General features: G+C 64.9%; 38 protein-coding genes, 1 tRNA gene and 1 other RNA gene. 19 read left to right on the plus strand and 21 right to left on the minus strand.

What is annotated here, in order from left to right; all coding sequences use genetic code 11:
* The first annotated feature begins 389 nt into the window (after positions 1-389).
* The 6 genes from ACO41U_RS02440 (at position 390) to ACO41U_RS02465 (ending at position 6,451) form a co-directional block, all read left to right on the plus strand.
* On the plus strand, positions 390-1,199 hold the full coding sequence (locus ACO41U_RS02440) for an alpha/beta fold hydrolase (RefSeq protein WP_485941338.1): 810 nt from the start codon (positions 390-392) through the stop codon (positions 1,197-1,199).
* 133 nt (positions 1,200-1,332) lie between these two features.
* An RNA gene (gene ffs / locus ACO41U_RS02445) (signal recognition particle sRNA small type) lies at positions 1,333-1,431 on the plus strand.
* A gap of 158 nt (positions 1,432-1,589) precedes the next feature.
* A complete protein-coding gene (locus ACO41U_RS02450) occupies positions 1,590-3,083 on the plus strand; it encodes an AMP-binding protein (RefSeq protein WP_485941339.1) in 1,494 nt (497 codons plus the stop codon).
* Positions 3,084-3,227: 144 nt separating this feature from the next.
* Positions 3,228-4,727, plus strand: coding sequence for an AMP-binding protein (locus ACO41U_RS02455; protein WP_485941340.1), 1,500 nt, complete (start codon positions 3,228-3,230; stop codon positions 4,725-4,727).
* A 3-nt stretch (positions 4,728-4,730) separates the two neighbouring features.
* The gene (gene xth / locus ACO41U_RS02460; RefSeq protein ID WP_485941341.1) at positions 4,731-5,513 is read left to right on the plus strand and encodes an exodeoxyribonuclease III; all 783 of its coding nucleotides are present in this window, start codon (positions 4,731-4,733) and stop codon (positions 5,511-5,513) included.
* A 101-nt stretch (positions 5,514-5,614) separates the two neighbouring features.
* Entirely contained in the window at positions 5,615-6,451 is an 837-nt protein-coding gene (locus tag ACO41U_RS02465) for a M48 family metallopeptidase (RefSeq protein ID WP_485941342.1), read from the plus strand.
* A 147-nt stretch (positions 6,452-6,598) separates the two neighbouring features.
* On the opposite strand, the gene ACO41U_RS02470 is transcribed toward ACO41U_RS02465, so the two are convergent.
* Genes ACO41U_RS02470 through cbiB form a run of 3 tightly spaced genes read right to left on the minus strand, consistent with a single transcriptional unit; the run spans position 6,599 to position 10,174 of the window.
* Positions 6,599-8,101, minus strand: coding sequence for a cobyric acid synthase (locus ACO41U_RS02470; RefSeq protein ID WP_485941343.1), 1,503 nt, complete (start codon positions 8,099-8,101; stop codon positions 6,599-6,601).
* Positions 8,101-9,183 carry a threonine-phosphate decarboxylase CobD gene (gene cobD / locus ACO41U_RS02475; RefSeq protein WP_485941369.1) on the minus strand — a complete coding sequence of 361 codons (1,083 nt, stop codon included), beginning with the start codon at positions 9,181-9,183 and terminating at the stop codon, positions 8,101-8,103. Before cobD ends, ACO41U_RS02470 begins: the two co-directional genes overlap by 1 nt.
* A 22-nt stretch (positions 9,184-9,205) precedes the next feature.
* Positions 9,206-10,174: an adenosylcobinamide-phosphate synthase CbiB gene (gene cbiB / locus ACO41U_RS02480; RefSeq protein WP_485941344.1), complete on the minus strand. Its 969-nt coding sequence runs from the start codon at positions 10,172-10,174 to the stop codon at positions 9,206-9,208.
* A 188-nt stretch (positions 10,175-10,362) separates the two neighbouring features.
* On the opposite strand from cbiB, the gene cobT reads away from it, so the two are divergent.
* From cobT to ACO41U_RS02500, 4 genes are all read left to right on the plus strand, one after another.
* Positions 10,363-11,451 carry a nicotinate-nucleotide--dimethylbenzimidazole phosphoribosyltransferase gene (gene cobT, locus ACO41U_RS02485; protein ID WP_485941345.1) on the plus strand — a complete coding sequence of 363 codons (1,089 nt, stop codon included), beginning with the start codon at positions 10,363-10,365 and terminating at the stop codon, positions 11,449-11,451.
* 147 nt (positions 11,452-11,598) lie between these two features.
* Positions 11,599-12,345, plus strand: a complete 747-nt coding sequence (gene gpmA, locus ACO41U_RS02490) for a 2,3-diphosphoglycerate-dependent phosphoglycerate mutase (protein ID WP_485941346.1) — start codon at positions 11,599-11,601, stop codon at positions 12,343-12,345.
* Positions 12,346-12,444: 99 nt separating this feature from the next.
* Entirely contained in the window at positions 12,445-13,653 is a 1,209-nt protein-coding gene (locus ACO41U_RS02495) for a pyridoxal phosphate-dependent aminotransferase (RefSeq protein ID WP_485941347.1), read from the plus strand.
* Positions 13,654-13,744: 91 nt separating this feature from the next.
* On the plus strand, positions 13,745-14,443 hold the full coding sequence (locus ACO41U_RS02500; RefSeq protein WP_485941348.1) for a DUF554 domain-containing protein: 699 nt from the start codon (positions 13,745-13,747) through the stop codon (positions 14,441-14,443).
* A gap of 109 nt (positions 14,444-14,552) precedes the next feature.
* Here ACO41U_RS02500 and ACO41U_RS02505 read toward each other — a convergent pair whose 3' ends face one another.
* The 3 genes from ACO41U_RS02505 to ACO41U_RS02515 are packed head-to-tail and all read right to left on the minus strand — an operon-like array spanning position 14,553 to position 19,499.
* Positions 14,553-17,654, minus strand: a complete 3,102-nt coding sequence (locus ACO41U_RS02505; protein WP_485941349.1) for an efflux RND transporter permease subunit — start codon at positions 17,652-17,654, stop codon at positions 14,553-14,555.
* An 18-nt stretch (positions 17,655-17,672) separates the two neighbouring features.
* The gene (locus ACO41U_RS02510; protein ID WP_298777908.1) at positions 17,673-18,758 is read right to left on the minus strand and encodes an efflux RND transporter periplasmic adaptor subunit; all 1,086 of its coding nucleotides are present in this window, start codon (positions 18,756-18,758) and stop codon (positions 17,673-17,675) included.
* Positions 18,759-18,788: 30 nt separating this feature from the next.
* On the minus strand, positions 18,789-19,499 hold the full coding sequence (locus ACO41U_RS02515; RefSeq protein WP_485941350.1) for a TetR/AcrR family transcriptional regulator: 711 nt from the start codon (positions 19,497-19,499) through the stop codon (positions 18,789-18,791).
* A 699-nt stretch (positions 19,500-20,198) separates the two neighbouring features.
* On the opposite strand from ACO41U_RS02515, the gene folP reads away from it, so the two are divergent.
* The 4 genes from folP (at position 20,199) to ACO41U_RS02535 (ending at position 23,518) form a co-directional block, all read left to right on the plus strand.
* Entirely contained in the window at positions 20,199-21,443 is a 1,245-nt protein-coding gene (folP, locus tag ACO41U_RS02520) for a dihydropteroate synthase (protein ID WP_485941351.1), read from the plus strand.
* Positions 21,431-21,916: a 2-amino-4-hydroxy-6-hydroxymethyldihydropteridine diphosphokinase gene (gene folK / locus ACO41U_RS02525; protein ID WP_485941352.1), complete on the plus strand. Its 486-nt coding sequence runs from the start codon at positions 21,431-21,433 to the stop codon at positions 21,914-21,916. The genes folP and folK overlap by 13 nt, the downstream gene beginning before the upstream one ends.
* Before the next feature lie 346 nt (positions 21,917-22,262).
* The gene (locus ACO41U_RS02530) at positions 22,263-22,424 is read left to right on the plus strand and encodes a hypothetical protein (protein WP_015557162.1); all 162 of its coding nucleotides are present in this window, start codon (positions 22,263-22,265) and stop codon (positions 22,422-22,424) included.
* Between the two features lie 14 nt (positions 22,425-22,438).
* Complete coding sequence (locus tag ACO41U_RS02535) at positions 22,439-23,518, plus strand: hypothetical protein (protein WP_485941353.1); 1,080 nt, start codon at positions 22,439-22,441, stop codon at positions 23,516-23,518.
* 126 nt (positions 23,519-23,644) lie between these two features.
* Here the strand turns inward: ACO41U_RS02535 and ACO41U_RS02540 are convergent, their stop codons facing one another.
* The 3 genes from ACO41U_RS02540 to ACO41U_RS02550 form a co-directional block, all read right to left on the minus strand.
* A complete protein-coding gene (locus tag ACO41U_RS02540; RefSeq protein WP_485941354.1) occupies positions 23,645-24,541 on the minus strand; it encodes a hypothetical protein in 897 nt (298 codons plus the stop codon).
* A gap of 74 nt (positions 24,542-24,615) precedes the next feature.
* On the minus strand, positions 24,616-25,902 hold the full coding sequence (lysA, locus tag ACO41U_RS02545; RefSeq protein ID WP_485941355.1) for a diaminopimelate decarboxylase: 1,287 nt from the start codon (positions 25,900-25,902) through the stop codon (positions 24,616-24,618).
* Positions 25,903-25,966: 64 nt separating this feature from the next.
* Entirely contained in the window at positions 25,967-27,229 is a 1,263-nt protein-coding gene (locus tag ACO41U_RS02550; protein WP_485941356.1) for a hypothetical protein, read from the minus strand.
* A 301-nt stretch (positions 27,230-27,530) separates the two neighbouring features.
* On the opposite strand from ACO41U_RS02550, the gene ACO41U_RS02555 reads away from it, so the two are divergent.
* The 3 genes from ACO41U_RS02555 (at position 27,531) to ACO41U_RS02565 (ending at position 32,432) form a co-directional block, all read left to right on the plus strand.
* A complete protein-coding gene (locus ACO41U_RS02555) occupies positions 27,531-30,968 on the plus strand; it encodes a dynamin family protein (RefSeq protein WP_485941357.1) in 3,438 nt (1,145 codons plus the stop codon).
* Positions 30,969-31,004: 36 nt separating this feature from the next.
* Complete coding sequence (locus ACO41U_RS02560) at positions 31,005-32,060, plus strand: hypothetical protein (RefSeq protein WP_485941358.1); 1,056 nt, start codon at positions 31,005-31,007, stop codon at positions 32,058-32,060.
* 171 nt (positions 32,061-32,231) lie between these two features.
* Positions 32,232-32,432, plus strand: coding sequence for a cold-shock protein (locus ACO41U_RS02565; protein ID WP_015557159.1), 201 nt, complete (start codon positions 32,232-32,234; stop codon positions 32,430-32,432).
* 150 nt (positions 32,433-32,582) lie between these two features.
* Here the strand turns inward: ACO41U_RS02565 and rpoC are convergent, their stop codons facing one another.
* The 9 genes from rpoC to ACO41U_RS02610 form a co-directional block, all read right to left on the minus strand.
* Positions 32,583-37,709 (minus strand): DNA-directed RNA polymerase subunit beta', encoded by a 5,127-nt coding sequence (gene rpoC, locus ACO41U_RS02570; RefSeq protein ID WP_485941359.1) that lies wholly within the window; start codon positions 37,707-37,709, stop codon positions 32,583-32,585.
* Positions 37,710-37,713: 4 nt separating this feature from the next.
* A complete protein-coding gene (gene rpoB, locus ACO41U_RS02575; protein ID WP_485941360.1) occupies positions 37,714-41,379 on the minus strand; it encodes a DNA-directed RNA polymerase subunit beta in 3,666 nt (1,221 codons plus the stop codon).
* Between the two features lie 106 nt (positions 41,380-41,485).
* Positions 41,486-41,573 (minus strand) — tRNA-Leu (locus tag ACO41U_RS02580).
* An 89-nt stretch (positions 41,574-41,662) separates the two neighbouring features.
* On the minus strand, positions 41,663-42,670 hold the full coding sequence (gap, locus tag ACO41U_RS02585) for a type I glyceraldehyde-3-phosphate dehydrogenase (RefSeq protein ID WP_298779694.1): 1,008 nt from the start codon (positions 42,668-42,670) through the stop codon (positions 41,663-41,665).
* Positions 42,671-42,844: 174 nt separating this feature from the next.
* Positions 42,845-44,974: a glutamine synthetase III domain-containing protein gene (locus ACO41U_RS02590; RefSeq protein WP_485941361.1), complete on the minus strand. Its 2,130-nt coding sequence runs from the start codon at positions 44,972-44,974 to the stop codon at positions 42,845-42,847.
* A gap of 113 nt (positions 44,975-45,087) precedes the next feature.
* Positions 45,088-46,668 carry a hypothetical protein gene (locus ACO41U_RS02595; RefSeq protein ID WP_485941362.1) on the minus strand — a complete coding sequence of 527 codons (1,581 nt, stop codon included), beginning with the start codon at positions 46,666-46,668 and terminating at the stop codon, positions 45,088-45,090.
* 323 nt (positions 46,669-46,991) lie between these two features.
* Entirely contained in the window at positions 46,992-47,543 is a 552-nt protein-coding gene (locus ACO41U_RS02600) for a biotin transporter BioY (protein ID WP_485941363.1), read from the minus strand.
* 39 nt (positions 47,544-47,582) lie between these two features.
* Positions 47,583-48,581: a biotin--[acetyl-CoA-carboxylase] ligase gene (locus ACO41U_RS02605; RefSeq protein WP_485941364.1), complete on the minus strand. Its 999-nt coding sequence runs from the start codon at positions 48,579-48,581 to the stop codon at positions 47,583-47,585.
* 123 nt (positions 48,582-48,704) lie between these two features.
* Positions 48,705-48,866, minus strand: a complete 162-nt coding sequence (locus ACO41U_RS02610; protein ID WP_485941370.1) for a winged helix-turn-helix transcriptional regulator — start codon at positions 48,864-48,866, stop codon at positions 48,705-48,707.
* A gap of 144 nt (positions 48,867-49,010) precedes the next feature.
* Here ACO41U_RS02610 and ACO41U_RS02615 point away from each other — a divergent pair, with 144 nt between their 5' ends.
* Positions 49,011-49,583: a flavin reductase family protein gene (locus tag ACO41U_RS02615; RefSeq protein WP_485941365.1), complete on the plus strand. Its 573-nt coding sequence runs from the start codon at positions 49,011-49,013 to the stop codon at positions 49,581-49,583.
* A gap of 148 nt (positions 49,584-49,731) precedes the next feature.
* Here the strand turns inward: ACO41U_RS02615 and ACO41U_RS02620 are convergent, their stop codons facing one another.
* Positions 49,732-51,279 carry a sensor histidine kinase gene (locus tag ACO41U_RS02620; protein WP_485941366.1) on the minus strand — a complete coding sequence of 516 codons (1,548 nt, stop codon included), beginning with the start codon at positions 51,277-51,279 and terminating at the stop codon, positions 49,732-49,734.
* Entirely contained in the window at positions 51,276-51,980 is a 705-nt protein-coding gene (locus ACO41U_RS02625) for a response regulator transcription factor (RefSeq protein WP_485941367.1), read from the minus strand. Before ACO41U_RS02625 ends, ACO41U_RS02620 begins: the two co-directional genes overlap by 4 nt.
* 398 nt (positions 51,981-52,378) lie before the next feature.
* Between ACO41U_RS02625 and ACO41U_RS02630 the strand changes: the two genes are divergently transcribed.
* Complete coding sequence (locus tag ACO41U_RS02630; RefSeq protein ID WP_298779666.1) at positions 52,379-52,570, plus strand: hypothetical protein; 192 nt, start codon at positions 52,379-52,381, stop codon at positions 52,568-52,570.
* A 99-nt stretch (positions 52,571-52,669) separates the two neighbouring features.
* Here the strand turns inward: ACO41U_RS02630 and ACO41U_RS02635 are convergent, their stop codons facing one another.
* On the minus strand, positions 52,670-53,083 hold the full coding sequence (locus ACO41U_RS02635; RefSeq protein ID WP_485941368.1) for an EamA family transporter: 414 nt from the start codon (positions 53,081-53,083) through the stop codon (positions 52,670-52,672).
* Positions 53,084-53,425 lie beyond the last annotated feature (342 nt).

The raw sequence follows: 53,425 nt of genomic DNA on the forward strand, positions 1-53,425 counted from the left end.
AAGTACGGCTGGCTCGTGCCCGTCGGGGACGACGAGGCCATGGCCGATGCGCTGGACGACGCCCTGGCACACCCCATGCCGGTCTCGCTCTTGAAGGAGCGGGCGTCGTACTTCTCGGAGGACCGCGCCGCAGAGGGGTGGCTCGCGCTGATGCGGAGCCTCAGCCAATGACCTCCAGCCCATCCTGGAGCATACGCACCGCCGAGAGGTCTTCCATTCCGTTAAAAACGTCTGGACTGATGACCCCGCCTTAAAAGTTGCTTTTTTCATACTCCGGTGGTATATGTCATATTGGATGTGAAAATATCCTTGATAGCTCTGCGTTTCCATTCTCCGATTCCAGACAGCAGGCGGACGCGGAGGAATTCAAATCCAACAGGAGGTCAGTCATGCCGTTCGTAACCACCAACGATAACGTTTCCATTCACTATGAGGTAAGTGGTCAGGGGAAACCGGTGCTATTCCTTCCAGGCTGGACCTGCACGACGCATTTTTTCTGTAAAAATGTGGAGTCCCTCTCAAAGGACCATAAAGTCGTCCTTATGGATTTCCGCGGTCATGGGGAATCCGAGAAGGTGCTGCACGGACACCGCATTGCCCGCTACGCGATGGACGTCCTCAATCTGATTGAGGCGCTGGACTTGGACGAAGTGACCCTCGTCGGGTGGTCCATGGGGGCATCCATCGCCTGGAGCTATCTTGAGCTGTTCGGACCGCGTCACGTCGAGAAACTCGTCTGTATCGATCAGGCACCGGCGCAGTATATCGGTCCGGACTGGACCTGGGGCCAGACGAGTTGCTATGACGCGGAGACGTTTGTGCGCACCTGCTGCGCCGCGGAGTTTTTGCCGCGTGCCTCGGCCGAAGGGCTCGTTCACGGCTGCCTTCATCGGGAGCCAACCGTCGATGAGGTTGCCGAGCTCGCGGACGAGATCTCCAAGTGCCCTCCAAAGGTACGCATCGAAATCATGCGCGACCATACGCATATCGACTGGAGGGACTTCCTGCCGAGGATAACGGTCCCCTCGCTCGTGCTCGTCGCCCGGAACAGCAAGGTCTTTCCCTGGCAGGGAAGCGCCTATGTGGGCGAGGCCATTCCGGGGGCGAAGACGGTCTTTTTCGAGAATTCGGGGCACATGCTCTTCTGGGAGGAGTCGGACAGGTTCAACGAGGTGCTGTCGGACTTTTTGAGCGCCTGACGACGTATCCTGCAGGAAACGCCCGTGCTCTGCAACCAGTTCCTTAAGGACGAGAAGAACTGACGCGCTCTGCGGCTGAATCATTGAAAAAAAACGAGGCATCCTGTATACTGATTTAGTCCCCCGGCGCGGGGGCTCAGTCCTGTGCGGCAAAGGCCCGTGAACCCTGTCAGGCCCGGAAGGGAGCAGCAGTAAGCGGTGTCCTTTGGGTGCCACGGGGTCGCTGAGTTCCCGCGGCGGGGGACCATCGTCCTCTGGAAAGGAAACTCGTCCGCCACGTCCTACGCCCTTTCCCTTCTCCCCACATTTTTCGCGTCTTATCGTATAATAAATCACTATAAACCTTACATTTCGAGGGGCCGGCCGCGCCCTCAGGAGGAGGGGCTTACCTTGCCCGAGAGATTAAACGACGTACTGGACGAACGTCTCCGCAAGGAGCCGGAGGCGCGGTGCCTCTGGTGGAAAGGAGCGTGGGGCAGCCGCAGGGAGTTCCAGTCCCTCGCCGACGGCTGCACGCGATCGCTGAAGGACGCGGGATTCGGCCCCGGACAGAGGCTTGCCGTGATGATGCCCAACAGCCCCATGACGGAGGCTCTGGCCCTGGCCGCATGGCGGCTTGGCGGCTCCTTCTGCCCGTTGAACGAGAAGGCCGGCGCAGCGTCCCTGCTCAAGACGCTGGACCTGCTTCGGCCCTTCGCCGTCGTCGTTTCCGAGGGCGTGAGCGGCAGCCTGACGGAGGCCATCCGCGGCGCGGACCTGTCCTGCGCCCTGTTCCCCACCGAGGGGACGCCCCCCGCCCTCACCGGCCGGCCGGCCGAGTCTGAGGCCGAGGACCTGGCCGTCATCTTCTCCACCTCCGGCACCACCGGCGACCCCAAGGCCGTGCCCATCACCCACGCGAACCTGCTGGACCAGTGCCGCGGGATATTAGAGGCCATCCCCACGCTGTCGGACAAGGACTCGTTCCTGACCGTCCTGCCAAACTTCCACGCCTTCGGCCTCACCGTCAGCATGCTGCTGCCTCTCTACGTCGGCGCCTCGCAGGTCGTCGTCCCCGGCTTCATGCCGCCCCAGAACACCCTGCGGGCCATCCAGGAAGCTCACCCCAGCATTCTGCCCCTGGTGCCCACGATGCTGAACTTCATCCTCGCCCTCCTGGAGCGCAGCGGGCAAAAGGCGGAGGGCGTGCGCCTCCTCATCGCGGGCGGCGACCGCTACAACCCCCAGATGGACGGGCGCGTGAAGGCCGCCTTCGGCGTCGGCGTCCTGGAGGGGTACGGCATCACGGAGTGCTCCCCCGTGCTGGCCGCAAACCGCGTCGAGGAGGGCTTCCGGCTGGGGACCGTGGGGCGGCCCCTGCCCCGCTTTGAGTTACAACTTCGGACGGAGGCTGGCGCGCCGACGGAAGCGGGCGAAGGCGTGCTGTGGGTGCGAGGGCCCTCGGTGACCGCGGGCTACTACCACGCGCCGGAGCTCAACCGTGAGCGGTTCGACCACGGCTGGTTCAACACGGGGGACTACGTGCGCATCGAGAACGGATACATCACGATCCTGGACCGCGTGACGGACATCATCATCGTCGGGGGCTTCAACGTCTACCCCCAGGAGGTGGAGGCCATGCTCTCCCAGCACCCCGCCGTGCAGACGGCCATCGTCGTGGGGATGCCGAACGACATCAGCGGGGAGGTGCCCAAGGCCTTCGTCATCAAGGATAAGGACGCGCAGGTTTCGGCATCGGAGCTGATCCGCTTCTGCAAGGCCCGCCTCGCCCACTACAAGGTTCCGCGGGAGGTGGAGTTCGTGGAGGAGCTCCCCCTCTCCAGCACGGGCAAGGTGCTGCGCCGCGTGCTGCGCCAGCAGGAGCGCGATCGCACTCAACGCTGAAACCCGTTTCCGCGCTCGCCTTCATCGCGCCGGCCATAGGCCAGCCCGAAAGCAACGCCTAACGGGGCGTCCACGCCCACGGGGCACGAAACGGCAACGCCGTTTTAACCTTTAAGACAAGACAACAGGAGGAATGCATCGATAATGCCTCAGAGATTGGAAGAGATCATCACCGAGAGCCTGAATCGCCACAGGGACGAGCCCTGCTACTGGTGGGAGGGAACGTGGCGCACGGGCGCCGACCTCCTGAAGCTCACGGAGGACTGTGAAGCGGCGCTCAGGGACTCCGGCTTCGGCAGGGGGCAGCGCCTCGTCGTCATGATGAAGAACTGCCCGATGATCCTGGCGCTTTCTATAGCCGTCTGGCGACGGGGGGGGACGTTCTGCCCTCTGAACGTCGCGGCGGGCATCCCCTCGCTGAAGGGGACCCTGGAGTTGATCGAGCCCGCGGGCTGCGTCATCGCCCCCGACGTTCAGGACGACGTGATCGCGGTCCTGGACGAGGCGGGATGGCCTCACGCCGTCTGCCCACCGGAGGGGCCGTTGCCGCCCTTCAGGTGCAGGCCCGGTAAGCCGGAGGACGACGACCTGGCCGTGATCTTCGCCACTTCGGGCACCACAGGAGCCCCCAAGGCCGTGCCCCTCACCCACGGGAACCTCATCGACAACTGCAAGTGCCTTCGCGACGTCGTCCCCGCCCTCCAGGAGGGGCGTGTCATTCTGACGGTGCTGCCCAACTTCCACTCCTTCGGCTACACCGTCGCCACGATCCTGCCCCTGACGATGAACGCCCGCCTGGCCATCGTGCCCGCCTTCCTGCCGCCCCAGCCGGCGATGCGCGCCATCTTGGAGGCTCCGGTGGACATCACCTTCGCCGTGCCCGCCATTTACGCCTACCTGCTCATGGCCGTCGAGCGCGGGAAGTTCCCCAAGGAGGGGCTGGCGCGGCAGAAACTCCTGGTTTCCGGGGGCGACCGCCTGAACCCCAACCTGCACGAGCAGGCTCTGCACCTGACGGGACGGGACATCATGGAGGGCTACGGCCTGACGGAGACCTCGCCCGTCGTCACGATAAACCGCAGCTATGAAACCCACCGCACGGGCTCCGTCGGACCCTTTCTCGACAGCTACGAGTACAAGCTCCGCACGCGGGAAGGACAGGACACCCAGGAGAACGAGGGGGTCCTTTGGGTGCGGGGTCCATCGGTCACACGCGGGTACTTCCGCGCACCGGAGCTCACGGCGGACCGATTCGAGGACGGCTGGTTCAACACGGGCGACTACGTGCGCATCGAGGACGGGTTCGTCCGTATCCTGGACCGCGTGACGGACATCCTCATCGTCGGAGGCTTCAACGTCTACCCCCAGGAGGTGGAAAAGGTCCTCGCCGGGCACCCCGAGGTACAGACGGCCATCGTCGTGGGCATCCCCCACGACATCAATGGAGAGGTCCCCAAGGCCTACATCCAGCGGAAGGACGGCGCGACCGTCACGGAGCGCGAGCTGATCCGCTACGCGAAGGAGCACCTGGCCCACTTCAAGGCGCCGCGCAGCATCGAGTTCGTCGATGAGTTCCCCCTCTCAGGGACGGGCAAGATCCTCCGCCGCATCCTGCGCGAGCGGGCCGGAAAGAAGAGCCTCTGACCGATGAGCAGGCTTCGCCTCGCGACGTTTAACGTCAACTCCGTGCGCAGCCGTATGCCCATCCTGGAGCGCTGGCTGCCGAAAAGCGGTGTGGACGTCCTCATGCTTCAGGAGACCAAGGCCACGGACGAGGACTTTCCTGAGGCCGCCTTCGCCGCGATGGGATACCGCGCCCGCTTCTGCGGCGAGAAGTCCTACAACGGCGTGGCGGCCCTGGTACGGGAAACGCTCTCCGCCGAGACGACCTTCGGCTTCGGCGACGGGGAGGAGCCGGACTTCCCCACCCGGGTGGGCCTGACGCGCCTGGCGGGCATGACGGTGCTCAATACCTACGTGCCCCAGGGGAAGTCCGTCGATCACCCGGACTACGAGGTCAAGAAGCGCTTTCTGGAGCGCGTGAGAGGCCTCATTCTGCGGGAGATGGAGGGGCCCTTTCTCTGGGTCGGCGACCTCAACGTGGCGCCGACGGACGCAGACGTCACGCACCCGGAGAACAAGCGCGGCCACGTCTGCTTCTGCCGCGACATCCAGGAGCGATTCGCCAGAACCTCCGAGGGGCTGAAGGACCTGCTGCGCGTTTTTCGCCCGGACCCCGGAGAGTTCACGTTCTTCGACTATCGCGTGAAGGACGCGCTAACCCGCAACATCGGCTGGCGCATCGACCACGCCCTCGCCTCACCCGCCCTGGCCCTCCGAGCCACGGACTGCTTTGTGGAACGCGAGCCACGCGGCTGGGAGCGCCCCTCGGACCACACTCCCCTGGTGGCGGACTTCGCGCTCACCTGAGGGGCGAGAGCACACATAACCACACGTCGAGCAGGGGGCAGGAACGACGACATGGCGGCGGAGCCGCACACGATCGGGAAGTCGGCAGGAGGTCGATGAGGATGCAGCTTGAGAGAATAAAACGGCCCTTTGGCGGCGCGGCGGTTCTGATCGCCGCCTTCCTGGTGGCAGCAACCGTCGCCCCGGCCTGGGCCAAGATCGACAGGGCCGTCGTCCAGAGGGCGTGGGAGCGCATGGCCGCGGCAGACGGCTTCAAGAGGATCTCCGTTACCTTCGAGAAGTCCGACAAGCCCAACGCATGGGTGAAGTACGAGTCCGCAGAGGACTTCAGCGTCCACGTGACCCAGGGTCTGATGGACCTCCTGAACGCGGAGGACGAGATCGCGGGCGTGCTGGGACACGAGATCGGGCACGTCCGCCGCGGGCACTACAAGGAGCAGGTGAGCCGCAACGTCGGCTGGGCCATCCTGGGGTCGCTTTTGGGGAAGGCCGGAGACCTGGCTCAGACCGCCGGGGCCATCGGCATGACCCTTGCGGAGAGCGGCTTCAGCCGTGAGCAGGAGGTGGAGGCCGACGACTACGGGACGGACCTCCTGGCCAAGGCGGGGTATGACCCCCACGCCCTCTATCGGGCCATGAAGCGCTTTAAGGACGCGGGCCTTGGGACCGAGCCCAACGGGTTCAACTCCCACCCTCCGACGGACCGCCGCCTAAAGCACCTTAAGGAGCGGGCGGACCGAATCGCCGCTGAATCGGGCAAGACGTCCCGAACGACGGACGCCGTCGCACCCCCCGCCTATAAGGCCAAGGCAGCGCACGACGACGGAGAGATCGTCCCCTCCACCGCAGCCGTCGCCGCAAGCGTGAAGAACGCCGCAGGGTACGTGGCGAACGCCGGGATGGGCCGGACGAATCGCAGGACGCGACGAAGTCAATAGGGCGTCCCCAAACGGCGCGCCCCATCTCCGTCCCAAGGCCTCCGAAAAGCGAGTGGGCCCGCTTCCTCTCCCATCACGGGAAGAAGCGGGCCCACTCCTGTAACACGCCCCAAACGACGAAGTCCTACGATGGCTTGGGGATTGGAATCACGCCAGCCCCATCAGCCTCAGGATCGCGCCGATGTCAAGGTGCCGTTCCGCAGCACGGGCCAGGGCGTTGTAGGCGCGCTCCTTCATGGCTCTCGTGTCCGTGACGGCCCGCTCCTCCAGTCCGCGTGAACGCCGCACCGCGTTGAGCCATAACGCCCGGAAAGCGTCGGCATCGAAGATGCCGTGCAGGTACGTGCCCGCCACGGAGAGGTCCGGACGGGCCAACCCCTCAACGCCGCCCCCCGCGACCTCCAGCAGCGCAGGGCAGGAACTCCCCCCCGCAGGGCGGGTGACGCCGAAGTGGATCTCGTAGCCCGTCACGGGGACCTCGTCGGCGGAGAGCTGGCGCCGCACCCTGCCCTCGGTGCGGATCGTGCGCTTCTCCCCCACGCCGAAAGCCGTCACGGAGGGCAGGAGCCCCAGCCCCTTGATCTCCCGTATCTCCGAGTTCTCCTTCAGGTCCGGGTCCAACAGGCGCTCCCCCAACATCTGGTAGCCGCCACAGACCCCGAAGACGCACCTCCCCGCGCGGCTGAGGTCGCGAACGGCACGGGCCAGCCCCGTCCGCTCAAGCCACGCCATGTCGCGCATCGTGTTCTTGGAGCCGGGCAGGAGCACGGCGTCCAGGGAATGAAGCGTCCGTTCGGGCGTGTCCGCATCCAGGCCGACAAGTTCCACGTCCGGCTCCAGCTCAAAGGGGTCCAGGTCCGTGAAGTTCGACAGCCCCGGAAAGCGCACGACGCCGATAGAGAGGCCCTCGCCTCCCGTCCGGCCCCAGTGGACGTTCAGGGAGTCCTCGCCCGCGATGGCCGCGCCCTCCACCCAGGGCATCACCCCGAGGACCGGCACCCCCGTGCGCCGCTCGATCCAGCCGACGGCAGGGTCAAAGAGGCTCCTGTCGCCGCGGAACTTGTTGAAGATCAGGCCCTTCACCCGACCGCGGTCCTCCCCCAGGAGCTCCAGCGTGCCGACGATGGAGGCCAGGGACCCGCCGCGGTCCACGTCCGTCACCAGCAACACCGGTACATCCGCCTCGCGCGCCACGCACATGTTCACGATCTCGAAATCGTTCAGGTTCACCTCCGCCGGGCTGCCCGCCCCCTCGATGACCACCGCGTCGAATCGCTCCTCGATGCGGCGCAGGGCGCGGCGCACGGCTTCGATGCCCAGCGTCCGGGTGAAGGTGCGGTAATAGCCGCGCTCCGCCGGCGTATCCAGAGCGCGCCCCTCCAGCACGATCTCCGAGGACACGTCCCGCCGCGGCTTCAGGAGGATGGGGTTCATGAACGTCTCGGGCTCAAGCCGCGCGGCCTCCGCCTGCACCGCCTGAGCGCGGCTCATCTCGCGTCCGTCCCGCGTGACGCAGGCGTTGTTCGACATGTTCTGGGACTTGAACGGGCAGACGCGGAAGCCCCGGTCGGACAGCAGCCGGCAGAGCGCCGTGACCAGAAAGCTCTTCCCCGAATCGCTGGAGGTCCCCTGCACCATGATCCCCTTCATCAGAAAACGCCCCTTTCCCTCAGTTCTCTCAGCACGCTGGCGAGCCGCCGGTTCTCCTGGCGCGTCCGCGTGGCGATGCGGACGCACCGCCCCTCGAGGCCGGGAAAGTTCCGCGTGTGACGCACCACGATGCCGCGCTCCATCAGGCCCCGAATCAGGGCCTCGTCGTCGTCCGTTTCCATCAGAAAGTAGTGGACGCAGGACGGCCGCACGCGAAAGCCCGCCGCCTCCACCGCGCGGACCAGGCGGGGCGCTTCCTCGGCGTAGTGAGCCCGGAGCCTCGTCAGAAAGCCCTCGTCCTCCATGAAGGCCAGGGCCAGCGCCTGGGCGAAGGCGTTGACGCTCCAGGTCGGCTGACGGCTCCCCAGGCGCCGGATCCAATCCTCCCCCGCCAGCACGTAGCCGATGCGCGCCCCGCTCAGGTGGTACGTCTTGGTCAGGGAGCGCAGCAGGAGGACGTTCGGCAGCGCGCACACGTCGAGCCTCTCCCTTTCCCGCGTCAGAAGGAAGTCGATGTACGCCTCGTCAACGGCCAGGGTCATGTCCGGGCGGTCCGCCGCAAAGCGGGCCAGCTCCTCAGGCGGGAGGTACGCCCCCGTCGGGTTGCAGGGGTTGGATAGGATCAGGAGGTCGGCGTGGACCGCCGAATCGAGGCCGAAGACGTCCTCCACCTCCGCCCCGAAGGCGCGAAGCGCGCGGGCGTACTCCCCGTAGGACGGCTGGAGCACCGCCGCGCGGCGCCCGGCGAAGAACGAGGCCAGAAGGTACAGCGCCTCGTTGGACCCGTTCGCAACGAGGACGTTCTCCAGGGCAAGCCCCTCGCGGGCGGCGATGAGGCGGCGCAGCGCCAGGCACTCGTCGTCCGGGTACGCGGACGCCAGGCGCGCCGTGTTGTCGATCACTCGGGCCACCGCCTCGTCGGGCCAAGGGAGGGCACAGGTGTTCGTGCTGAAGTCGACGACGTCCGCCGGCATGGGGATGCCCAGCGCGGCATAGAGCTTCTCCGGGTTCGCCCCGTGGTCCCGCAGCGCGCGGAGGGTTCCGTCCGGGGAAGGTTGGGTCATGCCCTTTTCCACAGTCATCGTCGTCACCAAGGACAAGGGCTCAGGCGAGCCGGAAGGGCAGGGCGCAGAGCAGGGCGAAGAGGGCCGACGCCGCGTCCAGCAACCTGTGGGCCTGCAGGACGTCCGCCGCCTCAGGTGTCCGGACCCCGTCCCCCAGGCACGGGCGCGACTGGGCAACGCCGCCGTAGAGGGCGCCGCCCCCCAGCCTCAGCCCCAGAAGCCCCGCAAAGGCGCTCTCCCCGTGGGCGCTGTTGGGGCTCTTGTGCTTTCTCCTGTCGCGCAGGAAGACCCGCATCCCCTCCCCCGCATCCATGCCGAGGCACGCGCCGGCCGCAAGGATGACGAGCCCGCCGAGGCGGGCGGGGAGGAAGTTCAGCGCGTCATCCAGCCGCGCAGCCGAGCGTCCGAATTCGCGGTAGCGCGCGTTTTCGTAGCCCACCATGGAGTCCATGGTGCTGACCGCCTTGAAGCCCCAGACGGCGAGGACCATGCCGACGCCCTCTCCGACAGCCCAGCCCAGCGCCGCGAAGAACAGGACGGACATCACGCCGTCCACGGAGTTTTCCGCGACGGTTTCGACGGCTCCGCGCACAATGGCGGGTTCGTCCAGGTTCTCCGTGTCCCGGCCCACGACGCGGGACAGCGCCGCCCGCGCCCCAGGCAGGTTCCGCCGGAACAGCGCCAGGGCGACGGGCATCGTTTCGTCCTTCAGGGACCGCCACGCCAAAGCCGCGTAGAGCAGGTACACCTCGATCGCCGCCGCAAGGCCGCCGTCCCAGCCCGCCGCCCAGAGCAATCCGGCAACTGCTGCAAGCGTCGAGAGCAGCACGAGGACACAGAGTCCTGCGCCCCGAACAACGGCGTGGGGGGCGCCCGCCTCCGGGTAGAGCCGTCCTTCCCAGAAGCGGATGAGGCGGCCGACCCCGACGACGGGATGCGGCAGGGCGTGGGGGTCGCCCAGGAGGACGTCCAGCAGGAGGGCAAAGCACAGCGCGGTTGGGAAGGTCATAACGCATCCTCTTTTCGACTTTTCGACGAATTTTCGACGAAAGAACTCAGGGGGGCCTCGGTTCGCCGCCCGTTAAGTTTTATTATACAATTATGTGGGCTGCGTGAGGAAAATTTACTCTACTCTAAGGGAGTACGACAAATCAAAGAACCGACGAAATTCATGACCTTTCGGGAGGAATCTTGAACATGCGGGAACACTTGACGATCGAGCAGGCGGTGGCGCGCATCGCACCCCTGGACGCGGCGGCCGTGAGGGCCGCCGAGGAGCGCCAGAAGGGCCTGCTGAAGCCCGTGGGGAGCCTTGGAGAGCTGGAGGCGCTCTCCATTCGCCTCGCGGGCATCACGGGACAGGTGAAGAACTCCATCGACCGGCGGGTACACTTGCTCTTCGGGTCGGACCACGGCGTCTACGACGAGGGCGTATCAGGCTCACCGCAGTACTTCACCAGAGTGTTGATGGAGTTCTACGCGGCGGACGTGGGCTGCGGCATCAACGTGCTGTGCCGCAGGGCCGGGGTGGACCTCCGCCTCTTTGACCTGGGCGTCCGGGACCTGGGGCCGACGCCCGGGGTGGACGCAAGCTGCAAGCTCATGCCCAGGGGGACGGAGAACTTCGCCAAGGGACGGGCCATGACGCCCGAAACGGCGCGGCGGGCCGTCGAGTTTGGCATCGAGTGCGCGGGGCGGGCTCGGGAGGAGGGCTATCAGATCCTGGGCGCAGGCGAGGTGGGCATGGGCAACACAACGCCGGCCGCAGCCTGTATCATGGCCGCGCTGGACTCACGGGACAGCGACCTCGTCGGGCGCGGAGGCGGCCTGACGGACGCGGCCTTCGAGACGAAGAAGCGCGTGATCCTCGAAGCACTGGATCGGCACCGTCCCGACCCGCAGGACGCGCTGGACATCCTGTCCTGCGTCGGAGGGCTCGACCTCGCAGCCATGACGGGCGTCTTCCTGGGCTCGGCGGCCTACCGCATCCCGGCGGTGGTCGATGGGGTGATCGCCATCGCGGCGGCGCTCCTGGCCTCCCGCATCGCCCCGCTCTCTCAGGAGTTCCTGATCGCGTCCCACCGGTCGGTGGAGCCGGCCTACGCGGCCGTGGCGGAGGCCATGGGGCTGCACCCCCTCGTCACGCTGGGCATGAGGCTGGGAGAGGGGACGGGCTGCCCCATCGCCATGCAGATCGTGGACGACGCGCTGACCGTCATGAACGAGATGGGAACCTTCGCGGAGGTGTCGCTGGAGTCGGAGTACCGGGAGGTGCTGAAACCATAGCGCCGCGCAAACGCACAAATTGAAAAATCCGCCTCTTTCTGATATTCTTGGACCAAACATCAACAGGATTTTTTTGCGTCCTTCGCGCGGACGGACGACGCGGCCGCATCACGCGTTGGGCTTTAAACTTGAGGGGAGGCCTTTTCAGTGTACGAGATCGTCCTGATACGTCACGGCGAGAGCGCATGGAACAGGGAGAACCGCTTCACGGGCTGGACGGACGTGCCGCTGTCCGAGAAGGGCGTCCAAGAGGCCAGGGCCGCAGGACAGCTCCTGAAGGAGGAGGGCTGCACTTTCGACCTGGCCTTCACCTCGGTCCTGAAGCGGGCCGTCAAGACGCTGTGGCTGGTCCTGGAGGAGATGGACCTCATGTGGATCCCCATCCGGAACTCGTGGAAGCTGAACGAGCGCCACTACGGCGCCCTCCAGGGGCTGAACAAGGCGGACACCGCGGCGAAGTACGGCGACGCGCAGGTGAAGATCTGGCGCCGCAGCTACGACGTGCGCCCACCGTTCCTGAAGGAGGACGACGAACGCTACCCGGGGAAGGACCCGCGCTACGCGAACCTCGCGAAATCGGAGCTCCCCGCAGGCGAGTGCCTGGCGGACACCGTGGCCCGCGTTGTCCCCTACTGGAAGGAGGCCATCGTCCCGGAGGTCCGCGCCGGACGCAGGGTCATCATCGCGGCCCACGGCAACAGCCTGAGGGCGCTCGTGAAGTACCTGGACAACATCTCCGACAAGGACATCCTGGAGCTCAACATCCCGACGGGCGTCCCGCTCCTCTACCGGCTGAACGACGACATGACGCCCGAATCCCACCGCTACCTCGGCGACGCCGACGCCATCGCCACGGCTCAGGCCGCCGTCGCGAACCAGGGCAAGGCGAAGTGATCCCAAAGCGCGGAGGACGCGCGCACCCCAAACCCGCGGCCCTGTCCTCCGAGCACGCCATGTTCATTGACTCATTTTAACGTTAAGGAGGTCATCGTCATGCGTTTTTCTGAACGAATCAAAGCGCTGTCCGCATCCCCCATCCGCCGCCTCATCCCCTACGCCGACGAGGCAAAGGCCAAGGGCAAGAAGGTCTTTCACCTCAACATCGGCCAGCCGGACATCAAGACGCCCCAGGGGTATTTCGACGCCATCCGCAGCTTCAAGGTCGACACCATTGCCTACGCTGCCTCGCAGGGGCGCAACGAGCTGCGCGACGCCATCAGCGCCTATTACCACGCCTGGGACATCCCCTACGACCGGGACGACATCTACATCACGAACGGCGGCAGCGAAGCCCTCTCCTTCGCCGTGCAGGCCATCTGCGACCCCGGCGACGAGATCCTGCTGCCGGAGCCCTTCTACGCGAACTACAACACCTTCGCCAACTCCGCGCTGGCGAAGATCGTCCCCATCCCCACGAGGGCCGAGGAGGGCTTCCACCTGCCCCCCCTGGAGGCAATCGAGAAGCTCGTCACGCCCCGAACGAGGGCCCTCTGGTTCTCGAACCCCGGCAACCCGACGGGCGCCGTCTACACTCAGAAGGAGCTGGAGGCGGCGGCCCAGCTGGCGAAGAAGTACGACCTCTACATCATCGCGGACGAGGTCTACCGCGAGTTCACCTACGACGGTGACAAGTTCACGAGCTTCGCCAGCTTCCCGGACATCCGGGACCGGGTCATCATGATCGACTCCGTGTCCAAGCGATTCAGCGCGTGCGGCGCGCGCATCGGCTGCATCGCCATCAAGAACAAGGACTTCATGGCGCAGGTCCTGAAGCTCTGCCAGGCCCGCCTCTGCGTTTCCACGCTGGAGCAGGTGGGCGCCACGGCCCTCTACGCCACGCCCAAGAGCTACCTGGAAGAGGTCAACCGGGAGTACAAGACGCGTCGCGACACGCTCTACAAGGTGTTGAAGGAGATCGACGGCGTCATCTGCGAGGAGCCCAAGGGCGCCTTCTACATCATGGTGAAGTTCCCCGTGGACGACTGCGAGAAGTTCATCATCTGGATGCTGCAGAACTTCGACGTCAACGGCGAAACGACCATGGGCGCGCCGGGCAGCGGCTTCTACGCCACGCCGGGGCGCGGAAAGGACGAGATGCGCCTGGCCTACGTCCTGAAGACGGAGGACCTGATCAAGTCCGGGAACATCCTGAAACAGGCCGTAGCGGCCTACCCCGGACGCATCGAGGCCATCCGGGCCTAGGCGTTCGTCCCAACGCAAGGGCCGGCGGGGGGACACCCTGCCGGCCCTTTTTTCAAGCCAGACCGTCAAAAGATAAGGAGCTGCGTCATCCATGGAATTTTTAAGTAGGGTCCCCGCCGGGGGAACGCTCTTCAACGTCGCTGCCGTCGCTCTCGGCGCTACCCTGGGCCTCGCCCTGGGGCGTTTCATCCCAGAGCGCCTGAACCACACGATCTTTCACTGCTTCGGGCTCTTCACGCTCTGCCTCGGCGTGGGCATGAGCCTGAAGATGCAGGACGCCGTCGCCGTCCTGGCAAGCCTCGTTCTGGGCGCGCTCATCGGGGACTGGCTTCGGCTGGATGATCGGCTGAACGGGCTGGGCGACGCCCTGAAGGCGCGCTTTCACCTTGCGGAAAGCCACTTCACGCAGGGGTTCGTCACGGCGACGCTGCTCTTCTGCACCGGCTCCATGGGCATCATCGGCGCCATCGACGACGGCCTGCGCCACGACCCCACGCTGCTCGTCACGAAGGGCGTCCTGGACGGTATCGCCTCCGTCTTTCTGGCCGGGTCCTTCGGGTCGGGGGTCCTGTTCTCCGTCCTGCCGATAGCCCTCTATCAGGGCGGGCTGACCCTTCTGGCGGTCCGAATGGCGCCCTTCCTCACGGAACGGCTGTACTCCAACCTGTCGGCTCTGGGAGGACTGATGATCCTCGGCATCGGGCTGAACCTCCTGGGGCTCACAAAGCTCAAGCTCTGCGACCTGTTGCCGGGCCTGGTGCTGATCGTCCTCATCACGGCGCTGCTGTAGCCGCTCACCGCCCTCCTGGGGCCATCGTCACGCGGGTGTGCACTCAAAGGTTTTAAACGCAGGGGCGGCGGGATCGAACTCGATCCCGCCGCCCCTGCGTTTTTACGTCTTATGCCTCTGCGTGACTTTCCGCCGGCTGGGCCCTGCTGCCCCTGTGCCTTTCCAGGAACAGCCAGAAGCGCCAGATGAGCTTGTACGCCGCCGGGATGAAGACCATCGCCAACGAGCCGCCCGCCAATAGACCGCCGATGGCGACCACCGCGATGGGAAGTTTCATCTCGGCCCCGCGCCCCGTCGAGAGCAGGGGGATCAGGGAGACGACGGACGTGACGACCGCCATGACCAGGGACTTGAAGCGCACGACACAGGCCTCCTCGATGGCCTCGTAGGGGTGTTTGCCCTGCCCTCTCAGGACCTCGGCATAGTCCACGATGACGATGGCGTTGTTGACCACCATGCCCACCAGCATGATCATGCCGATGATGGCGAAGATCGAGATGTTGACGCCCGTGACGATCAGGGCCGGCACCACGCCGATGGCCGCCATGGGCACCGTGAAGAGGATGATCGCCGCGTAGGTCCAGGACTCCAGGATGGCCGCCACCACCAGGTAGGTGATGACGATGGCGATGACGAGGGTGCGGAGCAACTCGGTGAACTCCTCCGCCATGTCCTCGGCCTCGCCGCCGAAGGAGATCGTGACGCCCTCGGGCAGGGTCATGGCATCCGTTATCTCCTTCATGCGCGCGTTGCCCTCGCCCGTCGTGATGTAGCGCACGCGGCCCGTCACGGGCACGATGCGGACGCGGTCCTTACGCTGGATCTCGGTCGGCGCGTCGCCCCAGACGACGTCCGCCATCTCGTCCAGAGGCACCAGGCCGTTGCCCGTCATGACGGGCAGCTCATGCACCTTGAAGATGTCCCCGGCCTTCTCTCGGCTCAGGCGCGCCTTGATGTCGTACTCGTAGCCCTCCTGGCGGAACTTTCCCGAATTCATGCCGATGAGGTAGCCGCGGACGATGCGCGCCAGGTCTGCAATGTTGAGCCCCAGGGGCGAGAGGCGCCAGCGGATGGGCTCCACCCGAAGCTCCGGCTTGCCCAGCTCCATCCCGATGGAGAGGTCGCGCACGCCCGGCACCTTGCGACCGCGGGCACGAATCTCCTCCGCCACCGAATAGAGCACGTTCAGGTCCGTCCCCTTGACCTCAATGGAGATAGGGTCGCTGAAGCCGGCGCGGGTGGCCGACACGGAGTACTCCACGCCGGGGAGCGTCGCCAGGAAGGGGCGGATCCGGTCCGCGATCTCCTGGGTGGAGGGCCGCCCCTCCTCCGCGTTGACGAGGTAGAGGCTGATTTCCGCCTGATTGAGGGATTGGCTGCGCATGGACCCCGCCACGCTCGAGACGACGCTGCGGATCCACTTGCGGTCCTCCATCCCATTGATGAAGGCCTCGACCTGCTCCAGGACGCCCTGCGTCCGGGTGAGGGAAACGTTGTTGTCCAGCGTCACGGAGATGCGGATCGTCCCGTCGTCCGACTCCGGCATGAACTGGGTTCCAATGAAGCCGCCCAACTTCAGCGACCCCCAGGTCATCAGGAGCACCAGGAGGACCGTGCAGGCCGGGAAGCGCATGGCCCCCTTCAGCAGGAAGATGAAGAGGTCGCGGAACCCGTCGAAGAGCCAGTTCCACCACCCCGTCAGGATACGGCCCATGAGAGGCAGCCCCGCGTCGCCCTCCTGCTTCCTGATGCGCGCCGCCATGCAGGGCGTGACGGCCATCGTCACCCACAGCGAGAAGATCGTGGCGTAGACGATCGTGACGGCGTAGGGCCTGAGGAACTGGCCCGATATCGTGTTCATCATGGCCACGGGCATGAACACGCCGAGGTTCGTCAGGACGCCCGCCAGGACCGAAACCGATATCTCCACCGTCCCGTCCTCCGCAGCCTTGAAGGGGTCGCAGCCCATGTCGCGGTAGCGGTAGATGTTCTGGATGATGAGGATGGCGTTCATCACCAGCGTGCCCATGGAGAGGGCCAGCCCCAGGGTGCTCATCAGGTTCAGGCTATAGCCGTACATCTGGAGCGGCACGAAGGTGGCCGCGAAGGCCACGGGCATGGAGCAGGCCACGATGAAGGTGGCCGACAGGCGCCCGAGGAAGAGGTAGATCACCAGGGCTGTCAGCAGGATGCCGATGCCCGTGTCCCGCACGATGTTCTTGACGGCGGATTCCACGTAGGAGGTGTCGTCCTGGGTGTACTCGTAGGTGAAGTCGGGGTAGTCCTTCATCAGGCGCGCCAGCTGGCGCTTGATCTCCGCGCCGGCCTTCACGACGTCCGCGTTGGAGCTGGGGCTGACGCGCAGCAGCACCACGGGGTTGCCGTTGGCGCGGGCAAGGCTGCGCTGGTCCTCCTCCGCGTCCACCACCTGTCCCAGCATGGAGAGCCGCACCGGCTGCCCTTTGGACGTGGGGATCAGGATGTTCTCCAGCTGCTCCACGTCGTTGAACTCACCCAGCAGACGCAAAGATATCTCGTCCCTCTTCTGGGTGATGTAGCCGGTGGGAGTGGTCTGGTTGTTGGCCGCCACCACGTTGCAGACCTGAAGGTAGTTGATGCCATACTCGTTGAGCGCGGAGGGGTCCAGCAGGATTTGAATCTGACGGTCCCGGCCTCCGGAAACGTAGGCCTGCCCCACGCCGTCGACGCGCGACACGATGGGCTGGATGCGGTCCTCAATGACCTTCTTCGCCGCCTTCTCCGGCATGGAGTCCGTGGCAAAGGCGATGGTGAGGAAGGGCTGGGAGCCGATGTCGAACTTCGTGCAGACGGGATCGTCCGCGCCGTCCGGAAGGTCCGGGATCGCGGCCTTGACCTCGTTGTTGACGTTCAAGAGCGCCAGGTCCTGATTCGTCCCTGACTCCATCTCCACGGCGACCATGGACACGCCGTCCTGGGAGTAGCTGGTGAGGGACTTCAGGTTGTCCACGTCGGCCAGCTCGTCCTCGATCCTCTTGGTCACCAGCTGTTCGATCTCGTTGGGGCCTGCACCGTCGTAGGCAGTCCGCACCAGGACGAAGGGCAGCTCCACGTCCGGGTAGAGCGTCACGCCCAGCGTGAAGTAGCTGCTGACGCCCAGCAGGACCCAGACGACCACCGAGCAGGCCGTGAAAACGGGGTGGTAGATGCAGAAGCGGACAAAACTTCTCATGGTATGAGCCTCGTCCCCCTACATCTTCTGAGCCGCGCCAGGCACGTCTCGCGTGATGGCGGCGCCCTCGTAGAGAACGCGGCTGCCGCTGACGATCAGCTCGTCGCCCGCCTTGAGGCCAGAGGTGACCACCACGCGGCCCTCTCGCCCGTCGCCCGTGGTGATGGGGACGCTGTGGGCTACGTCGCCCGACGCCAGGTACACGGCCTGACCGCCGCTGCGGTAGATCACGACGTTGGAGGGGACGACGATGACGCCCGGCTGATGGTCCACCAGAAAGCGCCCCTCAAGGTAAGAGCCCGGCAGGATGCCGCTCTTCTCCGGCAGGCCGACGACGACGGGGTACAGGCCCGATCCCGTCTGGGCCTCCGGGCTCGTGCGCTTCACCCAGCCTGCGCTTCGCACGCCATCGACGTAGACGTCCACGGAGGTGTTCCTGTTGATCTTGAAGATGTCCTTCTTGGAAACCATGAGCTCGGCCTCCATCTCCCGCGGGTCAACGATGGCGATGAGGGTCATCCCAGCCTCCGCCACCTCGCCCGGCTCCACGTTGCGCGCGGCCACGATGCCCTCGATGCTGGCCTTCAGTTCCGTGCGCTGAAGGGTGGACTGGGAGCTCTTCAGCTGCGCCTCGGCGGACTTCAGCGTCGCGTAGGCGGAGTCCACCTCGGACTGCGAGATTCCACCCTTGGCGTGCAGCTCCTTCAGCCGGTTGTAGTTCAGTTTCGCCTCGTCGTAGCCCGTTCGCTGCGCCTGCACCTTGGCTCCACGGTCCGCCACGATCAGGGTGACCACCGTCTGCCCCGGCTTGACGCGGTCCCCCACCTGCACGTGGACCGTGCGCACGATCTCGCGTTCGTAGGCCGTCACGTTCTGGGTGTGGGCCGACTTGCCCTGCCCGTAGTAGCTCCGCCACGTGTTCCAGTCGGATGTCTTCAGGACCTCCGTCGTGACGGGATAGACGGTTTCCGTTTCCTGTTCCAAGGAGCGCAGGTTCGCCTCGGCCTGTTCCATCTTCGCCATGACCTGGACGGTCACCAGCGCCCCCACCGCCGCCAGGGCCCCCACCCAAAGCAGCACCCGCACCTTATTCAGAACGCTCATCAACTTGCTCCACATGCGCGCACTCACTCCTTATCCCGCAAAACTCATAGAATCCGACCGGAGCGACAACATCGCCCCTTCTTCCGTCGCTCTCCAGCGCTCGAAGACTCCGCCTGCCTCGACCTCGCTCAACACACGAAGCGTCAAATCCTGCATGAGGGCGAGGTAGCGGCGGGACCGCTCCGTCCGCTCCACAGCGGGAAGCGCCGTGAACGACCGGACGTCGGCCCCGAAGATCGCAACGCAGAGGGACTTGGCGATCGACCGCATGACGTTCATGAGAAGGCCTGTGTCGAGGTCGCTTCGCACGAGGCCCAGCTCCTGTCCCCGCCGGACCAGCGCCTCCCTGCGCCGGAATAGATGAAGCAGGGAGCCGCGCAGCATTTTCTCCTCGCCTTCCCCGGCCTCACACTCTCCGAGCGAGAGCATCATGATCTGCCCCAGCTCCGGGTTATCCACGAAGAAGTCGAACTCGCGCTCCTGCTCCTCCCAGAGGGCCGGCCAGTACTCCTCCTCCGTTTCCGGCAGCGCCCGCTCCGGAAGCGCCCGCAGGGCGCGCTCCCCAATGTCCTGAAGCACCATGTCCAGCAGCGCGTCCTTGTTCTCGAAGTAATAATAAACGGTTCCCTTGCTGATGCCGGACCGTTCGATGATCCGGTTGAACGAAGCGTTCTCCAGTCCGTGCTCGTTGAACTCGTCGACGGCTGCGTCGATCAGCGCCTGGCGTTTCTCCCCGCTCAACCCGTCGCGCCTCGAAATAGCCTCCACCTCCCCATCCTTCACTCCATCCGCCGTAGAACGGCGTCCTCCATTAAGGAAACACTGATTAAGTCGTTAAGAACTGTCAACCGCATGGGCTCCCTTCAGTGCCTGAAACTTCATCAGGCCGCGCGAAGCGCGTGGGGATTGGGGCGTAGCCCCATTTTAACGCTTAAGGAAGCGCTGAAGGATACCCTCCGTTTGATGTTCCTTGATCGCTTTCAACAACTTTTGAAGATTAATCAGCGCTTCCTTAAAAAAGCGATCAAAAACGACCGCACGATCTCACCCTTTCTGTTACCGCCCGAACCCCGTGACCATCGTCCAGACCATCCGTTTCGACCGAGTGGTCCAACCATTAGGTTGTACGATTATACTGTTTTTGGGATAAAGGTCAACGGGTCTTGAGGCCCATGCGAGGACAAGGGGTAGTCGCTCCGCACGCCTGCGCCCGGTTCGCGAAGGGCGGGGCAGCGCGGGCTGCTCGGTCGTTCCAGGCAGGGAGTCGGGTGGAACGGTCCAACGGCTCCTTGCTACGACTGATGTTTTGCTATACAATAACGGCGGATGAAGCGGCCGTTTCGGTTTCGAAGGGCAGCCTTTTAGGTCCTCCGTTCCAGTCCAAAGATTTTATATCCCCTTCGGACCGCCGGCCCGCACGAAACTTCAGGAGGCAGACCAATGCAGGAAAAGGACTTCAACCCAACGGGAGCGGCCGTCTTTCCGCTGACTGCGGCGGAGGCGGGCGACCTCGCCGCGATCGTCGAGCGCATCGGAGCCGATCCCCGGTCGCTGCGCTACCTTGGCCCCAAGCGTAGGGTGCTGCACTTCTTCGTGCCCAAGGTGGACTACCGCGCCGCGGCATTCGTCAAGCAGGAGCTTCTGGCCCGCGGGGGCGACGCCCTCGTCGCGCGAGGCGTCATCGACGGGACGTGCAAGACCAGCGGGCTCCTCATGATGGGAACGGACTCTCAGATCAACCGGCTGCTGCAGAAGCTCGAATCTCTGGACTGTTGGGGGCTCCCGGAGCTTCGAGCGGCGCTGTCCTCCGCCGTCCGAGGACTTGAGGTCAACCGGTGGCGCCTCGCCCTGCCCGGCGGGCGCAGCCTCGAACTGAACCGCGAGACGAAGGTCATGGGCATCCTGAACCTCACGCCGGACTCCTTCCACCCGGGAAGCCGCGTCAACGACACGGACGACCTGCTGCGCCGGGCGCAGGAGATGCTCGCGGACGGCGCAGACGTCCTGGACCTGGGGGCGGAGTCCACCCGCCCCGGGTCCCTTCCCGTCTCCGAGGAGGAGGAGCTTGAGCGCCTCCTGCCCGCGCTTCGGGCGCTGCGGCGCGCCTGCCCGGATGCCGTGATCTCCGTCGACACCTACAAGGGGGCCGTAGCCCGCGCGGCGGCGGAGGAGGGAGCGGACGTCATCAACGACGTGGGCGGCTTCCTCCTGGACGGGGCCATGCTGCCCTGCGCGGCCGCTACGGGCCTGCCCTACATCCTCTCCCATATCAAGGGACACCCCTCCACCATGCAGGACGTCCCGCCCAGCGAGGACCTGATGACGGAGCTCCACCTCTACTTCGAGGAGCGGCTTCGCGCCGCGGAGTCGGCGGGCTTGAGCCGGGATCGCATCATCCTGGACCCCGGCATCGGGTTCGGCAAGGGCGGCCAGGAGAACCTGACCATCCTCAAGGAGATCGAGGCCCTGAGGGTCCACGGCCTCCCCCTCCTGATCGGGCACTCCAGAAAGCGCTTTACGTCCTCCGGAGAGGACCGGCCGGGGGACCGCCTGCAGAGGACGGCCGCTGTTTCCGCGCTGCTGGAGGGGAGGGTCGAGATGATCCGGGTGCACGACGTGAGGGAGAACCACCAGGCGCTTTTGATGGCGCGGGCCGTGCGAAGGGCGGCGCCATGGAGCCGCTAGCCCTCGCCCTGGGGGCAAACCTGGGGAACCGGCTGGCCAATCTGCGCCAGGCCCTTCACCGCCTCGAGGTGCTGGGCACCGTCCTCAAGCGGAGCGACGTCTTTGAAACGGAACCCTGGGGCGTCGCGGAGCAGCCCCGCTTCCTCAACGCCTGCCTCCTGATGAAGACCGACCTCGAACCCGAAGCCCTGCTGGCCGCCGTAAAGGGGATCGAGCGCGACATGGGGCGCCGTGAGACCGTGCGGTGGGGGGCGCGGAACATCGACGTCGACATCCTCCTCTGCGGTACGCTTCTCTACGAGTCCCCGCACCTTCAGATCCCCCACGCTCACCTGGCGGACCGGGAGTTCGTCCTGGTCCCCCTGGCGCAGATCCTGCCCGACTGGCGCCACCCGGCGCTGGGACGGACGGTTATGGACATGGCCAGGGCTCAGGCCTCGAACTGCCCGCCGCTCCGGATCGCGGCCCTGTGAACTGCCGGAGGTTCCCCTAAGGAAACACTGGTTAAGTCGTTGAGAACTGTCAACCGTATAGGCTCCCTTCAGTGTCTGAAACTTCATCAGGCCGCGCGAAGCGCGTGGGGATTGGGGCATAGTCCCATTTTAAAATTTTAGGGAAGCGCTGGAGATTTTTGTCCATAGATGTTTTGCATATTTCCCCTTGGCAAAGTATGTGTTTTTGTTTTAATCAGCGCTTCCCTAAAAACGCCATTGACCAAAGACGGCCTTTTGCCTATGATTATAGGCGGCAATTCACAACAGAGGGCCACCGCCCAGGCGCGGCGCCCCCAATGTTAACCGAGGTCAGGAGGGATTCTCGATGGCAAAGTTCAGGTGTCTTGAATGCAAAAAGGAGTTTGAGGCGGAGGCCAACGACTCGTCGAAGCGCTGCCCCGAATGTCTGGGCCGCTACCTTGAGCTGATATCGGGTGAGATGAAGCGCGGGAAGTCCTGGAGCGCCAAGAGCTACTCCGTCCGTTAAAGGAGCTGATCCGATTGTCGGCGGATATGCTGTCAAACGACCCTGCGGCCCATCCACAGTCCGCGGCGGCGGAAACGCCGGAGGCGTCGCCGTTGCACACGCCGCCGGCCGCAGAGGCCGCGCCCGGTCCGGAGGAGGACGCGCTCCCTCAGGCTGCGGGGGGCGAACCGTCTGCCGCCGAGGCACAAGAGGACAACGCCCCCCACTACCTGGCGTTGAAGTACACCTTCTTCACCCCCAAGCGCGGGGACCTTTGCGGCGCCTTCTGTCTGATCTACGACGGGCACAGCACGAAAACCGTCAACCAGACCCTGTGGCTGACGCGCGCGGACACCCAGATCACCTTCAAGCCCAGCGAGCCCTGGAGGTCCTTCATGAGGCTCCTCTCGCAGCTGGGGCCCTACGACGCGATATGGGGTGAAAAGCTCAACGCCATCCTGCCGGACCTCTTTCCGGAAGCCGACCGCGCGGCGCTCTTTGAGGAGAGGCGCCTCGACGTCAAGCGGGCGCTGCTCCGCGTCGAGAACGAGATCCGCCACGGCTTCGAGCGCGCCACGCACAACTTCTTCAACGTGGCCAGCGACGTGGAGCTCCTGACGCGGAAGGACCTGGAGGAAGCGGGCCTGCTGGACCCCACGGGGAGCCCGTCCGCCGAGTCCGATGAGGCCAGGGACGATGGAGAGAGGGCTGAGAACCCCTTCGAGGAGATGATCGTTCAGTGCCTGCCCGTCATCGACCCCGTCTGGGGCAAGGTGGCCTCGGAGCTCGCCCCCAACGACGTGGTGGAGGTCACCCTCAAGAACAACGCGGGGACGGCCGGCCTGGTGCAGAAGTTTCTGGAGAGCACGAACCAGTCCCCCACCTTTCCCGTGGAGGAGATCGACCGGCGGGAGGACAAGACCTACATCTACCTGCGCATCAGCCCGGATATCCTGGGGCTGCTGACGCTGACGAAGGACCTGCGGCTGAAGACGAAGCGGGCCGTCGTCGAAAAGGAGCGAAGGATGGTGGCCCTAGACGACCTCTTTTTCTTCGCCATGCTGGGGGTTTCCGTGGTGGGACTCCTGCTGGCCGTTCGCTACCTCTTCATGTGACCTGCCCGCAGAGGCCTGACTCCCCCAAACAGAGAAAGAGCGAAAGGCCCCCGACCATCGCCGGGGGCCTTCCTCATATTCATCTTAATGTGCTTCCGTTCGGTTCGCTCCGCAGGGAGGCCGCCGCTATCCGCGCTTTCTGCGGATCACCAAGCCAAGGGCCGGGAGCGCCAGCAGCGCCGTGCCAAGCCCCAAGGCATCGCAGCTTCCGCCACCGTTGTCGCCGCCCGCACCGCCCTGGTCGCGAGGGCGCACCGTAACGTTCAACTGCGGGGTTTCAGGCTCGATCCCTGTTACGACGATATCGTCCGAGATGCCCCCCGATCCGATGCGGCGATGGGTCAGTTTGTAACTCAGCGTAGCGTATTGCTCCGGGAACTTGGAATTGTCATCCCCCCCCTGCTGCGTGGCCGTGATGGTGAGGGGCGTCAGGCGGCGGGGGTAGGCGGACAGGTCTATGCCGACGTCAGGCTGGGTGACTTTGATGGCATCCGTGTTGGCTCCGCCGATCGTGGAAGTCCACGTGTACGCCCCCTGGCGATAATCCCTCGCAAGTTCTTCCGCCTTCGTGCGCCAGAGGTCCCTAACCCTATTCGCGAGGTCAGGAAGATAGGTTTCCAGTTCAGCGAAGCTGTCCAAGCTGCTCTCGGTCAGGCCAGGAAAATCCGCAGAAACGGCCCCCAAGTCCGCGGGAGAGATGTCGATGGACACAACGACGTGGACCCTGGCCCTGTAGCTTACCTCTTTGTAATCGCCCACGTCAATCCTGCCGTCCCTATCGGTGTCCGCCACGTCGACGAAGAGATTCGCTCTCGTATCAAGGATGAGGCCATCGCTCGTAAGGTCCCGTCCCGACTCCGTCGCGAAGTAAATAGCCCTCGGCATCTTGGCGCTATAAGAGAGGATCGTGGCCTCGGGGTTTGTGTAGCCTTTAAAGAAGGCCAACGCCTGGCCTGCCGGGGCGAGGACGCCTGCAACAAACGCAAAGAGAAACAGTACCGCACAGAACTTATTACGATGCAATTCAATACCCCTCCAACGGTAAAAGATAGACTGTGCTAATTGTACTACGAAAAAAGCAAAATCCCAACCTCTCCCTACGCAAGGCGGTCCGGAATCTCGTCCCCCTCCAGCAGGTCTTCCGGCGTCTGGCGCCGCACGATGAGGTCCGCCTGTCCGTCGCGGACGAGGACGACGGCGGGGCGGCAGAGCCGGTTGTAGTTGCTGGCCATGGAGAAGGTGTAGGCCCCCGTGTTGAAGACCGCCAGCACCTCCCCTCGCCTGAGGGGGGGCAGGTGTGCGTCGTCGATCAGCACGTCACCGGACTCGCAGCACCTGCCAACGACGGAGATACGGCTGCCGCCCCGTTCCGCCGCCGCGTCGGGCCGCTCCGCGGAAACCGCCTCGTACACCGCGCCATAGAGCGGACGGCGCGGGTTGTCCGCCATGCCGCCGTCCACCGCCACGTAGGTGAGGCCCGGCAGTTCCTTGACGACCTCCACGCGGTAGAGGGTGAGCCCGGCCTCTGAAACGATCCAGCGCCCCGCCTCGATGGACGCGGCAGGGCGTTCCAGCCCTCGGGCCGCGCACTCCCGCTCCACGGCCTCCATCATAGCATCGGTGAAGAGAGCGATGGGGACGTGGAGCTTCGAGGGGTTGCTCTGTGCCCCGTAGCCGCCCCCGAAGTTCAGCTCGCGCACCTCAAAGCCCAACCTGGCTTTCAACGCCTCCGCCGCCTCCAGGACGCGGACCACGGAGCGCAGGTGAGCGTCCGGGTCAAAGAGCTGCGAGCCCACGTGGAAGTGCAGGCCCAGGAGGTCCAGTCCCCTTCGCTCCATCCCCCGCCGAACGGCCTCGGAGAGGAGGTCCCCCTCCAGAGGCACACCGAACTTGCTCCCCGTCCGTCCCGTGTCGATGAAGGCGTGCGTGTTGGCGGAAACCCCTGGCGCAACGCGCAGCAGAATCCGTGCCCGCCGGCCCATCCCCTCCGCGAGGTCCGCCAGCACGTCGAGCTCCATCAGGCTGTCCACGACGATCCGTCCCACGCCGGCCTCAAGAGCCACTCGAAGCTCCTCCTCGCTTTTCGCGTTGCCGTGAAGCTCGATGCGCTCCGGCGGGAAGCCCGCGGAGAGGGCCGTGCGGAGCTCCCCCAGCGACACGACGTCAAGGCCCAGACCCTCCTGGTCGACGATGCGGGCCATGGCGCGAGTGATGAAGGCCTTGCTGGCATAGCAGGCACCGGTCCCCGGCCAACGCGACAAAAAATCCCGCCGGACCTCCGCGCACCGGGCGCGGATCACGGCCTCGTCCAGGACGTAGAGGGGCGTTCCGAAGTTCCGCGCAAGCTCCACGCAGTCCGCGCCGCCCCAAAGAAGATGAGCCATCCGATTTCCTCCTGCTACCGCTTTAAAGTAAGGCCACGCCACTTGAGGGCGGCCGACCCCGCATCTAGAGCCTGAAGTCCCGAACGAGCGGCTGCGCCCCGCCCGCCGTAGGGTCCGAGAGCCCCTCCGGGATGGGGAACTCGCCAAAGTTGTCCGACACCCCGACGCGCAGGGAGAGCAGCGACTGCATGGCGCTCAACTCGTGCAGGACGTGGGTGTCCCCCCTTCGGTTGTCCATGAGCCTCGATGAGTTCGTGACCCTGAAGGGTTCCTCGCCGAAGAAATCCATCCAGAAGGCGATCCGCCGGTTGACCTTGCCCAGGAGGAGGAGCCACCGCAGGAGCTCCATCTGGGATAGCCCCCCCAGGGAAAAGAGCATGTGGACGAACAGGGACTTTGAGATCACTCCCTGAGCGGAGAGGTCGCGGGGCAGGGGCTTTTCCAGGTAATCCTCGACGCAGGCGAAGTCCGACGGGGTCTGAAAGGCCGACTTCTTGCTCATGCAGGCCAGGTACGCCGTCAGGAGCGCGGGCGACGCCTCCCGCGCGTCCTTCATCTTCGTGCGAATGTAGTGCCAGACGGTGAGCCCCGAGTCGATTTCGCAGGCGAGCGCCTTGGAGGAGAACGGCAGGTACTGGTTCCGAAACATGGCGTCCACCAGCTTCTCGTCCACGATGTTCCTGTAGGGAACGCCCTCCGGGACCACGGGCACGAGGCACAGGGGGAACATGGGGTTGTAGGGCACGGTCCTGCGGCTCAGGATGCAGTCCCTGAAGTTGTCCAACAACGGCTGAAACGGGATCTTCCCCGTGTTGTAAAGGTAGAAGCGCGCCCCGGCGGTCAGGCCGGAGAGGAGCTTGTAGGTGAAGTCCGTTTCGTTGGAGGCGTTGACCTCCATCGGGTTCGCCCGGTAATTCAGGAGCTTCCTCATGATGTTCGGGTCGCAGGCGGCCATCAGCGCCGTGGAATCCCCATAACCCCGCGTATTGTAATCCGCGTCCGCTCCAATGGACAGGAGGCAGTCCACCGTCTGCGCAAAGCCGCGGCGGGCCATCTCCATCAAAAACGTGTCGCGGCGTCCCGTCCCGAAGGCGGCCGAGTCGCACTTCCAGCCGTTTCGGACCAACTCGCCCACGACGCCCGCAAAGATTCGATCCTTCAGGCCGTGGACCTCCCGCGGTTGCCAGCGGGAAACGCCAAAAATCTGAAGGAGCCGCGCGTCCGGCATGACGAGGAGGTCCACCAGGAGCTCCCGCGTTTCGGACAGCTCCCGCGCCCGAATAATACGGGGCTTGATGGTTTCAAAATGAAGTTTTACAGCCGGCAAGGCAAACTCCCCCTCACGATGAAACGTCCTCCAGCGCCCCGGCCACCCTCGAAGGTCCCGCTTCGGCGAAAAACGACCCGCGCCCCGCGCAAATTTGATCGTCAAGACGCCCGTCAGCACGGTCCTCAAATGCTATACTTAATGATAACACATTCCCTCCGCGCCGACAAAAAGGCGCGGAGGATTGGGGGAAAATTATCGTGTCTGCAGCGACGCCGCGCGGGACACGACGTGAAGAGGGACACTCCATGACGCTCACCTTGATCAACGGACCTTTTGCACCATCGACTGGAGCCCTGCGATGACGCCGCTCTGGGAGGACTTCATGCGCCTTGGGCCGCTCGCCGCCCTACTCGTCCACTTCCCCGCCGGGGACGTGGAGATGTCCCCGGCGCTCCTCGCCGCGTTGCGCTTCACCCCCGACTCGCGGCCCCGAAGCCTCGAACAGTGGTGCGAGCTCTGCCATCCAGAGGATCACGGGCGGGCGCGGGAGCTGAACGCGGCCCTCAGGCGTGGAGCAGAGTCGGCCCTGTCCCTCGCCCGGCGCCTATACTGCGGGGACGGGGTCTACCGTGCCTTCCGCCTGGACGCCTGCATCCGGCGCGGGGAGGACGGCAGCCCGCTCCTACTCATGGGCGTTGAAACGGCGCTCGGCGGAGGATCGCCCCAGGAGCCCTCCGAAGGCAGCTGGGAGCGCAGGATGCAGGAGGCCGCGCGCTGCATCGCCGTGGGGCAGAGGCGCTTTGAGGAGCTCCTGGACGAGGCGAGGGTGGAGGAGGCCTCCCGCCAGGACCTCACGCTGTCCACCCTGGTCGAGGCGATGCCGTTCCCCGTCAGCGTCCGCTCGACGCGGGACGGGCGCGTCCTGAACAGCCCCTCCTTCGTCCACCTCGCCAAAGCCTCTCCGCACCTCCGCGCCGCAATCGCCGGCCTGGGCGACGGGGAACGCCTGGAGGTCCAGGACCGCTACGGGCGCACCCGGATGCTTGAGGTGCGGACCCCGCCGCGGGAGGCAAGTTCCCACTGGAGCGCCGTCGCCCTCTCCGACGTCACGGAGGTCAGGGCCCTGGAGGAGGAGAACCTTCGCCTGCGGGGCCGCCTGCAGCGCATCGGCCTCCGCGGCACGGCCGGCGCCCCGAAACGACCGGCGCCTGAACCCATCCGGCTGAGGGGCATGGACGCCACCCCAGAAGCGGAGGGACTTCGCACCGCCCTGTTCGACCGGGTGTCCTCCGCCCTGCGCGCCATCTCCGAAAGCAGCCTCAGGCCCACCTTCCTGGCGACAACGAACCACCTTCAGGGCCTGCTTCAGTCCCTGCGGGAGACGGAGCTCACCGTCGGAGCGGTGGGCCTCACGGGAAGCGGCAAATCGACGTTTATCAACGCCATGATGGGCGAGCGGCTGCTGCCTGAGGAAACCCGCGCCACGACGAACGCGGTTGTGCTCTGCCGCCGGGGCGGGGTCCGGGCGGCGGACGTGTTCTACCTCGACGGGAGAGTTGAGCGCACGGCAGGGTCCGATCTGACCCCGGACTGGATGGAGGAACACACCTCCGAACGCTGGAACCCTGGGAACGAACGGGGCATCGACCATATCGAGTGGAACAGCCCGGACGCGGCGATCCCCTCCGGGCTCGTGCTGGCGGACACCCCGGGGCTCGACGCCTGCGACCTGCCTCGGTACGGCGAGCTGATGCTGCGGCGCCTCCTGCCAAGCCTGGACATCGCCCTCTACCTCACGCCGCTGCGCGCCCGCTTCAAGTCCGCGGACGTAGAGCTGATGCACTCGCTCCTGACGGGCGGCCGACAAGTCATCCTGCTGCTGTCGCAAATCGACATCGAGCGGGATGAGGTGGAGGCCGGCAGCGTCCTCCTGCCCCGCCGCCAGAGGCTGGAGCAGGCCGTGGAGGAGCTGCGGGGGGACCTGCGGGAAGCCGGCGCCGCCTCCTGCCCCATCATCCCCATCTCCTCAAGGCTTGCGCTCGACGGCTTTTTCCGCCGCACGTCCCCGGAATGGGAGGGCTCGAACTTCGACCCGCTCCTTCGGCAGCTCACCCAGCTCCGCCGCCACCTCATCCGGTGCGGAACGGCCCTGCGCGGCCAGCGCGCCCTCGCCCTGCTGGAGCGGACCGCGGACCGCCTCGCTCAAGGGATGGCGGGGAGGTTAGAGAGAGCGCGGCAGGACGCGCGCGGCCGGGAGCTCCGGGACGCTCAGCGCTGGCTCAACGCGGAGCTGTCCACGGTCCGCAACGAATGGAGCCGGTCGATATCCCATGAGCTGGACGTCGCCCGTTTTGCGTCCGACGTCCGAAACGCCGCCTCCATCGGGGCGCTGCGCGACGCCTGTCTGCGCTGGGAATCGAGGTGGAGCGACGTCGTCCGTCGAATGACGGAGCGCATGGATCGGGCCAGGGAGGCGTGCCGCAAGACTCTCCTGCAGCACAGTGTGTTCTCCGAGGCCCTTTCCGGAAGCCCCTCCCCCACCGCGCTCCCCGGCATGGACCGGCACCTGCGCCGCCAGGAGGCGGAGCTTCGCTCTCAAGTCCCCGTGGAGCGCCTCATCGCCACCACTCCGGGGGAGGACAGGCCCCTGGAGGAGGCCAGGGCTGCCCTGATCCAGGACGGGCTCCCCACCCTCGTCAAGCGGCTGGACCTGTTGCGAGACCACCTGAACTGGTGGGAGAACCACATGCGGGAGGTCTGCTGCGACCCCGTCTACCTGGAACTGGCGCAGGAGGAGAGGGCCGAGGCCGAGGCGGGTGCCCTCTCAGGGGAAACTACCGCCTCAAGGGCTGAGATGGCCGCCCTCCGCCTGCGACTGACGGAGGCGTGCTCCGGAATCCGCGAGCTCCTGGAGGTGGTCCCTTCCGTCCCCAATCTATCCGACCTGCCCCTGCCGGGGAGGGAGGAGCCCACCCAGGACGCGCGGAGGTCGGGACTCTTCGCGTCCCTGCTGCAGGCCATGGGGGAACGGAGGCTTCAGACGAAGTTCTTCGCGCTTCCCGCCCTGGCTGGCGGGCGGCAGCTCGCCCTGCTGGGGCTTCGGCGGCAGGACGGACTCCGTCTGGCGTCCCGCTTGATGCACGACGCCCGCTTCATGGAGGCGCGCGCGCAGGAACTGGACCTGGAGGGACGAAGCTGGCTCCTTCTCGGCGAGGGCGCCCCGCCCTTCCCCTGCCAGTGCGTGCCGGACGCCCCCCTGCCCGGCGGCCTACGGCTCCTGTCCGCGCCCGCCGACGCACTGGCCGCCCTGCCCGACGGCCTCCAATGGGAGGGGCTCCTGGCGGACTGGACGCCCATCGTCCACCTGGACCTGGCGCGCGTGGACTCAGGGCTCTCCGACCTGGCCAGGGCCCCCTATGCGGCGGCCCTGGCATCCGCGCCACGCTGGGTTCTCGCCTTCGCCCACGGCGGGCTCTTCGACCGAAAGCTCGCGGACCTCGTCGCCGACGTGCCGGAGCGCGTGGCGGCCTTCGGGGAGCGCAGGGGCTTTCGGGGGCGGATGGACTGGTTCGTCTACGAGAACTACGACGCCCGGTACACGGACTTCATCGAGTTTGGCGAGCAGCTCTCCACGGCCTCCGACGCGGCGGACTTCGACGCCCTGACCGCGCTGTGGCGCGAGAGCGGACTTGACCTTACCCCACCGTTCGACGAGCCGGGGCTGCGGGCCGCGCTGGCTGCGGGCAGGGACAAGCTGAGGCACGACATCGATCACCCCTCCCCCGCGGGGGCCTGAGGACGACGGCAAGAACAGGATTGGAGGGACTCTTTAATGCAGGTAGTACAGGATCATGACCGGACGACCGGGTTCCCGCAGGCGGACCTTCCGCCGCTGGACCCGACGACCGAGCGGCTCGTTTCCGAGCTTGCGGCCCGGCTCCTTCCCCCGCTGACCCAGGGGCTGGACCGGGAGGACGCGGCGCAGGAGGTCAAGGCGGCGCTGAAGGACGGCCTCGATGGGCTGTCCCGCGCCCTGCAGGAGGGCTTGAGAGGGGAAGCTGAGCGCCGTCAAGCCTTGCTTCAGTCCCTGGCCGCCGCCGTGGACGAGATCGCCTCCCTCAGGGTGTTCTTCGGCGATGCCGCAAGTTCCATCCGCTCCGCCCAGGAGGACGCCCAGACCATCGCCCGGATGCGCGAGGCGCTGACCCGGCTGGAGGGCGCCGTCAAGGACGGGCTGGAAGAGGGACGGTCGTGCCGGCAGGCCCTGATCGCCCCCCTCGGCACGGTCCTCGAAGAGCTGTCCGCGCTCCGCGGGGAGGTCCGTAACGTAGGGGACGCCCTGAGGGGCGTGAGCGCGCAGGGGAAGGGCGTGGAGGAGCTCCATGAAGAGGCCGCCAGGCTCCGGGGCCTTTTGGAACGGAGCGAGGAACGGGACCTTGAGCGACGGGAAGAGCTGAAGGCCGCAGCAGCAGCGGTGGCCCGCGCCGCGGAAGACCTGCGAGGAGGACTTGAGGCTGGGCGAGAGGCCGCACGGGAGTCTACAAGCGAGGTCCCCGGCACAGAGGCCCTGAAACGGCTCATGGACGTCGCCATCCCCAGCTGGGAGGGGATGCTGCGGGCCCACAGGCAGGCTCAGACGCAGGAGCTCGATGCCTTATCGAAAGAGCTCTCCAACCTGGAGAGCCAGACGAGCGCGGCCCTGGGAGAGACGATCCAGGAGGCCCTCCGCCGGGAGCTCGCTGCCCGCGAGGAGGAATGGTCCCGGCGGCTCTCGGCGGAACGCGCCGAAACGGCGGAGAGGACGCGAAGGCTCACCTGGATACTGCTGAGCCTGGCGGGCCTCAGCGGGCTTTCGGTCTTGTGCGCCATCGCGGCGCTGCTCCGCTGAGGCGGGGACGAAGGCGTCCCAGGAGATGCACCCGGCAAACCGTGCCCCAATTCATAAAACAGGCCCGTTTTTCTGCCTCCGCCCCTTGACAGAAGCTGACAAAGACGGTAATCTTAGTACACACCGCCTTTGAGGGTTGGTAATTCTCTTTGTTTTAGGAGGCTCTTTTTAATGGCTCAGGGTACCGTCAAATGGTTTAACGAGAGCAAGGGGTATGGGTTCATCACCGCGGATGAGGGGAAGGATGTGTTCGTCCACTACAGCGCAATTCAGGGCGATGGCTTCAAGACTCTTGCCGAAGGCCAGAAGGTCTCGTTCGAGATCGTGAATGGCGAGAAAGGCCCTCAGGCTGCTAACGTCGAGAAACTGTAGTAAGCCTCCTATATCCTTTCACAAACCGTAAGACCAGAAATGAGGCCCCTTGGAGGCCTCGTTTTTTTGCCTTCTTTATTAAAGGGAGCGCCCCTGCCGGGGCGCTCCCTTGCTTTACAACTCCCTACAGCGTCGCCGATCGCGTTCGGCTCACTCGTCGAACAGGGCGGTGGACACGCCCTCCTCCTGGGGGATCGCCTCCCGAGCCTCCTCCTCCGTCACGGCCTCGATGGGAGCAGGGGTCGATTCCTCCTCCACATCGGCGGCAGAGGCAATGCCGCGGAAGGGCTCCGCCCCTGTCCCTGCGGGGATCAGGTGCCCGATAATGACGTTTTCCTTCAGGCCGTGCAGCGGATCGATCTGACCGCGCACTGCCGCCCCCGCCAGGATCTGGGCCGTCTGCTGGAAGGAGGCGGCGCTCAGGAAGCTGTCCGTGGCCAGCGCAGCCTTCGTGATGCCATGGATAAAGGGCTTGCACTCCGGGCTCTCCCTCAGCTTCCTCACGAAGGTGACCTCGCGGATCAGCGGGTACTCGTCCGCCTTGCCCGCCGCCGAACGCACGTAGATATCCGTCGGGCTCGCCGCAGCGAACTCCTTCAATTGGGCCGCGGAAAGCTCCTTTCCAAACTCCGGCGCCTTCGCCCCCTCCTTCGCAAAGGAGGCGTCCAGCAGGACCTTGCCCCTGAGCTTTTCCGCGAGGAACCTCTCGAACAGGGCCTCCCTGGTCTGAACCTCCGAATCGGTCTCAAGTGTCGATATCTCCCCCTGTGCGAGGCCCTGGATCACGCTGGCATCGACGAACTGCGGCACCTTCTCGATCAGCTTGCCGTCAGCATCCGAAGCGCTCAGGAGGTTGCAGCCCCACACCCTGTCGTCCTCCATCAACGAGGTGCGGAACGTATCCGTCACGTTGATGTGGTCCACGTTGTGCCACACCTTGAGTCGATCCACGTTTTTCTCAGCCGCCAGCGCCGCGGCCTCCGGGGTGAGCTGGGTGTCCATCGGAGCCAGGACCTGGCCGTCGCACACCACGTCCTCCGCGAGCCACGCGGAGCCGGCCTTCTGCTCCAGGAGGTCCCTGTTCCGCACCAGGATGACGTGGGGGTCCCGCGCGGTAATCGTGCGGAGCTCAGCCTTGCCGAGCCGGGTTCCCCCCTCCAGCCTCTCCTCGCCGTCCTGAAAGTCCGAGACGAGCTCCAGGCCCTCCATCTGCTTTCGGAAGGCGGCCTCGCCGATGATGACCTCGATGCTGCGCCCCTCGTGGGACAGCGTCAGGGAGGTGAGCATCATGCCCGGCGTCAGGAGCGTGCGGAGCGCGTCCTCGTCCAGGGGCTTGTCCAGGAGCGGCTGCACCTCCTCGCACATCTTCTCGGCGCCGGTCAGCACGTCGCCGGAGAAGATTCGCACGGCCTCCGCGACGTAGCGCTCGTTGTCCTCACGAATCTCCCTCTCCGCCGCCTCGACCTCGTCAAGCCACACCATATCCCCCGCCACGAAGGAGGTGTCCCCCTCCTCGATGACCCGCACCCGGTTGAGGGGCGCCACCTTGCGAAGGATCACCTCGATGTGCTTGTTGTTAATAGAAACGCCCTGAGAGTGGTAGACGTACTGAATCTCATCCACCAGCATACGCTGCACCGCAGAGATGCCGCTGACGTCCAGCAGCTGCTGCGGGTCGATGCTCCCCTCCGTCAGGGGGGTCGTTCGGGTCACCGTCTTTCCCTCCGCGATGTCGTCGCGCAGGTCCTGGGAGGACGGGATCGCGTGCGTGATCTTCTCCGAACCGTCGAGCGTCGAGACGATCACCCGACGCTTGCCGTCGGCGTTTCGTATCTCCTCGACAAAACCATCCAGGCCCGCAAGCAGGGAAACCTTGCGCGGACGGCGCACCTCAAAGAGCTGCTCGATGCGCGGCAGACCCTGGGTGATGTCCTCAGCCTGGCGAACGCCGCCCGTGTGGAACGTGCGCATCGTGAGCTGCGTCCCCGGCTCGCCGATGGACTGGGCCGCCACGACGCCCACCGCCTCCCCGATCGGGATGAGGTAGCGCGAGGAGAGGTCCAGCCCGTAGCACTTCTGGCAGATTCCGCGCTTCAGCCCGCAGGCCAGCGGGCTGCGGACCCAGACCTCCTCAAGGCCCGCGGCGTCGATCGCGCTGGCCTTCTCGTAAGAGATGATCTCCCCCTTGTGGACTAGGACCTCCTGGGTTTCCGGCGCGAGGATGTCGTTCAGCGCGGTCCGCCCGGCGATGCGCTCGCTGATGGGGATCATCACCTTCCCCTCGCTCATCAGGGGCCGGATGCAGATCCCCTTGTCCGTGCCGCAGTCGTGTTCCGTGATGATCAGGTCCTGGGCCACGTCCACAAGGCGCCGCGTGAGGTAGCCGGACTTCGCCGTCCTCAGGGCGGTGTCCGCCAGGCCCTTTCTCGCGCCATGGGTGGAGATGAAGTACTCCAGCATGTTCATCCCCTCGCGGAAGTTGGCCGTGATGGGGTAGTCGATCGTCTTGCCGGTCGGGTCCGACATCAGCCCGCGAATGCCGGCCATCTGCCCCATCTGCCCCAGGCTTCCGCGGGCGCCGCTCTCCACCATCATGAGGACGGAGTTCCCCGGAACCATGTGCTCGGTGATCTTATTGGCGATGTCCTTCGTGGCCCTGGCCCAAAGCTCGCCCTTCTGGTCCAGGTACTCGTCGTGGGTCAGAAGCCCCATCTCGTAATTGTCCTTGGCGGCATCGTCCTCGATCTGGGTCGCCCTCGTGATCTCGGCCTTCTCCGGAGGGATGATGATCGACTTGACGCCGAAGCTGATGCCGCTCTTCGCCGCCCAATGGTAGCCCAGCGACTTGATGGCGTCCAGCATCTCGACGACCCCCGCCCGGTCGATCTTGTCGTAGGCCTCGTCCAGCAGGCTGCCGATCTTCTTCTTGCCCAACTGGTAGTTCACGTAGCACAGGTCGTGGGCGATGATGCTGTTGAACAGCGCCCGCCCCGGCGACGTTTCGAAGAAGACGCTGGCCCCCTCCGGAGCCGCGACGTCCTCGGCCCGGTCCACGACGACCGCCTCCCCGTTCGGGTCGCCGTACTGGTGGCGCCCCATGGGCTGGCGTTTCCACGTCGGGTCCTTCCTCAGCCAGACGCGGGCGTTGATGTGAACCATGCCGTGATCGTGGGCGGACAGCACGTCCTCGATGCTGGCGAAGTGCATCCCCTCGCCCTTCAATCCGGGCTTCATGTCCGTCAGGTAGTAGACGCCGAGGACGATATCCTGCGTCGGCGTCACGACGGGCCGCCCGCTGGCCGGTGAAAGCAGGTTGTTGGCGGAGAGCATCAAAAGCCGTGCCTCCGCCTGAGCCTCCAGGGAGAGGGGGACGTGTACGGCCATCTGGTCGCCGTCGAAGTCCGCGTTGAACGCCGTGCAGACCATCGGGTGCAGCCGAATGGCCTTTCCCTCCATCAAAACGGGCTCAAAGGCCTGGATGCCCAGGCGGTGAAGGGTCGGCGCGCGGTTCAGCATCACGGGATGGTCCTTGATGATCTCCTCCAGGATGCCCCAGATCTCCTCGCGCCCGCGTTCGATGACGCGCTTTGCGCTTTTCACGTTCGGCGCGATGCCCCGATCCACCAGCTGACGCACGACGAAGGGCTTGAACAGCTCAAGCGCCATCTGCTTGGGCAGGCCGCACTGATATATCTTGAGCTGAGGGCCGATGACGATGACGGACCTTCCGGAGTAGTCCACGCGCTTGCCCAGGAGGTTCTGACGGAAGCGTCCCTTCTTGCCCCTCAGGAGGTCCGTCAGGCTCTTCAGGGGACGGTTGCTGGCCCCCGTCACCGCCTTGCCGATGCGGCCGTTGTCGATCAGGGCGTCCACGCACTCCTGGAGCATCCGCTTCTCGTTGCGGATGATGATCTCCGGCGCGTGGAGCTCCTGCAGCTTCCGAAGGCGGTTGTTGCGGTTGATGACGCGTCGGTAGAGGTCGTTCAGGTCCGACGTCGCGAAGCGTCCTCCGTCGAGCTGCACCAGCGGACGCAGGTCCGGCGGGATAACGGGCAGGACGTTCAGGATCATGGACTGTGGCTGCGAGGCGCTCTTGCGAAAGTCCTCCGCAACCTGAAGGCGCTTCACCAGCTTGCGCTTCTTCTGCCCGCTACTCTCGGCGATCTCCTCGCGAAGGGAGGCCGTGAGCAGGTCCAGGTCCAGCCGATTGACCAGCGTCTGCACGCCGTCCGCGCCGATCCCCGCCTCGAACTTCTTGTCGTATTCGGCGCAGAGCAGCTCCTGGCGCTCATAGATGACGTCCGCCTGAGTGAAGGGCGAGTTTCCCGCCTCGACGACCAGGTAGCAGGGGTCGTCAACCGTCACGCCAAGGCGCACGGCGTTGAAGCGCCTGGGATACCTCTGCTCGAACATGTCCTTCTCGGACTTCGAGAGGATGCTGCCCCTGGAGAAGGGCAGCTTCAAGGCCGCCGTGACGATGAAGGCGTCGCTCCCGCCGACCTTCGCCCTGACGAAGTGGGACTCGGTCCCCGCCTGCGCGGAGCACTCCTCCACTCTGGAGGCGGGGACGATCTCCCCCACGTTCAGGTCCAGCCCCTCGATCGCCTCGATGAGCTCGAAGGCGGGCTCCACCTTAAAGGTGTCGTCGCCGTAGTCCGCCTTGAATCGCCCCACCTGCTGCGCGGACAGGACGTCCCCCTCGTCGACGGGGACGTCGTCTACGCTCTCGAGGGAGAACGCCTCCTCGGCACGAAACTTGGGGTCGTAGTGCGCGTGGACCTTCAGCTCGCTCTCCGAGATGACGGAATCCTTGTGCACCAGGTCCGGACGGCTGCCGACGGCCGTGACCTTCCAGGCGTTCTCGGTCTTGCGCGTGGGGGCGAAGTAAACCACCTTCTCCAGGTCCTTTGCGCTGGTCCCCAAAAGCAGGCTGAGGCGGCTCGGAATCCCCCGGAGGTACCAGATGTGCACCACGGGAACGGCCAGCTCGATGTGCCCCATGCGCTCCCGGCGCACGCGGTTGTCGGTCACCTCGACGCCGCACCGGTCGCAAATCACGCCACGAAACTTCGGGCCGCTGCGCTTGTACTTCCCGCAGGTGCACTCGTAACTGCGCGTGGGGCCGAAGATCCGCTCGCAGAAGAGCCCGTCCTTTTCAGGACGCAGCGTGCGGTAGTTGATCGTTTCGGGCTTCTTCACCTCTCCGCTCGATATCTCGCGGATGCGCTCCGGCGTCGCCAGCTTGATCCTGACCCCGACAATTTCCTTTCTGGCCATCCCGTCAGTCCCCTTCTTCCTCATCCGAGATCAGAGATATATCCTTGGCGAGCGAATCGTCCGGATCGTCCTTTGCCATATCCGCGTCCTCCTCGAAGATGTCCGCCTTAAAGAGCTCCCCCTCATCCGGCTCCTCGTCCTCGAGGAAGCTGCCCTCCTGGTCCTGTGTCTCCTGTCCGTCGGCTCCCGCCGGGGACTCGTCCTCGAAGGCATCGGGCAGTATCTCCGGAAGGCCCGGCTCAGGCAGCTTCTCCTCGTCCTCGTCGAGGGGTATGCCGCCGATGGTGCCGTCGTCGTACTCCACCTCCACGTCCAGCCCAAGCCCCTGAAGCTCCTTGACCAGGACTCGGAAGCTCTCGGGCATCCCCGGCTTCACCAGGCTCTGCCCCTTGACGATGCGCTCGTAGGTCTTGTCGCGCCCGCGGATATCGTCGGACTTCACGGTCAGCATCTCCTGAAGGACGTTCGCGGCGCCGTACCCCTCAAGGGCCCAGACCTCCATCTCCCCGAAGCGCTGGCCTCCGAACTGCGCCTTGCCGCCCAGCGGTTGCTGCGTGATCAGGCTGTAGGGGCCGGTGGAACGCGCGTGGATCTTGTCGTCCACCAGGTGGTTGAGCTTCAGCATGTACATGCAGCCGATCGTGACCTTCTTCTCCATCGGTTCCCCCGTGCGCCCGTCGCGCAGGACGATCATGCCGTCCTCCGTGAGGTCCGGGTACTTTTCATCGGCCAGCGTCTTCATGCACTCGAAGATCTCGTTCTCCTGGGCCCCCTCGAAGACCGGCGTGGCGACGTGCCATCCGTTGTTCACCGCCACAAAGCCCATGATGGTCTCAAGCACCTGGCCAAGGTTCATGCGGCTCGGCACACCCAGGGGGTTCAGCACGACGTCCACCGGGGTTCCATCGGGAAGGTAGGGCATGTCCTCGACCGGCAGGATGCGGCTGACCACTCCCTTGTTGCCGTGCCGGCCGGCCATCTTGTCCCCCACGGTGATCTTTCGCCACTGCGCCACGTACACCTTTACGGTGCGTATGACCCCCGCGCCCATGCCTTCCGGGTTGTCCTTGCGCTCCATGTGCTTTATGGCGACCACCTTGCCGCGGGAGCCGTGGGGAAGCTTCAGGGAGTTGTCGCGCACCTCGCGGGCCTTTTCGCCGAAGATGGCCCGCAGGAGCTTCTCCTCCGGCGTCTGGTCGGACTCCCCCTTGGGCGTCACCTTCCCCACCAGGATGTCCCCCGCGTTGACCTCCGCGCCGATGCGGATGATCCCGGAGTCGTCCAGGTTGCGGAGCATGTCCTCGCCCACGTTGGGGATGTCCCGGGTGATCTCCTCCGGCCCCAGTTTTGTCTCGCGGGCATCGATCTCGTACTCCTCGATGTGAATGGAGGAGAACTTGTCCTCCTTCACCAGGTTCTCGCTCAACAGGATGGCGTCCTCGAAGTTGTAGCCCTCCCAGGGGACGAAGGCGACGAGGACGTTCTGCCCCAGAGCCAACTCCCCGTTCTCGATGGACTGCCCGTCGGCGATGATCTCCCCCTTGTTCACCCGGTCGCCCTTGGCGACGGTCGGGCGCTGGTGGATCACCGTGCCCTGGTTGGAGCGGCGAAACTTGATCAGGGGGTACTTTCTCTCGCCCCTCTTGGACCGGATGCGTATCTCGCGGGAATCGACGTACACCACCTCGCCCGAGTCGGCGGCGACTACGCAGGAGCCGGAGTCCCTGGCGACGCGATGCTCGATCCCCGTCCCCACCATGGGGGCCTCGGGCATGATCAGAGGCACGGCCTGCCGCTGCATGTTGGAGCCCATCAGCGCCCGGTTGGCGTCGTCGTGCTCCAGGAAGGGGATCAGGGCCGTCGAGGGGGAAACGATCTGCTTCGGGGAAACGTCCATGTAGTCCACCTTCTCCACCGGGATCGTGTCGATGTCGTCCTGGTGCCTCGTCGGGCAGGAGTCCCCCGCAATGGTCACCCCGTCCTCGTTCAGGGGGGTGTTCGCCATCGCCACATAGTACTGGTCTTCCTCGTCGGCGGAGAGGAATTCGATCTTGTCGGTCAGCTTGCCGTTCGTCACCTTGCGCCGCGGGGTGATGAGGAACCCGTGCTCGTTGAGCCGCGCATAGGTCGTCAGAGAGGAAACCAGGCCGATGTTGGGGCCCTCCGGCGTTTCGATGGGACACACGCGCCCGTAGTGCGTGTAGTGCACGTCGCGCGCCTCGAAGCCGGCCCGCTCGCGGCTCAGGCCGCCCGGTCCCAGCGCGGAGAGGCGGCGGCGGTGCGTCACCTCCGCCAGGGGGTTCGTCTGGTCCATGAACTGGGAGAGCTGACCCGATCCATAGAACTCGCGCAGGGCGGCCGCGATGGGACGGACGTTGATCAGGTCGGGCGGCGTCACCTTGTTGAGGTCGGCGGTCGTCGTCATTCGCTCGCGCACGATGCGCTCCATGCGGAGGAGCCCGATGCGGATCTGGTTCTGCAGCAGCTCCCCGATGGAGCGGATGCGCCGGTTGCCGAGGTGGTCGATATCGTCGCTCTTCTTTCCCTCGGCCCTCATGGCGAACATCTCACGGATGATCGCCACGATATCGTCCAGCGTGAGGAGCCGAACCTCCTCCGAGGTGTTCATTCCAAGGCGGCGGTTCAGTTTGTAGCGTCCGACCCGGCCCAGGGTGTAGCGCCTCGAGTCGAAGAAGAGGCTTCGGATGTAGTCGCGGGCGTTCTCAACGCGCGCCGGCTCGTTGGGACGCAGGCGGCGAAAGATCTCCTGCATCGCCTCGTCGGGGCTGCGCGTTCCGTCCCTCTCAAGCGTCAGGGCCAGGGACGAGTCCAGCCCGATGACCTCGATCCCGCCGCGTCCGCCCGGATTCTTGCGGTAGAGCTCGTCCAGAAGCTCGCGGGTGATGGGGCGGCCGCGGTGGACGATGACGGCGCCGTCCGGCCCCGTCACATCCTCCGCCGCCAGCTTACCGCGCATCTCATCGCTGTACTCCATGAAGTAGGGGTCGGCGGCAAACATCGAGAGTATCTCATCGTTGTTGGCGACGCCGAAGGCCTTCAGCAGGAGCGTCACGGGAAGCTTCCGGCGGTTGTCGATGTTGACGGAGACGATATCCCCCGAAGCCATGGCGAAGTCCAGCCACGCGCCGCGGTCCGGGATCAGCTTCGCGGAGCAGCTGTCACTGCCCGGGGCGCCGGTGTAGGTGAAGTAGACCCCGGCGGAGCGCGCCAGCTGATTGATGACGACGCGCTCCGTCCCGTTAACGATGAACGTGCCCCGATCCGTCATCACGGGGAACTCGCCAAGATAGATATCTCCCTGCTTGCTCTCCCGCGTCTTCGTGTTGGTCAGGCCGATCGTGGCTCGAATGGAACGCGACCAGGTCATGTCCTTCTGGCGGGCTTCCTCCTCGCTGAGGGTGGGGGGGTCGATATAATAGCACACGAACTCCAGCGAGAACTGCCCATCGTAGCTCTCAATGGGGAATATCTCCTGAAGAAGCTCCTGCAAGCCCTGCGCCCTGCGCGCATCCGGTTCCACATCGTCCTGATAGAACCATTGATAAGAATCCCTCTGCACCTCTATCATGTCGGGCATATCGATCAGGTCGTGCGCCCGGCCAAAAGTGTAGCGCTGCCGCGTCCTGCTTACCGGAACAAATTCAGGCATCTATTGAAAGACCTCCCTTGACAGGCTGAAAAACACGCCGAATCTTAATGATAACAAAAGGATATAGTCCTGTCAATAGACAAGACCATATCCTTTTAATTTTCCATGGTGCCCGAGAGAGGACTCGAACCTCCACAGCCTTAGCGACTACTAGAACCTGAATCTAGCGCGTCTACCAATTCCGCCACCCGGGCTTGACAACGGAAAGTATTCTAGCAGGGGTTTCCGCGTTTTGCAAGAGGGAAATTCGCCCTCCCCGCCCGCGTCCCCGACCCAAAACGGGTTACTTCAGCTCGGAGAAGTACTTGATGGTGCGCACCATCTGGCTCGTGTAGGAGTTCTCGTTGTCGTACCAGGAGACGACCTGCACCAGCGTGTTGCCGTCCTCCATCGCAATGACCCTCGTCTGGGTGGCGTCGAAGATGGAGCCCGCCGTGCTGTCGATGATGTCGGAGGAGACGATCTCGTCCGTGTTGTACTCGAAGGACTCCGAGGCCTCCTTCTTCATCTGGGCGTTGACCTGGTCGGCCGTGAAGGACCCCTTGATGACCGCGTCCAGGATCGTGGTGGAACCCGTGGCGACGGGCACGCGCTGGGCGGCGCCGTTCAGCTTGCCGCTCAGCTCAGGGATCACCAGGCCGATGGCCTTTGCGGCGCCGGAGGACGCGGGGACGATGTTCTCCGCTGCGGCCCGGGAGCGGCGCAGGTCGTCCTTGCGGTGCGGGCCGTCCAGGACCATCTGATCTCCGGTGTAGGCGTGGACGGTGGTCATGAAGCCGGAAACGATGGGCGAAAGGTCGTTCAGCGCCTTGGCCATGGGGGCCAGGCAGTTCGTGGTGCAGGAGGCTGCGGAGATGATCGTGTCCGACGGCTTGAGCGTCTTGTGGTTGACGTTGAAGACGATCGTGGGCAGGTCGTTGCCCGCGGGGGCGGAGATGACCACCTTGCGCGCGCCGGCCTTGACGTGAGCGCTCGCCTTGTCCTTAGAGGTGTAGAAGCCCGTGCACTCGAGGACCACGTCGATCTTCAGGTCCTTCCAGGGCAGGTTCGCGGCGTCCTTCTCCGCATAGATCGTGATCTTCTTACCGTTGACGGTGATCGAGTTCTCGTCCGCCTCGACGACCCCATGATAGCGGCCATGCGTCGTGTCGTACTTCAGAAGGTGCGCCAGCATCTTGGGGCTCGTCAGATCGTTGATCGCGACCACCTCATACCCCTCGGCCTGAAACATCTGACGGAACGCAAGACGCCCGATACGGCCAAAACCATTGATTGCAACTCTCACTGCCATTTTTATTCCTCCCTCGGCTCTCGGCCCAATAAATTTCAAGCCACAACGCATCGTGACCGACGCAATTTTGCTTGCGCAATCGCGCAATTTTGAAAAAAGGGAACCGCTCGCACCTCCATTATATAACAAAGGACGGCGAAAAGGGCATCAAACTGGACGCCCCTGCGGCTCCTCCTACGCCGACAGGGAGAGCAGGTTGCGGTAGATCGGATAGGGCCAGATGTCCGCGGCGATGGTCAGCTCCGCCGCGTCGCTCTGCGCGCGGATGGACTCCATCAGCGGCACGACGGTGCCCGCCAGGAAGTCCGCCCGGTCGCGCAGCGCCATGCCCGCGAGGCGCCCCTTCAGCTCGTGCAGGCGCGTCGCATCCGATATCAGGGCGGCCTTCGCGCGCCCCAAATCGCCAATGTACGCCAGCCACGGAGCGCCCTCCTTGAAGTCCATGCCGTCCAGGGCCGCGAGGGAACTCCGTTCCAGGACCAGCTGCTTCGAGAGCGCCGGCAGGACCCCCTCCCACAACATGTCATACAGCACCGCTGCCTCGATCTCCAGCCCCTTGGCAAACTCCTCCATACGTATGTCGTGCAGGACCTCCAGCTCGCGCGCGCGGTAGACACCAAGGTCTTCAAGCATCCGCTTGTTCTCCGGGAGCAACAGGAGGTCGATCTTCTCCGGCATGGTTTCCGCCTGGAGGAGGCCCCGACGCTTCGCCTCCGCGCGCCACTCCGGCGAGTAGGCATCCCCCTCGAAGAGGACGTTCTGCCCCTCCTGGACGGCCTCCTTGACCGCATCCAGGGCCACATCCACCGGGTCCTTCCCATCGACGCTCCTGGCCTCGATCATCCCCGTCAGCTGCTCGACGCCCCAGGCCCAGATGGAGGCGAACATCGTGATGGGCAGAGCGATGGACTGCGACGCTCCCGGAGAGCGGAACTCGAACTTGTTCCCCGTAAAGGCCACGGGAGAGGTCCTGTTCCTGTCGTTGTCGAAGGGAATGATGGAGGGCAGCTTCATCAGCCCAAGGTCCATCAAGCCCCTCTCCGGCAGCGAGACATCCGCTTGGTTCAGCCGCTTCAGGAGGTCCGTCAAGGCGGAGCCGAGGTAGACGCTCGTGATGGACGGAGGTGCCTCGTGTCCCCCAAGGCGGAAGAGGTTGCCCGCCGTGGCTGCGGTCGCCTGAAGCAGGCTGTGAAACTTCGAGATGCCCAGCACGGCTGCGGCCAGGAACGAGAGGAAGACGACGTTGCGGCGGTGTCCGCTCGACGGCGTCAGGAGGTTGCGCCCCTCGCTGTCCATCAGAGAGAGGTTGACGTGTTTTCCGCTGCCGTTCATCCCATGGAAGGGCTTCTCGTGAAAGAGCAGCCGAAGCTCGTGCTGGCGCGCCAGCTTTCTCATCGTTTCCATCAGTATCTGGTTCTGGTCGCAGGCCGTGTTCGCATCGGAGAAGAGGTGGGCGAACTCGAACTGACACCGGGCCGCCTCGTTGTGTCGCGTTATGATGGAAACGCCGATGCGCGCCAGGTCGCGCTCCACGTCCTCCATGTAGCTCAGGACGCGCGGGGGGATCGCTCCCATGTAGTGATGGTCCAGCTTCTGATCCTTGGCCGGCTGGGCGCCGAGCAGGGTGCGCCCGCAGAAGCGGATGTCCGGCCGCATCTGAGCGCGCGGACGGTCCAGGAGAAAGAACTCCTGCTCCGCGCCCGCCGTCACCCTCACGCTGCGCACTCCCCGCTGTCCAAAGAGCTTGAGCAGCTTCAGCGACCGCGTTTCCAGGGCGTCCAGCGCGCGAAGGAGTGGGGTCTTGAAGTCCAGGGGCGTCCCGTCGAAGGAGAGGAAGACGCAGGGGATGCAGAGCGTCCCCCCCTTGGGGGACTTCACGATAAAGGCGGGACTGCTGATGTCCCACGCGCTGTATCCGCGCGCCTCAAACGTCGAGCGCGTCCCCGCCGACGGGAAGGAGGAGGCGTCCGGCTCCCCTTGAATCAGGTCGTGCCCGCAAAACACGTCAACGGGCATCCCATCGGCGCCCCCCAGGGTGAAGGCCATGTGCTTCTCCGCCGTCATCTCCGTCTGGGGCTGGAACCAGTGGGTCCAATGAGTTGCCCCCTGCGCGATGGCCCAGTCGCGCATCGCCATCGCCACCACGTCCGCGGCCGCGGCATCCAGTCGCTGCCGCCCCTCCATCGCGGCGACCACCTGCTCATAGACCCCCGGAGTCAACTTCTCCTTCATCACCCTGCGATCGAAGACCATAGAACCATAGATCTCCCGCACCGTCGGATACTCGCGCGCCCTCTCCACCATACACACCCCCAACATGAATTCTTAATCAGTCAAAAAGCGTTTTTCTACTGCTTAAGATTGAGAGAGTATAGGCCTAAATTTGAAAAAGGTCAACGCTAAGCAATGATCCGGTTTCACCTTCCGACCGAAAAATCGAAGGACGCGCTCTTTCCGAAGCGGTTCACAAGGTACACGGGACCGGAACCCGCCCCCCTCGGAATCGACACCTCAAAAAAATTGGCGGCCCCATTGGAGTTGTCCACCGACGCGACGCCCCCCGTGAACACGACCTGCAGGGCGTCGTCCAGGTTCTCTCCAAACACGCGCAGTCCATCCGTCCCGACGCGCTCGATGGAGTGCAGGATCGGCAGGCGGGAGCGAAGCCCCTGGAGCTCCACGCCGTAGAGCCTGCGCCCTCCGATCGACAGGAAAACGACCCAGGCGCCCTCGAAAACCTCGTTCGGGCACAGGAAGACGGCCCTGTCGCCGTCCAAAAGGCATGGCCTCACGTTCAGAGGATCGGAGCGCTCCTTCAACGATTCGCGCAGCACCACCCACGTATCCTCTGCGTTTGCCCCGTTCAGGGCCTTGCACCGCACCTCGATCTCCTCCCCCGGCGCGATGACGTTCCGAACTTCCCGAACCCGGTTGAAGAACGACATACGCGGCATTCGGCGCTCGTCCCACAGTTCCATCGGCTCCAGGCGATCGGGGTCATTCACGTCCAGAAGGCCGTCCTGGTCGTCGTCCCTGTCCTTGTAATCAAAAATCCCATCTCCGTCCGTGTCCACGGGCACTCTACCCCTGAAAACCCCCTCCACCCTGTCCGGTATCCCGTTCCCGTCGCTGTCCGTATCCAGGAAGTTGGGGATGCCGTCGCCATCCGTGTCGTTGCGGGGGAAGAATTGTTCGAAGGGCAGGTTGAACGTTTCGATCCTGTCGAAGGGGTAGTATTCGATGTAATCCGGTATGCCATCGCCGTCCGCATCGGAGTTTCGGTCCAGCCACACGGCGCCCTTTTTAGAGTTGCCGGGGCTGACCGCCTTCTGCCAGACGGAGTCGGAAAAGGTTCCGGCCTCGCGGTACGGCTCAAGGCGGCGCAGGACGGTCAGCAGCTCCAGGAGGTCCGGCAGGCTATCGCAGTCCGTGTCCTCCTCGCCCCTGACCATGCCCAGGACGTCGTGCAGCTCGTCCGGAATGCCGTCGGCGTACTCGTCCTCGAAGATCAGCGCACGGTAATGCCACGCTCGGGGGAACTCCGCCAGAGTCGTTATGCTGAACCAGTAGACCCCAGGGCGGGGGATGCTGCACTGGGCCCAGGTGTAGTCGTCGGCCAGGAGGGTCGGGAGGTTGAACACGGACCGGGGCTCCTCGTTCTTCCCCGTTTCGACGCTCATGATGGGATTCATGAGCGGAGTGTGAGAGACCAGGATCGAATAGGCCCCGGCCTTGTCGAAGCGGACCGCGAAACAGTCGCTGTCCCATCCGCTGCGGTTGTCCAGCACCCCTGAGAGCGCAGCGGGCACCACGACGGGAGCGTCCTTGAACTCTGCTGTGTCGATGCCACTGTTCGAAGTACAGCTCGTTTCGCTCTCGGCGTACTCCGGGTAGGCTCCCCGCGCCGGGTCGAGCGGAGAGGCGTCCCAGACGTCGGGAACTCCATCGCCGTCCGTGTCGCTCTTCAGGGCTTTCGGCGGGGTCGGGTCGGGAAGCAAAGGAGTTGAAGGGTCAGACCTTGAGCCGTCGTCCTGCCGATCGGAGGCCGGCGCCGGGGGCTGAAGCACAGGGGCGGGAGAGGGTGCCGGAGGCGTTCGATGTGCGAACTTGTCGAAAGTTCTTCCGCAGCCTCCCAGGGAGAAGCGCAACCAGAATAAGAGTACGCACAAAAAGACCGCGCAGAGAAAACGTCTTTTCATCAACCTCGTCCTCCAATCAGTCGGTCGTCCTTTGCCCCGATGGGGCATTCCGTCGTTATCCCCCCTCTCGAATTATACCGGACGAGGGGCTGCCGAAGCAGCCCCTCGTCCGTCGTGCCAATCTACCGATCGCAGACAAACCGTCCTGGCATCAGAGCCCGAAGTCGCTGAGACAGGAGCGCCGCCGCAAAACAGGAAAGGAGATCGCCCGGCAGGGGCAACACGAGAAAGGACCAGAAGAGCGCAGGGACTGTGAGCTCCCGCCCGATGTAATAGCGGGCGACGAGATAGTACCACGTGGCGCCGACAATATAGATCAGCGCTATCGCCACGGCGCCGGCCAGCGTCTCGCGCCAGAGCCCCCTCCCCCAGAGTCGGACGGCGCGCCCCGCCACCCAGGCCCCGGCAATGAAGCTCAGGATGTAGCCAAACGTCGGGTTCAGGAGGTACCCGATGCCGCCCCCGGCGGCGAAGATGGGAATCCCCATTAGGCCCGCTGCGGCGTATATCCCCGCGGCGACGGCGCCGAGCCTCTCCCCCAGGACCAGCCCGGCCAGGACGACGAACAGCGTTTGAAGCGTCAGCGGCAGGAGTGGCGTCGGTATCTTGACGAACGTTCCCACAGCGATCAGAGCCGCAAAGAGCGCGCAGGACACCAGGTCCCGGACGCTCACCCTTTTCTTTACTTCCTGAGACAAAGGATTTTTCCCCCTTCAGCACGACGGCTGCGCCCCGTCAAACGGGCGCACCTCATAGACCTCCCCGGAGCGCAGGGACCTGCGCGCTCCGTCCTCGCCCTCCACCACCAATCCACCAAGCTCATCCACGTCCACCGCGCGGCCGAGGCAACGCGTTCCACCCTGCATCCACCGCACCCTCCGCCCCAGGAGCAGGGAGCGCTCGCGGTAGGCCTGAAGCAGCTCCGGGTCCCCAAGCCGCGTCGAAAAGTCCATGAGGCGTTCCGCGATCCTCGCGGCAAGCTGGTTGCGGCTTACCCCCTCCGGGAAGATGGACCCCGCCCGATCGTTGAGGTCCGAACCGAAGTCCCGCGTGGTCACGTTGAGCCCAATGCCGACCGCCACGTTCTCGACGTTCCCGCTCTCGACGTCGCTCACTGCCTCGCTCAGGATGCCGCAGACCTTGCGCTCCACGCCGTCCCCGCCCCGCAGGTACACGTCGTTCACCCACTTGACCATGGGGCGAAGGGGCGTCAGCTCCTCGACGGCAAGGCAGACCGCCGTCCCCGCCGCGACGGTGATCATCTGAAAGCGCTCCATGGAACTCGATGGACGCAGGAGGAGCGTCATGTACAACCCCGTCCCCGCCGGAGAGAGGAAGGAACGCCCCCTGCGTCCCCTGCCCGCCGTCTGCTGGTTCGCTGCGATCAACGTCCCGCTCTCCGCACCCGCAAGGGCCAGGCGCTTCGCATGGGTGTTCGTGGAGTCCACCGTGTCGAGGCAGACGACCCGTCGGACCCCACCTACCTCGGAAAGGTGCGAGCGAATCCCCTCCTCCGTCAGCACGTCGCTTTCACACTCAAGCAGGTAGCCCCTGCGGGGGGCGGACCCCACGAGGTGTCCCTCCGCCCGAAGCGAAGCCACCGCCTTGCAGACCGCAGCGCGGGAGACGCCCAGAGCCTGAGCCATCGCCTCCCCCGATATCGCCGTGCCGCGACGCTCCTCCAGCATCCTCAGCACGTCACTCTTGATCATCCCGCTCACCTCCCTACGGCTTATAGATATACCACAGGGCCGCAAAAATGTAAACTTATACAAATAAAAAGGTTTACATAATACTCCGTCGCCTTCGGCTGGGGTAGCGCGCCAAAGGGCGCGCTACCCCAGCCGTGGACGGGCGGCTCCAGGTCCAGGCGAAAAAGCGTGAAGGTGCCGCCAGCAAAATGCGGCTCCGGAAGGCAAAGCCCTTAGGCCTCGGTCACACATCATGTCCAGAATGGGGATCAGCGTCCTGCCCCGTTCCGTGAGGCTGTATTCCACAGCGTAAGTATCGCACTTCTTCAATGTAAGTACTTTTTTCCGTTATTACCTTGAGTATAATGACAGGGGCGGGGCAGGAAAGAAAAAGAGACAAATTGCGGAAGTGTTCGGCGCGTTTAAAACCCATGAGAAAGGATGATCGTCATGAGAAAGAGCTTGAACGTTCAGCCGGCGCTGTTTCCTATGCCGGTGTTGATGGTGGCGGCATACGACAGCGACGGCAAGGTCAACGTCATGAACGCCGCCTGGGGGCAGGTGAGCGCGATGGACAAGGTCGTGCTCTTCATTGATGAGGAACACAAGACGACGAAGAACATCCGGGCGACAAAAGCCTTCACGGTCAGCATCGCCGACCTGGACCACATGGCCGAGGCCGATTTCTTCGGCATCGCCACGGGCAACGAGATGGAGGATAAGTTTGAGCGCACCGGGTTCCATCAGGTCAAGAGCGCTCACGTCAACGCCCCTGTGATTGAGGAATTCCCCGTCGCGATGGAGTGCGAGCTGCTGGAGATCGTGGACACCGAGAACCTTCACTGCGTTATTGGGAAGATCGTCGGCGTCAGCGCGGACGAGAAGGTTCTGGATTCAAAGGGGAAGGTCGATCCGGCAAAGCTGAACGCCTTTGTCTTCGACCAGTTTCAGAACGGCTACTACAAAATCGGTGAAAAGGTCGGGCAAGCCTGGAAGGCCGGCGCGGGGTTGATGAGAAAGTAAAGGATGGACTGCACGGGACCAGTCTGGCGTCCACCGTTCGAGGCAGGGTCCCCGTTCAAAAAGACGGAGGAGGCGTTGAAGGAAATCCCCGCCCATCACTCGGAACGCCAGGCCGACAAGGGGCGCGAAGGGCTCTGAGCTGCGTCGTCTATCTGGATGGCAACTCAGGGCCCTTCGCGCTCTCCGCCTCGTCCATCGAGTTCGTTGATCGTGCCGCCTGTCCCTCCACAGCCGGCAGCGTCACGGTGAAGCAACTGCCGACTCCGCTCTCGCTCTCAACGCCTATCGTCCCGCCGTGGGCCTCCACCACCGCCCGCGCAATGGACAGCCCGACGCCCCGTCCCCCCGTCACGCGGGCGCGGGACTCGTCCGCCCGGTAGAAGCGGTCGAAGACGTGGGGCAGGTCCTGAGGGGATATTCCGCTCCCCGAATCCTGCACCTCAATCACAGCCTCATCCCCCCGACGCCGGAGCCGAACCTCGACCCATCCTCCCTTCGGGGTGTAGCGCAGGGCGTTGGACAACAGGTTGTCCATCACATGACGAAAGCGGGCCTCGTCCACCTCGGCGTGCAGGCTTGGGGCAAGGGACCGGCGAAGCGCCACACCGGTCCTTCCAAAAAGCGGACGGAACGCATCCAGCACCGAGGAAAGAAACGCGGACAGATCGACCGGCTCAGGCTTGATGGCGACGGCGTCTCCTTCCATGCGCGTCACGGATTCCACGTCCCGGATCAGGCCGCTGAGGCGCTCCATCTCCGACACGCAAAGCGCCAGCCGCTCCGGACTGGCCTCCCACACCCCGTCCGCGATGGCCTCGATCTGCGTGCGGACCACCGTCAGAGGCGTCCGAAGCTCGTGGACCACATCCGTCATCAGCCGCTGGCGAAGCCTTTCCTGCTCCGCCAGAGAGCGCCCCAACTCCTCCACGCCGCAGGTGAGGTCATCCATCTCCCGAATGCCCGAAGGCTTTGCGGGCTTGAGATCGTACTCCCTGCGGCAGATGCGCTTCGTGCGCTCCACCGCCCTGGCGACGGGACGGCTCAATCGTCCCGCCACGATATACCCCAGACCACAGGCCACCAGGATCATCACCAGGATCCCGGCAAGCGTGTAGGAGGCCAGGTGGGAGACGAACGCCCATTCAAATCGGCCTTGAGGGACGCGCGCATCGGCGTCCAGGACACCGATCACCCGCCCCTCCGAAGTGAGCCGAATGACCCTCCGCCCTTTTGAGCCGGAGGCCTCATCGAGAAGTGGCAGCGCTGCAGAGGGATGACAGCACGCTTGCGCCAGGTCCTCCATCACGTCCCCGGAGCGACCGGCGTCCCTCGTTCCCCGCTGCATCCGCCCCTTTGTCCCGTGGCCTTCACCCTTGACGGGCAGGACGCCCGGCCCCGCAGCGCAGACCATCCGCCCCTCATGGTCCCGCAGCGCGATGTTGACAGCGCCCCACCGCGCCGGCAGGCGCAGGACGTCCATGACGCGCGCCCGCTCCCAGGCGCCGGATTCCCGGTACAAATCCTCAAGGGAACTCGCCAGCGAGTCCAGCGCCGCCTGACGCCCCTGCCTCTGGTACTCCTGAAGGCTCGCATGGCTGAGGATCATCCCAAGGAGCGGCACCACAACCCCGCTGAAGATCGCCAGGATCACATAGAGCCACATCAGGTGCGCGCGGAGGGAACGTCCGGACGTCATGGGCGGGGCTCCTCCGCATCATCCAGGCGATACCCGAAGCCGTACACCGTGCGAATCCAGCCGTTCTCGTGTCCCGGCTCGGCCAGCTTCTTCCTGATGTTCTTGACGTAGGTATCCACCGTCCGATCGAAGCCGTCGTAGTCGTTGCCCAACGCTGCACGGATGATGTCGTCCCGGGACCAGGTGCGAACGGGGCGCGAAGCCAGCGTCTGGAAGATGAGAAACTCGCTGCGGGTCATGGGGACGGGCACGCCGTCCTTTCGGACCTCCACCCTGTCCGCATCGACCTCGATGCGCTCGCCCACGCAACGGACCGGCGCCGAGGGCCCCGTCGTCCCGACCGCCGCCGGGCGAAGCTGGGCACGAATGCGGGCCATCAGGACCCTGGGGCTGAAGGGTTTCGAGACGTAATCGTTCGCTCCCCCATCCAGCCCCGCGACGACGTCGGACTCCGAACTCTTCGCCGTCAGCATGATGATGGGGACGGAGGCCGAACGCGCCCGGATGCGCCGGCACACCTCCTCGCCGCTCACTCGCGGCAGCATGAGGTCCAGCACCACCAGGTCGGCCCCCTCGCTGCCCCAGAGCTTCAGCGCGGCTTCTCCGTCGGGGGCGCAGCGCGTCTCATATCCCTCGCGCTCTGCGTAGGCAGCGACCACCTCCGCGATCATCGGTTCATCCTCCACGATCAACAGCCTCAACGCACACACCTCCGTCAATTTCCGCTTAAAATCACTGACGATCAATGGTAAAACATAAAGGCGAAGAAAATATGAACGTTCCAGGAACAGGCAGCAAGCCTGGAGGGGCCGCAGAGGCGCCCTTGCGAAGCGTAGAGAGGAGGTTTTTCAGGTGACGACATGTTGGACGCACTCAGGTTCAGAGGGCAGGACGCACTTACGGAGGGCCGGAAGGATTGCCGTTGCGATCCTGTCCATGGGCGTTATCAGCGTCGGCGGAACGGCGGCGGCCTGGGAGGCGTCGCGTTCATCGGAGGCCGGAGTCCACCAAGTCCGCACCTCCCGATGGTCCGATGAGGAAGCATGGCGCAGGCGACAGGAGGAACTTGACCGGCGCCACAGGGAGGAGCGGGAACGCCTTGAACGCCGCCAAGAGGAGGAGCGCCGGCGCGAAGAGGAACGCAGGCGCGAGGAAGAACGCAGGCGTGACGAAGAACGCAGGCGTGAGGAAGAACGCAGACGCGAGGAAGACCGTAGGCGTGAGGAAGACCGCAGACGCGACCGGGAGCGCCGACGCACTCCCTGGGGCAATGACAAGCTCCCCTTCCTGAGGAGGATGCCCGAGAGCGAGCGCGATACGAAGTAGTCGCAGGGCGTCCCGATCGCTTCGTCCAGCCGATCGGGACGCTGATCTCTTGGCCGCTGCACCGCTACAGGATCATCACGAAGGTCCCCGCTGCGATCAGGGCCGCTCCGACGAGCGTCTTGACCGCGACCTCCTCGTGCAGTAGGAAGAAGGCCATCGCGATCGTGATCACGATGCTGAATTTGTCCACCGGTGCAACCTGCGATACCCTGCCCAACTGCAGGGCGCGGTAGTAGAACAGCCAGGACGCCCCCGTGGCCAGGCCGGACAGGATCAGGAAGACCCAACCCCGACGGTTGATCCCAGTCAGGCCGCTCTGCGCGCCGGTGAGCCAGACGATCCCCCAGGACATCGCCAGCACGACGGTCGTCCGGATCGCCGTCGCCAGGTTGGAGTTCACCCCCCTGATTCCGACCTTGGCCAGGATGGACGTCGCCGCGGCGAACGCAGCGGAGAGCATTGCGTACACGAACCACATCAAAAGATTCCCCCAATCTGCAGGCTTGTGACCGTCGGGACATACGGCTCCGACCCCCCGGCCCAAACTCCACATTTTCTCCGCAAACTGCCCACATTCTTTCCATATTGCAGCAGTATCCTTAAACCGTTCAAGCCCCTGCAGTCCGCACGGGTACCGCGAAGGCTCAAGGGACGCAAAAGCAAACCATCTTTAAGGAGGACGTTGTCATGAAGGCAAAGAAAGCGATCATCACCCTGTTGGTCCTGGGGTCCGTTGGCCTGGCCGGCGCTGCGCTGGCCAGAGGGCACTGCGGGCAGGGGCGGGCTGTCGCGCCCTATTGCCCACCGGCACAGGAAGGCT

It is taken from the genome of Fretibacterium sp. (assembly GCF_057312375.1).

Coding starts and splice junctions, on each gene's coding strand:
- ACO41U_RS02440 (WP_485941338.1), top strand. CDS start 390: ATGCCGTTCGTAACCACCAACGATAACGTTTCCATTCACTATGAGGTA.
- ACO41U_RS02455 (WP_485941340.1), top strand. CDS start 3,228: ATGCCTCAGAGATTGGAAGAGATCATCACCGAGAGCCTGAATCGCCAC.
- xth (WP_485941341.1), top strand. CDS start 4,731: ATGAGCAGGCTTCGCCTCGCGACGTTTAACGTCAACTCCGTGCGCAGC.
- ACO41U_RS02465 (WP_485941342.1), top strand. CDS start 5,615: ATGCAGCTTGAGAGAATAAAACGGCCCTTTGGCGGCGCGGCGGTTCTG.
- ACO41U_RS02470 (WP_485941343.1), bottom strand. CDS start 8,101: ATGAAGGGGATCATGGTGCAGGGGACCTCCAGCGATTCGGGGAAGAGC.
- cobD (WP_485941369.1), bottom strand. CDS start 9,183: ATGACTGTGGAAAAGGGCATGACCCAACCTTCCCCGGACGGAACCCTC.
- cbiB (WP_485941344.1), bottom strand. CDS start 10,174: ATGACCTTCCCAACCGCGCTGTGCTTTGCCCTCCTGCTGGACGTCCTC.
- cobT (WP_485941345.1), top strand. CDS start 10,363: ATGCGGGAACACTTGACGATCGAGCAGGCGGTGGCGCGCATCGCACCC.
- ACO41U_RS02495 (WP_485941347.1), top strand. CDS start 12,445: ATGCGTTTTTCTGAACGAATCAAAGCGCTGTCCGCATCCCCCATCCGC.
- ACO41U_RS02500 (WP_485941348.1), top strand. CDS start 13,745: ATGGAATTTTTAAGTAGGGTCCCCGCCGGGGGAACGCTCTTCAACGTC.
- ACO41U_RS02505 (WP_485941349.1), bottom strand. CDS start 17,654: ATGAGAAGTTTTGTCCGCTTCTGCATCTACCACCCCGTTTTCACGGCC.
- ACO41U_RS02510 (WP_298777908.1), bottom strand. CDS start 18,758: ATGAGCGTTCTGAATAAGGTGCGGGTGCTGCTTTGGGTGGGGGCCCTG.
- folP (WP_485941351.1), top strand. CDS start 20,199: ATGCAGGAAAAGGACTTCAACCCAACGGGAGCGGCCGTCTTTCCGCTG.
- folK (WP_485941352.1), top strand. CDS start 21,431: ATGGAGCCGCTAGCCCTCGCCCTGGGGGCAAACCTGGGGAACCGGCTG.
- ACO41U_RS02530 (WP_015557162.1), top strand. CDS start 22,263: ATGGCAAAGTTCAGGTGTCTTGAATGCAAAAAGGAGTTTGAGGCGGAG.
- lysA (WP_485941355.1), bottom strand. CDS start 25,902: ATGGCTCATCTTCTTTGGGGCGGCGCGGACTGCGTGGAGCTTGCGCGG.
- ACO41U_RS02555 (WP_485941357.1), top strand. CDS start 27,531: ATGACGCCGCTCTGGGAGGACTTCATGCGCCTTGGGCCGCTCGCCGCC.
- ACO41U_RS02560 (WP_485941358.1), top strand. CDS start 31,005: ATGCAGGTAGTACAGGATCATGACCGGACGACCGGGTTCCCGCAGGCG.
- ACO41U_RS02565 (WP_015557159.1), top strand. CDS start 32,232: ATGGCTCAGGGTACCGTCAAATGGTTTAACGAGAGCAAGGGGTATGGG.
- rpoC (WP_485941359.1), bottom strand. CDS start 37,709: ATGGCCAGAAAGGAAATTGTCGGGGTCAGGATCAAGCTGGCGACGCCG.
- rpoB (WP_485941360.1), bottom strand. CDS start 41,379: ATGCCTGAATTTGTTCCGGTAAGCAGGACGCGGCAGCGCTACACTTTT.
- gap (WP_298779694.1), bottom strand. CDS start 42,670: ATGGCAGTGAGAGTTGCAATCAATGGTTTTGGCCGTATCGGGCGTCTT.
- ACO41U_RS02590 (WP_485941361.1), bottom strand. CDS start 44,974: ATGGTGGAGAGGGCGCGCGAGTATCCGACGGTGCGGGAGATCTATGGT.
- ACO41U_RS02605 (WP_485941364.1), bottom strand. CDS start 48,581: ATGATCAAGAGTGACGTGCTGAGGATGCTGGAGGAGCGTCGCGGCACG.
- ACO41U_RS02615 (WP_485941365.1), top strand. CDS start 49,011: ATGAGAAAGAGCTTGAACGTTCAGCCGGCGCTGTTTCCTATGCCGGTG.
- ACO41U_RS02620 (WP_485941366.1), bottom strand. CDS start 51,279: ATGACGTCCGGACGTTCCCTCCGCGCGCACCTGATGTGGCTCTATGTG.
- ACO41U_RS02635 (WP_485941368.1), bottom strand. CDS start 53,083: ATGTGGTTCGTGTACGCAATGCTCTCCGCTGCGTTCGCCGCGGCGACG.